Here is a 56,545-nt window from a genome sequence, read left to right as displayed (position 1 = left end):
GTGCACGTCGACGACGTGTTCGCCGCCGACGACCGCTGGGACACCCGGCTCAACTGCACGCCCGGCGACGTGGACTGCCCCATCGGGGAGGGCACCCCCGACCCCATCCGCATGACCCCGGCCGACGTCGACTACGCCACCGCGTGGGAGAAGGACCACGGTTTCACCCTCGACCTGGTCTACAACGGCGCCGGCAGCGTCGACGAGCGGTCGGACCACAACGGCGCCGACGCGCTCGCCGACAAGCTGATCGCCGACCGCGACCAGTTCCGCTGGGTCAACCACACCTACACGCACGCCTTCCTCGGCTGCCAGCAGGACGTCACGGTGGTGCCCTGGAAGTGCGCCACCAACGCCGACGGCAGCACCAAGTGGGTCAGCCGGCAGGACATCTCCGACGAGATCGCCCTCAACCGGGTCTGGGGCCAGAGCGCCGGACTGCCGCTGCAGAACGACGAGTTGGTCACCGGCGAGCACTCGGGTCTGCGGATCCTGCCGCAGCAGCCCGCCGACAACCCGAACCTCGGCCCGGCGCTCACCGACAACGGCGTCGCCTGGCTCGCCTCCGACAACTCCCGCGACCCCGCCCAGCGCCAGGTCGGCCCCGCCACGACCGTCTCCCGCTACCCGATGAACGTCTTCTACAACGCCGGGCACGCGAGCGAGCAGGTCGACGAGTACAACTGGATCTACACCAGCCGCGCCCAGGGCGGCAGCGGCATCTGCGAGGACAACCCGGCCACCACCACCTGCCTGCCGGCCCCGCTGGACACCACCACCGGCTACACCGACCACATCGTGCCGCTGGAGACCCGCATCGCCCTCGGGCACGTCCTCGCCGGCGACCCCAAGCCGCACTTCATCCACCAGTCCAACCTCGCCGAGGACCGTCTCGCCTACCCGGTCCTGAACGGTGTGCTGGACGGCTACCACGCCCTGTTCACCGACAGCACCCCCCTGGTGAACCTGCGGATGAAGGACATCGGCACCGAGCTGAAGCGGCGCGCCGCCTGGCAGTCGGCCGTACGGGCCGGCCAGGTCACCGCGTACCGGGTCGGCAGCACGGTCACCGTGTCGGCACCCGCCGGACTGGCCGTCACCGCCACCATGCCCACCGGCACCACCCAGGGCCTGGGCGCGTTCGGCACGGCCTACGCGGGCGCGAGGTCCGGCTGGACCAGCAGCACCCTCGGGCTGCCGCTGGTCTTCACCGTGCCCTCGTCGGCGCCGGCGCACGCCGTCGTCCCGGGCACCGCCTCCGTCAAGATCACCGTCCCCGCACCCCGCACCCGGATCCCCGCGGGTGTGAGCCGGCCGACCGCCGGTACCGCGACGGACTGAACGGCGCACCGAGCACCACCGGTCCCGGCCGCCACCGCGCGGCCGGGACCGGCACGACCACCTCACACCTCGGCCGTGGAGCACCTCGATGCACGTTCACCACGGCGCGCGCCGCACCGACCCGGCGCGCGTCACCCTGCTCACCGAAGGCACCTACCCGCACAGTCACGGCGGCGTCAGCGTCTGGTGCGACCAGCTCGTCCAGGGCATGCCGGACCTGGAGTTCGACGTGCTCGCCGTCACCGGCACCGGCCGCGAGCCGGTCGTGTGGGACCTGCCCGGGCACGTGTCCCGGGTGCTGTCCGTCCCCATGTGGGGCGACCCGCCCGAGGGCCGTGCGCCGCGCGGGCGCGCCCGCAACCGGCTCGCCGCCGCCTACGAGCGGTTCCTGACGGCGCTGCTCGATCCGTGCGCCGAGGACGGCTTCGCCCCGGCGCTGTACACGATGGCGCGGGCCGCCGCCGACGGCACGCTGAGCCCCTTCCTCCGCGGCGACCAGGCGGTCTCGGTGCTGAGCGCCGTGTGGAACCGGCCCGGACTGGTGGTGCGCGAGGCCGGGCCGACGCTGCACGACGCGCTCACCGCCACCGGCCTGCTGGAGCACGCGCTGCGGCCGCTGGCCGCGCCGACGCCGGGCGGCGGCGTGGCGCACGCCGTCAGCGGCGGGGTCGCCGTACTGCCCGGACTGGCCGCGCTCGAACAGCACGGCGTCCCGCTGCTGCTGACCGAGCACGGCGTCTACCTGCGCGAGCGCTACCTCGGCTACCGCACCGCGCCGTACCGCTGGCCGGTGAAGGCGGTCGTCCTCGGCTTCTTCCGGCTGCTGGCCGAGGAGAGCTACCGCAAGGCCGCGCTGATCACCCCCGGCAACCGCTACAACCGGCTGTGGGAGGAGGAGGGCGGCGCCGACCCGCAGGCCATCCGCACCGTCTACAACGGCGTGGACCCGGCCGCCTTTCCGCCGGCCGGGCCCGAGCCCGAGTCGCCCACGCTCAGCTGGGCGGGCCGGGTCGATCCGATCAAGGACCTGGAGACCCTGATCCGCGCCTTCGCCCTGGTACGGGCCGAACTCCCCGACGCGCGGCTCAGGTTGTTCGGCGGCACCCCGCGCGGCGGCGAGGCCTACCGGGAGCGCTGCGAGGCGCTGGCCGCCGAGCTCGGACAGGGGGACGCCGTCCGGTTCGAGGGCCGGGTGGAGGAGATCAAGGACGCCTACGCCGCCGGGAACGTGGTGATGCTGTCCAGCATCAGCGAGGGATTCCCGTTCACCCTGATCGAGGCCATGTCGTGCGGCCGGGCCACCGTCTCCACCGACGTGGGCGGAGTGCGGGAGGCCGTCGGCGACACCGGCCTGGTGGTGCCGCCGCGCGACCCGGCCGCCATGGCCGCCGCCGCGCTGCGGCTGCTGGGCGATCCCGGACGCCGCCGGGCGATGGGCGAGGCGGCCCGGCTGCGGGTCATCGAGCAGTTCACGCTGCGCCAGACCATCGACACCTTCCGCTCCATCTACCTGGAGCTGTCGGCGCGACGGCAGGCCCCGGCCGCCGCGACGGCGGCGGCTGTCCGCACGGACCTCCGCGCCGCCACGGCGGGAGCCGCGGGGCCGGGCGGACCGCACGGACCAGTGGGTGTGGCGGGTGCGGCGGGTGTGACCGCCGTCGCGACCGGACCGGCCGACGCGCCGGCATCCCAGGCCGGGCCGGTCGCGGGGAGCGTGGCCATATGAGCGGGCCCATGTCCCTGGAACCGGGCGGGACGGAGCAGGACACGCTGGCGATCCGGCTCGCCGGCCCCCGGCGTGTCCGGGCGCGCCGCGGTGACGACAGCACCCTCGCCCTGCGGCTGCCGCAGCTCGGCCCCGACGAGGCGGAGGTGAGCGGGCTCGCCGCCGAACTGGCCGACCGGATCGGCCCCGCCGTGCACCCCTACGAGGTCGCCGCGCTGCTGGAGGCGGAAGGACTGTCCGCCGACGTCATCCGGCACCGGTACGGGCACCCGAACCTGTTCTCGCTGGCCTCGGCGCTCTACGAGCGGGTCCCGCGCACCTTCCCCGAGCCCGCGCCCGCGAGCGACCCGTGGCGACCGGACCATGTGCGCTGCCTGCTGCGCGGAGTCCTGTTCGCGCTGCCCGGACTGGCCTATCTGCTCGCCGGACCGCTGTGGCGCCCCGGCGCGCACGTGTCCGCGCTCGTCGTGGCGGGCGTCGTCTCCTGGGCGTGGGGCCAGGCCCTGGGCCACCGCGCCCACCTGCGGATGACCACCGGCCGCCGAGAGGCCGGCCGGACGCTGCTGACCGGGGCCCCGCTGGGCGCCGTGCTGGCCACGGCCGCCGCCGCTCCGCTGGCCGGCGGCGCCACGGTGCTGTGGGTGGCGGCCGCGCAGTCGGCGTATCTGGCCGCCGCCGGAGTGCTGCTGGTGCTGGCACGGGAGCGGTGGCTGCTGGCCGCGCTCAGTCCGCTGGCCGCCGGTTCCGCGCTGCTGCCGTGGGGGGAGCCGGGGACGCTGCCGCGGGCCGGGCTGCCGCTGCTCGCGCTCGCGGCCACCCTCGCGGCCACGGCCCGGGCGCTGCGGGTCGTCCTCGCGGCCCCGGCCGCCGCCGACGGCCCGCGTCCGCGCCTCGCGGTGTCCCTGCCGTACGGTCTGTTCGGCCTGGCCGCCGCGGTCCTGGTGCTGCTGGAGGGCCGCCGGCACCCGTACGCGGTGATCGCGCTGACGGTGAGCATGGGACCGGCCGAGTGGCTGCTGTACCGCTACCGCGGCTGGTCGGTGACGGCGCTGCGCCGGGCCGCGACACCGGCCGGCTTCCTGCTGCGCTCGGCCGGGATCCTCGGCCTGTGCCTGCTCGCCTATCTGGCGCCGCTGCTGCCCGCGGCGCTGCTCACCGGTGCGCCACCGGCCGAACTGCTGTTCCTGGCCGCCACGTTGTGGACGGCGCTGCTGCTCCAGGCGTTCGGCGCGGGCTGGCCGCCGGCCGGTGTCTGCGCCCTGGCGGCCGGCTGCGCGGGCGCGGTCGCCCTGCTGCGGCTGCCACCCGGGGCGGCCGCGCTGCCACTGTGCTGCGGCGTCGCCGCGCTGTGTCTGGCGGCCTGTGTGCTGCGGCTGCTCGGCCGCCCGGCCCCGCACATGTGACCGGCCGGCCCACCGCGCGGACGGCGCCCGGGCCGGCGGTGCGGCCGCCTCCCCCTCCCGAGGTGCGCGCCGCACCCCGCGAACGCGGCGACCCGACCCCGCCCCGCCCCAGCACCCGCACCCGCACCCGCACCCGCACCCGCACCCGCACCAGACGTATGCCAAGCAACGTGACCGAAAGGACAACGAGTTGACTTCCGCACCGCTCGCCGCCGTCACCGGAGCCGAGGGCTTCATCGGCTCCCACCTCACCGAGGCCCTGGTCGCCTCCGGCTATCGGGTCAGGGCCATGGCCCAGTACAACTCCTTCTCCTCCTACGGCTGGCTGGAGACCCTGTCCGCCGACGTCCTGGACCAGGTGGAGATCGTCCTCGGCGACGTCCGCGACCCCGGCTCCGTGCGCGGGCTGCTCGACGGGGCCGACTGCGCCTACCACCTGGCGGCCCTCATCGCCATCCCCTACTCCTACCAGGCGCCGCACAGCTACGTGGACACCAACGTCACCGGCACCCTCAACGTGCTGGAGGCGGTCCGCGCCCTCGGCACACCGCGCCTGGTGCACACCTCCACCAGCGAGACCTACGGCACCGCGCAGACGGTGCCGATCACCGAGGACCACCCCATCCACACCCAGTCGCCGTACGCCGCCTCGAAGGCGGGCGGGGACCGGCTCGCCGACAGCTACCACGCGAGCTTCGACACCCCGGTGGTCACGCTGCGGCCCTTCAACACCTTCGGGCCGCGCCAGTCGATGCGCGCGGTGATCCCCACCGTCATCGGCCAGGTGGCCGCCGGGCAGCGCACCATCACCCTCGGCGACCTGCGTCCCACCCGCGACTTCACCTTCGTCAAGGACACCGCGCGGGCGTTCCTCGCGGTGGGCACGGCCGCGGCCGAGCGGGTGGTGGGGCGCACCTTCAACGCCGGCACCGGCGGGGAGATCTCGGTCGGCGACCTCGTCGCGCTGATCGGCAAGGTGATGGACACCCCGCTGGACGTGCGCGAGGACTCCGAGCGGCTGCGCCCGGCCAACTCGGAGGTGATGCGGCTGGTCGCGGACGCGACCCGGCTGGCCGAGGCCACCGGCTGGCAGCCCGCGCACACCCTGGAGCAGGGCCTCGCGCACACCGTGCAGTTCTTCCGCGACCCGGCCAACCTGGCCCGCTACAAGACCGGCATCTACAACATCTGACCCGTCCGGCACGTCCACGAAGGAGAGGCCCATGCACGCAGTGATACTGGCCGGAGGCAAGGGCGTCCGGCTGCGGCCCTACACCACGGCGCTGCCCAAGCCGCTCGTGCCCATCGGCGACCAGCACGCCATCCTGGAGATCGTGCTGCGCCAGCTCTCCGCGGCCGGCTTCGCCAGCTGCACCATCGCCATCGGCCACCTGGGCGAGATCATCCGCGCCTACGTCGGCGACGGCTCCCAGTGGGGCATGCGCGTCGACTACTCCACCGAGGAGAGTCCGCTCGGCACCATGGGCCCGCTGCTGACCATGCGCGAGCGGCTGCCCGAGACGTTCCTGGTGATGAACGGCGACGTCCTCACCGACCTCGACTACGCCGACGTCCTGCGCCGGCACCGTGTCTCGGACGCCCCGCTGACCATCGCCACGTACGCCCGTCAGGTGCACATCGACTTCGGCGTGCTGACCACGGACGCGAGCAAGGTGGTCGCCTTCACCGAGAAACCGAAGATGGACTACCGCGTCTCCATGGGCGTCTACGGGCTCTCGCGCACCACGCTCGACGGCTACACGCCCGGTCTGCCGCTGGGCTTCGACGAACTGGTGCTCGACCTGCTCGCCGACGGACGCCCGCCGCACGCCTACGAGTTCGACGGATACTGGCTGGACATCGGCCGCCCCGACGACTACGACCGGGCCAACGCCGAGTTCACCACCCGCAAGTCGCTTCTGCTCAAGGGAGCCTGAGCACCACATGCGCATTCTCGTCCTCGGCGGCACCGGATATCTGGGCCGCCACGTCGTCGGACACCTGCGGGGCCTGCCCGGCGCCCGGGTGTCCGGCGCCGGCCGCTCCCCGGGCGCCGGCGTCGGCGCCCGGATCGATCTCGGCCGCGACCCGCTCAAACGGGTGACCGAACTGATCGAGTCGGTGACCCCGGACGCCGTCGTCAACTGCGCGGGCGCGACCGGCGGCGACGCCGTCACGCTCGCGGAGGTCAACGCCCGCGGCCCCGCCCTGCTCGCCGCCGCGCTGCGCGAGGCGGCGCCCGCCGCCCGGCTGGTACACCTCGGCTCGGCCGCCGAGTACGGCCCCGGCACGCCCGGGACGAAGGCGACCGAGTCGGCCGTCACCTGTCCGCTCGGCCCGTACGGAGCCACCAAGCTCGCGGGCACGGTCGCGGTGACCGGCTCCGGCCTCGACGCGGTGGTGCTGCGGGTGGGCAACCCGGTGGGGCCCGGGGCGCCGGTCACCGGGCTGCCCGGCCGGATCACCGCGCTGCTGCGCACGGCAGGACCGGACCCCAGCGCGGTGCTGCGGCTGGGCGACCTGTCGGCGTACCGCGACTTCGTCGACGTACGCGACGTGGCGCGCGCGGTGGGGCTCGCGGTCACCGCCGCCGGACCGCTGCCGCCGGTGCTCAACATCGGCGGCGGCGAGGCCGTCCGGGTGCGCGAGCTGGTGCGCCGGCTGGCCGCGGCGGCGGGCTTCGCGGGGCGGATCGAGGAGGACGAGGGCGGCTCGGACCGCTCGGCGCGGGTGTCCTGGCAGTGCTCCGACATCACCGCCGCCCACACGGCCCTGGGCTGGCGGCCGGAACACACCCTCGACGAGTCGCTGGCCGCGCTGTGGGCGGCGGCTCAGGCCGGCCCGCACGATCCGGGAGGCGACGGCACGCCGTGAATTTGCTCATTCCGCTGTACGTCCACCCCGCCGAGGATCCCGGCGCCTGGCACCGGCTGATCAGGGCGGCGGCGCACACCTACGGGGTGGTGCTGAACCCGGCCAGCGGACCGGGCGACGCCCCCGATCCGGCGTTCGCCTCGGTGGCGGGCGCGCTGCGGGAGGCCGGGGCGCGGCTGCTCGGGTACGTGGACACCGACTACGGGACGCGCGACGCGGCCGAGGTCGCCGACGAGGTGCGCCGGCACCGGGAGTGGTACGCGGTCGACGGCTGCTTCCTCGACCGGGTGACCGCGGCGCCGGACGGGCTGGCCGCCTGCCGGGGGCTCGTGCGCTCGGTCCGCCGGCTCGGCGCCGGGACGGTGGTGCTGAACCCGGGTGTGCACCCGGCGCCCGGTTATGTCCGGCTCGCCGATCTGACGGTCACCTTCGAGGGGCACTGGTCGACCTACGTGTCGGCGTTCAGCCGCCCGTCGTGGGCCGCCCGGCAGCCGCCCGGACGGCTCTGCCACCTCGTCTACGGCGTGCCCGAGGCGCTGGTGCCGCTGGCCGTGCGCACGGCGCGCGAGCGCGGCGCGGCCGTCTGCGGGCCGGTGACCGGCGAACCCCCCAACCCCTGGGTCGAGTTGACCCCCGCACTGACCGGGACGGAGCGATGAGGAAGACGGCACTGACGGGTGCGGCCGTGCTGGTCGCCCTGGCGCTGTCGGCGCTGACCGGCTGCTCCGGCGCCGACCGCGGCGAGGGCGCGCACCGGCCGTCCGGCACAGGCGGCACACGTGATCCGGGCGGCACACATGGTCCGGGCGGCTCGCACGGCTCGGAGGGCACGGCGTCGGGCTCCGCGCGGCCCTCGGCGCCCGGCTCCTCGTCCCCGCCCGCGACCGGCCGGCCCGCCCCCTCCGCCGCCTCCGGCTCCGCCACCGCCTCCGGCGGCCCCCGCACGGCCCGGTGGCGGCCGCGTCCGGGGCTGGCCTGGCAGTGGCAGCTGGACGGCAGGGTGGACCCGTCCGCCGACGTGCCCGTCTACGACATCGACGGCTTCGAGAACTCCGCTGCGGACGTGGCCCGGCTGCACCGCGCGGGCCGCAAGGTGATCTGCTACGTCAACGTCGGCTCCTGGGAGGACTTCCGGCCCGACAAGGACGCCTTCCCGCGCTCGGTGCTCGGCGCGGCCAACGGCTGGAAGGGCGAGCGCTGGCTCGACATCCGCCGCGTCGACGTGCTGCGGCCGCTCATGGAGCGGCGGTTCGACATGTGCCGGGACAAGGGGTTCGACGCGGTGGAGCCCGACCTGGTGGAGGGCTACGGCAACCACACCGGCTTCCCGCTCACCGCCCGCGACCAGCTCCGCTACAACCGGATGATCGCCGCGATCGCGCACGAGCGGGGCCTGTCGGTGGGGCTGAAGAACGACCTGCCGCAGATCCCGCAGCTGGTGGGCGACTTCGACTTCGCCGTCAACGAGGAGTGCGCGCAGTACGGCGAGTGCGCGCGGCTCACCCCGTTCGTCGCGGCCGGCAAGGCGGTCTTCCACGTCGAGTACGCGGAGCCGACCAGCAGCTTCTGCGCCGAGTCCCGGCGGCTGCGGCTGTCGTCGATGCGCAAGAAGCCGGAACTCGGGGTGTGGCGCAAGGCGTGCTGAAGGGCCGTGGGGGCGTCAGCCGCGTCGCGGGCCGGCGGGCTGCCGCCCGAAGCGCACCGGCAGGCTCAGCGGCCCGCGGATCAGCAGTCCGGGCCGCCAGGTGATCGCCGCCGGATGGATGTCCAGGGCCAGGTCGGGGCAGCGCTCCAGCAGCGTCCGGACGGCGACGCGCGCCTCCAGGCGGGCCAGCGGCGCGCCCAGGCAGTAGTGGATGCCGTGGCCGAAGGCGATGTGGCCGCGGGCGTCCCGGCGGATGTCGAACCGGTCGGGTTCGGGGAAGCGCGCGGGGTCGCGGTCGGCGTCGGCGAGGGCGACGAGGACGAGTTCGCCGCCGCCCGGAACGGGGGTGCCGGCCAGGGTGAGCGGTTCGGTGGTGAAGCGGTAGGTGGGGGTCTCCACCGGGCCGTCGTAGCGCAGCATCTCCTCGACCGCGCCGTCGATGAGCGAGAGGTCGGCGCGCAGGGCGGCCAGCTGCTCCGGGTGGGTGAGCAGGGCGAGGACGCCGTTGGAGATGAGGTTGACGGTGGTCTCGTGGCCGGCGACGAGCAGCAGCCAGGCCATGCCGACGAGTTCCTCGCGTGTGAGGCCGTCGCCGTCGTCGTCGGTGCCGTGGATCAGCCCGCTCAGGAGATCGTCGCCGGGGTTCCGGCGCTTGGCCGCGACCAGGTCCTCGATGTACCGCGCCATGGCGGCCGCCGCGCCGCGGCGCAGCTCCGGGTCGAGGGCGCCGGTGGCGTCGTTGGACCAGGTGCGGAAGGAGTCGCGGTCGAGGTCGGGGACGCCGAGGAGTTCGCAGATGACGGAGATCGGCAGCGGGAAGGACAGCGCCTCCACGAGGTCGGCACGGCCGTCGGGCGCGGCGAGCATCGCGTCCAGGAGCGCGTCGGTGGTCTTCTGGACGCGCGGGGCGAGTTCCTCCACCCGGCGCGGGGTGAACTCGCGCGAGACCAGCCTGCGCAGCCGGGTGTGCTCGGGCGGGTCGGCGATGAGCATGTGGGGGCCGGAGGCGACCGAGCCCAGCGGCAGCGCGGGGGACGCCTTGCTCCAGTCCTTGGTGAGCCGGGGGTCGGCGAGTGCGGCGCGGCCGGCCTCGTGGCCGACGACGAGCCAGGCCTCGGCGCCGCCCTCGGGCATCCGGATACGGTGCACCGGGCCCTTGGCCCGCAGCCGCGCGTAGACCGGGTAGGGGTCGCGGGTGAAGGACTCGCCGAGCGCGGCGAGGTCGACGATGCGCACGGGCTGCCACCTCACTGATCGGGACCGGGTCCGGTCGGCGCGCCACGGAGCGCTTCGGCGCCCGACCGCCCGTCGACTCTAGCCCGAACCGCCGTGCGCCGGACCGGGTTTGCCGCGGTCGTCGCGCCGCACCCGGTCCACCGGGGACGGGGTGCGGGCGGGCTGCCGGGGGCCGGTCACGGGGTGCGCAGCCGGGCCTCCACCCGGTCGTCGACGACGCGGGTGTCGAAGGCGGGCTGGGGCGCGGTGGCCGGGCCCTGGACGTTCCAGCCGTCGGAGAGGCGGAAGACGCTGCCGTGCCAGGGGCAGCGCAGGCACCCTTCCTCGACGGCGCCCTCGGAGAGGGGGCCCGCCATGTGGCTGCACCGTTCGGCGAGGACGTACACCGTCCGGGGGCCCTGGCGGACCACGACGACGGCGATGCCGTCGATCTCGCGCCGCACGGGAGTGCCGTCGGGCAGGTCGGCGAGTTCGGCGACCGGGTGCCAGCCCGGGGAGACCAGGTGCGGCACGTGTTCGGCGTGGTTGGCGCCGGAGGCCTGCCGGTAGGCCAGGTGGCCGCCGAGCGCGCCGCCCGCGGCGACCGCGCCGAGTCCGGCGAGGCCGAGCAGCTTGCCGCGGGCCTCCCGGCCGCGCAGCCGCGCGGTGAGCGACCCGGTGTACAGGGCGAGGGCCGTCATGTTGGCGACGGCGTGGACGGCGCCGACGCGCATCTGCTGGGGGTGCAGCTCGGCCCAGTCGACCAGGCCGGAGACGGCGGCCGGTGTGGCGGTGAGCAGTCCGGTGGCGATCAGGGTGCGGACGGCGCGGCGCTGTCCCGGGATGAAGTCGAGGACGGCCGCCGACATCCAGCTGCCGATGGGCAGCTGCACCATGACGGGGTGGACGGGGTGGCCGAGCCACCGTCCGTGCAGGCCGTCGCGGAGCGGGCCCAGGGGCACGGCGTGGACGGCGTCGCGGATCCTGTCGAGCATCCGGTCGGCTCCGGAGAACCGTTCGAGCCGGTCGACGGCGCGCAGGATGCGGCCGGGACCGGCTTCGTCGGGCAGGAGACGGCCTGCTGCGGCCGCGGCGCGGCGGGTGCGCGTGGTGTGTGTCATGGGTGCCGAGTAGCCGCCCTGGGCGCGGGCAATCGGGGTACCGGCCGGGGCGCCGCGCCGGGTGGCCGGGAGTGCGGGGGTGCGGGCGCGGGGTCAGGTCCGCGCCACCGGCCGTTCGGCGGGCGCGTCCCGGTCGGGCGCGGTGCGCAGGGCGCTGAGGAATCCGGCGGTGGTGGCCCGCTGGGTGGGGCGTCCGTAGTCGGCGGCGACGGTGACGAGGTCGCTGATCCGCACGGACCAGCCGTGCCGGGCGAGCCACTCGTGGGTGCCGGGGCCGAGTCCGCCCTTCCACAGGTCGGTGAGGGGCGCGAGGGCGGCCTCGCTCGGGGTGGCGCGCACGTCCCTGCCCCGTTCGAGGAAGAGGCGGCTGCCGGCCGCGGAGAGGGCGCCCACGGTCGACAGCAGCTGTGCGGCCTCGTGCTCGGCGAGGTAGACCAGGAGTCCTTCGGCCAGCCACGCGGTCGGCCGGGCCGGGTCGAAGCCGGCCCGCAGCAGCAGGTCCGGCCAGTCGTCGCCGAGCAGGTCGGCGGCGACGGCGGTGCGCTCGCAGCGGGCCGCGGCCGTCTCCTGGGCGAGGACGCGTTCCTTGAACGCCAGCACGGGCGCGAAGTCCAGTTCGAACAGGCGGGTGCCGGGCCGCCAGTCCAGGCGGTAGGCGCGGGTGTCCAGCCCGGCGGCGAGCAGGACGACCTGGTCGCAGCCGGCCGCGAGGAGGCGGTCGTCGTAGAAGCGGGTGCGGATCACGCCCTGGAAGGCGAGGGCCCGGGCGAAGTCGCCGGTCCGGTCGGCCGGGGGCCGGGGCGTCCCGGAGGCGGTGACGAAGGCCGCGGCGTAGGGGTCCCGGAAGAGCGGCTCGGGCCGGGCGGTCTCGACGGCCCTGACCAGGGCCACGGACAGGGCGGTGCGCGAGACCGCGCTCAGGGGCTCGGATGTCGTCATGCCCCGGAAGCTACCTCCGCGCCGTACGGCCGCGTTCCGCGGCCCCCGGACGCGGCGGTCAGAAGGCGTAGCGCAGGGTGAGCCAGGGGGCGTGCGCCGCGATCAGCTCGCGCAGCCGCTGTACGGCCGGGCCCTTCACGCCGGTGCGGTAGCGGACGTTGGTGTCGCCGTTCTGCGACCGCTTGGCCTGCTGGAGATCGGGGCGCCACAGCAGGTCCTCGGCCCGCGGGTGCCAGCCGAGGTTGACCTCGTGCAGCTCGCGGTTGTGGGTGAGCAGGATGACCTCGGCGGCGGCCTGCGCCTTCACGGCCGGCGGCAGCACGTCGTCGAGGTGGCGCAGCAGCTCGCCCCAGTCCGCCTCCCAGCCGGGCCGGAGGACGACCGGCGACAGGTTGAAGTGCACCTCGTACCCGGCCTCCAGGAAGTCCCCCGCGGCGGCGATCCGCTCGGCGACCGGGCTGCACCGGATGTCCAGCATCCGGGAGTCCCGCGGCGGCATGACCGAGAAGCGGACGCGGGTGCGCCCCCGGGGATCGAGGCCGAGCAGGTCGCGGTTGACGAACTTGGTGGCGAAGCTGGCCTTGGCGGTCGGCCAGGAGCGGAAGGCGCGGATCAGATCGGCGGTGTTGTCGCAGATCAGCGCGTCGACGGAGCAGTCGCCGTTCTCGCCGACGTCGTAGACCCAGGCGCTGGGGTCGCACTGGTTGGGCTCGGGCTTCACGCCCTGGCCGGCGACGTGGCGTCCGAGGTGGGCGATGATCGCGTCGATGTTGGTGAAGACGGTGATCGGGTTGGCGTAGCCCTTGCGGCGCGGCACGTAGCAGTAGGCGCAGGCCATGGCGCAGCCGTTGGAGGCGCCGGGGGCGATCCAGTCGGCGGAGCGGCCGTTGGGCCGGGTGGTGAGCGTCTTGCGGACGCCCAGGACCAGGGTCTCGGTCTTCACCCGCACCCAGCGCTCGACGTTGCCCTCGTTGCCGTGCAGGTGCGGGACGCGCCAGTGGGAGTCGACCTCGATCAGGCGGGCGTGCGGGAAGCGCGCCAGGATCTGCCGGCCGCGCGGCGAGGCCGCCGCCGCGGGCTCGGCGTGGATCTCGCGCACGTCCAGCAGACGGGCGGCCTCGGGGGACGGGGCCGCGGGCGCCGGGGCGCGGTCGGGCCGGGTCCGTGCGGGCCCCGGGGTGGGCTCGCCCGCGGTCTCGGGGGACGGGTCGCCCGCGGTCTCGGGGTACAGGTCGCCGAGCGGGAAGAGGCTCTCCTGCCGCGAGAGCCGCGGGCCGGGTCCGGCCCGGTGCGAGGGGGGCATACGCGTTCCGGTGGGTGGGGAGGTGCGGCGGGCGCTTCCATTGTCCCGCGTGTCCCCCGCCGGAACCGCCGCTACTTCTTGCGCTTGAGGGCGGACGGCTTGTGCACGGCCGAGCGGCCGGACTTGTCGCTGCGCACCTCGTACTGGGGTTCGTCGGACGACGCGTCCACGGTGCGGCCCGCGGCCTGCGTCCGATCGGTGATCTCGCGCCGCACCGTCCCCGTGGTCTCACTGCCGTGCGTGCGCCAGGCGACCTTGTCGCCCTTGGCCGGCCGCTTCTTCCCTGAGGTGTCCTTCGCCATGGGAGTGCTCCTTCCGGACACGCCCGGAGCGTGTCCGCGTCCCACCCTGCTCGCTCCGGGCGCGCCCCGCACATCGAGGCGGCTCCGCCGGGCCGCACTGCCGGGACGGGGCGGCGCTCACGGCACGAGCATCCGGTCCTGTTCGGTGGCCGGCTCCCCGCCGTGCCACGGCAGGGGCTTGCCGAAGCGGACCAGTTCGCCGTACAGGGCCGGGTCGGCGCCCTCGGCGAACACCACGTCGAGCACCGCCTCGGCGGCCGCGGCGGGCGTCTGGGCCCCGCTGTAGTCGCCGAACCAGGGCCGGGAGGCGCGGGTGTCGACCATGCCCGGGCAGACGGCGGCGATCAGGGTGCCGGAGGCGAGGTCGTGCTCGCGGCGCTCGGCGGCGACCGCGCGCACCGCGGCGACCTGGGCCACCTTCGAGGGCACGTTCACCCACAGCGGCCAGCCCGCCTCCTGGGCGGTGCCGGAGTGGACGGCGCTGCGCCAGGACTCGACGGCGTACTCGACCTGGTCGAGGCTCGCTCCGTCGAACAGCGGGTGCAGCCGGGGGTCGAGGCGGCCGAGCGTGCCCAGGCTGCTGGCCACGACGAGCAGCCGGCCGCCGGGCTTGAGCACCGGGCCGAAGGAGCGCAGTACGGCGTGGGTGGCGCCGTTGGCGACGTCGATGAACGCGTCGGCCTGCGCGGCCTGCGACCGGTCGGGGTGCAGCGGGGCGACGGCGTTGGAGATCACCACGTCCACCCCGCCGTGCCGCTCGCCGAGTTCCGCGGCGAGGGCGGCGAGAGCGCCGGCGTCGGTGACGTCCAGGACCCGCCCCTCCACGCGGCCGCGGGTGGCGGGGGCTTCGGCGATCTCGCGGGCGGCGTCCGCGACGCGGCCGGCGTCGCGGCCGGTGAGCAGGACCAGGTCGTCCGGTCCCAGCCGGGCGGCCAGTCCCTCGACCAGGGCCCGGCCCAGTCCCTGGTTGGCTCCGGTGACCAGCGCGATGCGTGATGTGTTCATGAACTCCACGCTAGGCGGCGGCAGTTGATGCGTCCAACGAGAGTCACGCACGGCTAGTATGCGTCATCGTCATGGACTTCACCGATGTGTCGCTGACCGCGCTGCGGGTCTTCCGCGCCGTCGCCGAGCGGGGCACCTTCACCGCGGCGGCCGCGTCGCTGGGCTACACCCAGTCGGCGGTCTCGCGGCAGATCGCGGCGATCGAGCGGGCGGCCGGCGCGGAGCTGCTCCTGCGGCGGCGCGAAGGGGTGCGGCTGACCTCCGCCGGCCGCGTCGTGCTGCGCCGGGCCACCGCCGTGCTCGACGAGATCGACGCGGCCGCCCGGGAGCTGTCCGGGCTGCCCGCCGAGGGCGGCACCGTGCGGGTGGGCTGGTACCCCAGCGCGGGCGCCGTCCTGGTCCCCAGGGCGCTGGCCGCGCTGCACCGCACGGACCCGGCCGTGCGGGTCGTCACCCGGGAGGGCACCACGCCCCAGCTGGTGCGGGCCCTTCGGGCGGGCAGCCTGGACCTGGCGGTGCTGGCGTCGGGGCCGCCGTTCCGCCCCCCGGACGCCGAATCGCCCGCGCTGGCGGTGCGCACGCTCACCGAGCGCGCCCTGTGCCTCGCGGTGCCGGCCGCCGATCCGCTGGCCCGCGGTGACTTCGTGGACGTCGCCGATCTGCGCGGGCGGCGCTGGATCGCCGCTCCGCCCTCCGACGAGGACCGGCTGATGGGGGTGTGGCCGGGTCTCGACGAGCGGCCCGAGATCGCCCACACCGCCCGGGACTGGCTGGCCAAGCTGCACCTGGTGGCCGCCGGGTGCGGTCTGACCACGGTGCCCACCGCGCTGGCCGCGGCCGCTCCCCCGGGCGTGCGCGTCCTGCCGGTGCGCGGCGGCCCGCAGGAGCAGCGGCGCGTGGTGCTGGCCCGGCTGCCGCATCCGCCGGCCGAGCCGGTGCTCCGCGTCGCCGCCGCCCTGCGCGCGCCGGCCCTGGAGGGCGGCGCGCCGTCGTAGGACGCGCGGGTGCGCGGCGGGGCGCGGGGGCCGCACGTGCCCGGCCGCCGCCCGCCCGCCGCCGCGCGTACGGCTCAGCGCGGGACGGCGGCGGCCTTGCGCTCCGTCTCCGTCAGCGGGGCCTCCTGGAGCAGGGGCTTCTTCGGGCCCAGCAGCATCGGGACGAGCATGTCGGCGGAGAACAGCCGGGTGGCGGGCTTCTCCAGGCTCATCACGTCCAGCAGGGCGCCGAGCGCGCGCGGGCTGCGCGCGCCGGTGGCCACGGCCCGGTCGACGAACCGGGCGAGGAAGCGCTCGACGGCGGTGGGCGGCGTGTCGGCGGCGCCCGGGTAGAAGGCGTCCTGGCCGACGGCGAGGTCCCAGGCCCCGGCGACGGGGCGGGCGGCGGCGCGCTGGAGGCGGCGCGCGGTGCCGGGGGCGGTGACGCGGTGGGCGCGCAGGACCTCGCGGACGGCGAGGGCGCACTGGGCGGCCACAGTCAGGCCGTGCCCGTAGACGGGGTTGTACGCGGCGACGGCGTCGCCGACGACGAGGTAGCCGTCGGGCCAGTGCCTGGCCTTCTCGTAGTAGCGGCGGTGGTTGGCGGTGCTGTGGGACAGGGCGACGTCCTCCAGCGGTTCGGCGTCCTTGAGCAGGTCCCCGATGACGGGATCGCCCAGGCTCAGCGCGTAGTCCACGAAGGCGTCCGGGTCGGCGGTCGGTTCGGCGCCGCGGGAGCCGGTGAGGGTGACGATCCACCGGCCGTCCTCGACGGGCAGGATGATGCCGCCGCGGCTGGGCGCCTTGGCCGGGTTGGCCTGCACGTTGACCAGCGGGAAGGCGCCGTCCGCCGTGGTGCCGGGGGCGCGGTGCGTACGGGTGGCGTAGGTGACGCCCGCGTCGACCCGCCGTTCGGCGACGCGGGGCAGGCCCAGGTCTTCGAGCCACTGCGGGGAGCGGGAGCCGCGGCCGGAGGCGTCCACGACGAGGTCGGCGGCGAGGGTGTGCTCGTCGTCGCCGGTGCGCACCCGCAGTCCGGTGACGCGGCCGGCGTCGCCGGTCGGCGCGAGGGCGGTGGTGTCCTGGCGCAGCGTGACCCGCCGGTCGGCGAGGGCGTGCCGGCGCAGGACGTGGTCGAGCAGGTCCCGGGAGCTGACGAGGTTTTGGTGACGGGTGGCGAGGAAGCGCCGGAACCAGACCTCGTTCGGGGCCCTGGAGACCATGTCGCCCATGATGCCCACCAGTCGGCCGCCCTCGGCGACGACGTCGTCGACCACGCCGGGCAGCAGTTCCTCGAAGGCCCGTACGCCGCCGCTCCAGACGAGGTGGGCGTGCCGGGCCTGGGGCACGCCGCGGCGCGGCGCGGCGTGCTCGGGCAGGGTGTCGCGCTCGACGACCGTGACGTCGGCGAACTCGGCGAGCGCGGCGGCGGCGAACAGGCCGGCCGCGCTCGCGCCGATGACGATCGCGGTTGGTCGGCCGTTGGTGGCTCTGTCAGACATGGAGGTCAAGGCTTTCTGTGCTGGCCGCCCGCCGGCGGACGCCGTCGACGGTGCGGGGGTGGCGCAGGGCGAGGGAGACGGCGTCGAGGTGGTCGCTCAGGTCGGCGCCGGGGTGCGGTGGGCGCCGGGCGGGGGCGGCCGGCTCGCCGCGCCGGCAGGTCTCGACGGCGGCCAGGACGGTGACGGCTCCGGCCAGGCCGTCCGCCGCGGCCGCGCCGTGCGCGGCCGCGGCCACGCGGTGGGCCCGCGCGTAGAGGCCGTGGTCGAGGTGGCCGGCGAGCAGGCGCAGGGCGTCGTGGATGCGCTGGCGCCGTTGCAGCAGGCGCAGGTCGAGCGGCGCCCACGGGCCGATGCGGGCCTTGGCCGCGGCGGGCGCGAGGACCTTGACGGCGCGCCACAGCGGGCGCAGCCGCCGGTACTCGGCGCGGTCGCGGGCCCAGCCGGTGAGGGCGGGGCCGGCCTGCGGGACGATGAAGCCGATGGCCAGCAGGGCCGCCTGGGCGAGCGCGAAGGGCGGCGCGGCGCGGGTGCTCAGGACGTCCCAGTCCGTCCCCGACCACCGGGCCGTCACGGCGGTCAGCTTGGCCGCGTCGTACACCAGTCCGGAGGCGAAGCCGAGCTGGAGCAGGACGACCCCCGCCTTCAGCCAGGGGTTGGCGATCTGCGGGAACCACTTCCACAGCAGCCGGGTGGAGACGGCGCACGAGGTGAGGTGGGCGAGCAGGTAGAGCAGGATGTGCTCGCGCATCCAGGGGGTGTCGGCGTAGTAGGTGTCCAGGTCGTAGATGCGCGGCACCGGGGCGTCGGCCAGGGCGAACGTGGTCCACAGGGCGACGACGACGCCCGTGTAGGCGGCGTAGAGGCGGCGGATGGTGCGCCGGCGCCGGGGCGAGGGCGCCTCCCGCCAGCGGATGATCATGGCGAGGCCGGTGGCGCAGAACGCGGTCAGGAAGGAGTACGCCCAGGGAGAGGCGATGTTGGCGACGCCCGTGCGCCGGTTGAGGCGGTCGATGTTGGCGGGGGTGATGACGACGAGGACGGCCGTGGCCCACAGCAGCAGCAGGGTGGTCGCGCGCACCTCGGGGTCGCGCCAGGCGCGCAGGAAGGTCGGCACCCGGGAGACCAGCGCGACGACCAGCAGCGCGGTGGGGACCGCGTAGGGGATGTGGAAGTGGGGGCTCATCCCAGGATGCGTCCGGTGCGGTTGAGGAGCGAGAGGTTGATGCGTCCCTCCACGGTGGCCGCGCTGACCGGGCCTTCGGCGTAGCGGCCCGTCATCCAGGTGCGGACCTCGCGGCCGAAGAGCAGGCCGAAGGTCTCCGCCTGCGCCTCGTGGTCGTCGGCCGATTCGGTCCGGGCGGCCGCCGTCACCAGGGCCTCGCGGGGAACCTCCGCCGCGGCCAGGATCCGTTCCGCGGCCCGGCGCACCGCCTCGGGCGAGCGGCCGGCGGTCAGGGCGCGGGCGGCCGCCGGGACGTCGGCGCCGTGCGGGTCGCAGTGGCCGCACTCCTCGTGCCACAACTCGTGTCCGAGTATGACCAGTTGCGCTTCGGGTGCGGTGCGTTCCTCGACGACGATGATCGAGCGGTCTCCGCAGTCCAGGCGCAGGCCGGTGACGGGGACGTCCGGCGGGAAGCCGCGCAGGACCAGTTGGACGGGACGGCCGACGCGCACGCTCATGGCGCGGCAGAACCCGTTCATGACCGCCGTGGGTTCGGCCGGCCGCCGGATCGACTTCGACGCCTCCCGGGCCAGGGCGGTGAGCAGCGACTTCATCGCCTTGGTGGTCATCGGTCGGTGTCTCCTTCCGGGGCGGCACCGACCTCGGAACTCACGCCGTATCGGTTCATCGGAGTGCATCTGGCACCTTACGTGTCCGCCGCCCTTTCACACGATCGTTTCCTAGCCAAAAAAGACCACGGGCATGATGGCCCTGTTCGGTAAGTGGAGTGGAATGAGCGGCGGTTGATCCTACGCGGGCGACGGCTCCGCCCGTACCCGGCTCTGGCCCCGGGGAGATACCGAGCGGTATACATGCCCAGTCGAACGCGTGAGCGGCCGTGCTCGGATGCCGGTGCCGCGACGGGTTCAGCCGTGTCCGGGACGAGGGGGAGGGTGTTCATGGGGAACGACGCGGAGCGGGGCCGAGGGACGCGGGGACGTCGGTGGCGGGCCGCCGCGGGGGTGGCGCTCGGCTGCTGCGCCCTGTTCGCCGCGTCGACGGCGCCGGCCGCCGCGCACGGCGGGACGTCCGGGCGCGCCGAGCGGTACGTGTCGCTGGGCGACTCCTACACCTCGGGGCCGCTCATCCCCCGGCAGGTGGACGCGAACTGCGCCCGGTCCGACAGCAACTACCCCTCCCTGGTGGCGCGGCAGCGCGCGACGACCGGCTTCCAAGACGTGAGCTGCTCGGGCGCGACCACCGAGGACATGTGGCGGCCGCAGGGCACGAACGGCCCCCAGCTCGACGCGCTGGACCGGGACACGGACCTGGTGACGGTCCAGATCGGCGGCAACGACGTCGGCTTCGGCTCCATCATCGCCACCTGCGCCCGCCTCGGTGTGCAGGACCCGGCGGGCGACCCGTGCCGGCGCTCCTACACCTCCTCCTCGGGCATCGATCAGCTGACGCTGACCATCGCCCGCACCGCTCCCCGGGTGGACCGGGTGCTGCGGGCCGTGCACGCCAGGTCCCCGCACGCCCGGGTGGTCGTCGTCGGCTACCCGGACCTCCTGCCCGACGACGGCAGCGGCTGCTTCCCGTCGGTGCCGTTCGCCGCGCGGGACTTCCCGTACCTGCGCGACACCGAGAAGCGGCTGAACCTGATGCTGCGCCTGGTGGCCGCGGTCAACGGCGCCCAGTACGTCGACACCTACGGCCCCACGCGCGGCCACGACATGTGCAAGGCTCCGGCCGACCGCTGGATCGAGCCGTTGCGGCCCGCCGCGCCGGCCGCGCCCGCCCACCCCAACGCCCGGGGTGAGCAGGCCATGGCGGACGCCGTCCTGCGGACGCTCGGCACGCGACGCTGACGGCTCCGGCGGCCGCCGGAGACGCGGGTGTGCGGCGAGCCGGGAGACCGGCTCGCCGCACACCCTTGCCGTGCCGTGGGTCAGGCGCCCCGGATCAGGGGAACAGCGTCACCTTGGACGGCACGGTGTCCGTGCCGGAGGTGGGCGCTCCCGTGTCGTTGACGACGTGGGCGTACTGGCCCTTGCCGCCGAGGGAGATCACCTGGATGTCGTGCAGCTTGACGCCGGACTTCACCGGCACCTGGAAGCCGTGGCGCTGGACGATCGAGGGATCGGCCGTGAAGTTGCAGTAGCTGCCCAGGCCCCAGGCCTCGTGCTGGTTGACGGTGTCGGCGACCTTGTAGGCCGCGTAGCCGACGATGCCGTCGTGGGTGACGGCGGCGGCGTTCGGGACGTCGTAGGCCTTCTCGTTCTGGAAGAAGATGGTCCGGCCGCGCTCGCCGGCCCAGTAGACGTCGTACTTGTTGAAGTGCTCGACGAACAGGCCGGTGGCCAGGACGTCGTTGCCGTTGACGCGCAGGCCGTAGTCGGCGCGGTTGGTCTCCCAGCCGACGCCGCTGCCGTGGTCGGCGCGCCACAGCCAGGTGTGGTCGATGATCACGTTGTTGCTGTTGACGACGACCGAGTTGGTGGCCAGGCCGGGGCCCGCGCCGCCGATGCGGACGAACACGTCCTGCATGGTGGTGGGGTTGGCCGAGTGGTCGGCCGAGGAGCCCGCCGCACCGATCTGGAGAAGGGTGTCGGAGTTGGCGGAGCCCGCGTCGATCAGGAAGCCGGCCAGCTTGACGCCGTCCACGTCGGCGACGTGCATCGCGTCGACGCCGTGGTCGGGCACGATGGTGGCGAGACCGAGACCGAGCACCACGGTGTCGGCGCGGGTGACGTTGATGGTCTGGTCGAGGTGGTAGACGCCCGGCGTGAACAGCAGGTTGAGGCCCTGGGAGAGCGCCTGGTTGATGGTGGCGGCGGTCGCTCCCGGCTTGACGACGTAGAACTGGTCGAGCGGCAGGGAGGTGCCCGCGTTGGCCGGCCAGGACACGCCGCGCGCGTTGGTGCGCTTGGCGGGCACGAACACCTTGTAGGTGCTGCCGTCCAGGTAGAGGAACGGCTTCTCCCGCGAGACGGGGGTGTTGTCCAGCGTGGTGTACGGGCCGGAGTCGAAGTTGGTCGCCGGGGCGCCCTGGACGCCGGAGAACGTCATGTTCCACACGCCGTTGGTCCAGCCGCCCACCGAGCTGTCGCGGGTGTACCACTGCTGCTGGGAGTACGGGCCGACGGTGCCGTCGATCTTGGAGTCGGCGATGTAGCCGCCGGAGGCCCAGCCGTAGCCGTTCGGGGCGAGGTTGAGGCCGCCCTTGACGTGGATGCGGCGGAACGGCGCGGCCTGGGCGACGGCCCAGCGGTCGGTGCCGTTGGACGGGGTGATGGCGAGGTTCTCCGCCGAACGCCAGAAGTTCTGTGTGGCGTTGCCGTTGAACCAGCCCGCGTCGACGGTCACGTCACCGTTGATCTGGGTGTCGTCGGGGTTCAGGCCCAGGCCGGAGATCGAGGTGTAGAAGCCGATCTGGGCGTTGATGCCGTTGTAGGTGCCCGGCTTCAGCAGGAACTGGTAGCGGCCGGAGCCGAACTGGTTGGACTCCTGCTGGGAGAAGACCTGGTCGAACTTCTGCTGGAGGTTGGGGGTGGAGGGGTCGACCACGATCACGTTGGGGCCGAGGTCGCCGCCGCCCTGGACCGGACCGGTGGAGCCGGACGAGGTCGTGTGCACGGCGACCTCCCACAGCGAGTAGCCGTAACCGGTGGCGCGCGCGGTGCCGTTGATACGCAGGTACCGGCCCGAGCCGCTGACGTCGTAGGAGGCGGTGCCGCCGGTCGCGCCGGTGACGCTCTTCAGCGTGGTCCAGCTGCTGCCGTCCGAGGAGGTCTGGATCTGGAAGTTCTTGGCGTAGGCGGCCTCCCAGTTGAGGTCCACCTTGCACAGGTTCTGGACCGAGCCCAGGTCCACCTGCACCCACTGCGGGTCGGCGGCGGCGCTGGACCAGCGGGTGCCGGTGTCGCCGTCGAAGGCGGCGGAGGCGGGGGTGCCCGCGTTCTCCGTCGAGGAGGCGGAGGCCGGCTTGCCCTTGGCCGCGTCGGCGCTGTCGCAGGAGCCGGTGGAGCCGCCTCCGGTGTCGCCGCCGGCGGTGCCGAAGACCTGGAACTCCCAGAGGGAGTAGCCGTACTGGGTGGCCCGGTGGACGCCGTACATCCTGACGTAGCGGCCCTGGCCGGAGACGTCGAGGCTGTCGGTGCCGCCGTCGCCGCCGGTGACGCTCTTCAGATCGGTCCAGGCGCTGCCGTCCGAGGAGATCTGGACCTTGTAGTCCTTGCCGTAGGCGGCCTCCCAGTTGAGGACGACCTTGGTGACCGAGGCCGAGGCGCCGAGGTCCACCTGGAGCCACTGGTCGTCCGTGGCGGCCGAGGACCAGCGGGTGCCCGTGTCCCCGTCGACGGCGAAGGCGGCGGGGGTGCCGCCGTTCTCGGTCGAGGACGAGGTGGCGGTCCTGCCCTGGGACAGCGGTATCTCGGCGGCCGCCGCGGACGGGGCGTGTGCGGGGAGGGTGATGAGCGCTGCCAGTGCGGCCAGCGCGACACCCAGGGATCTTGGTCTCATGGGGGTCCCTGCGGGTGCGAATCGAGAGGGGTCGGCGACAGGCGCGCAGAAGGTAGGGAGAGTACGGCTCAACGACTCGCGCCAGTCGCTTAGTTCACGTCTTGATTTAACTGATGAGACCTGTGGTGCGGCAAGCCTTCGGACACGGGAATCTTTCAAGCCTTGATGAGAAGGGGCCCGAGCGGGCCGGTCACGGTGTTCACAAGGTGACGTGAGCGGCGCGAAACGGATGAGTAGGGGTACTCATGACACCCGCGGCGACAGCGGGAACGATCGCGGCATGACCAAGCCGAGAAGGACCAGGGCCGCGGCCGGGGCGCTGCCGGCGGCGGTGGCGGTGCTCGCCGTGCTGGCGGCGGGCTGCGGGACCCAGTCGTCCGACGACGACGCCGGCGGCGCGGCCGGGTCCGCGCGGACCTCCGCGGCCGCCCCGAGCGGGCCCGCCGACGTCCCGTGTCCGGGCGAGAGCCCCACCCCGACGCCGACCGCCACGGGCTCCGGCGAACTGCCCCCGGACCACTACGCCGAGAACCACGGCTTCCGGGTGCCCATCCCGCTGCACGGCCGGGCGCGCTGCGCCGGCCTCGCGGCCGCCGCCCGCATCGAGAAGGCCCTGCGGCCGCTGAGCGAGCGCCGCGACTTCGACCCGGAGCACACCCGCGAGGCGCTCACCGCTCTCGGGTACCCGGCCGGGAAGGTGGAGTCCTCGGCCAACGGCGACCAGGCCGTCAGTTTCCTGATCGACGCGTCCACCATGTGCCTGGAGGGCTCCCTGAACCGGGTGGCCGCCGAGACGGACGCCTTCGGCGGCTACCCGGACGGCACCGGCTGCGAACCGCCCCGCGGCGGCCACTGACCGCCCGGGCGCGCGCACGGCCCGCCGGAGGACGGACGCGTGGGGGCCGGCCGTCGCCGGCCGGCCCCCACGGTCCTCACTGCCGCACGGTCACACCAGGTCGAACCGGTCGAGGTTCATGACCTTGGTCCAGGCCGCGACGAAGTCGCTCACGAACTTCTCCTTGGCGTCGTCGCTCGCGTACACCTCGGCGACCGCGCGCAGCTCGGAGTTGGACCCGAAGACGAGGTCGGCGCGGCTGCCGGCCCACTTGACCTCGCCCGTGGCCGCGTCACGGCCCTCGAAGGCGGTCGCGTCCGAGGACGTCGCCTTCCACTCCGTGCCGAGGTCGAGCAGGTTGACGAAGAAGTCGTTGGTCAGCACGCCCGGCGTCGTGGTGAGGACGCCGAGCTGCGAGCGCTGGTGGGTCGCGCCCAGGACGCGCAGACCGCCGACGAGGACCGTCAGCTCGGGGGCGCTGAGGGTGAGCAGGTTGGCCCGGTCCAGCAGCAGGTACTCGGCCGGGAGCCGGTTGCCCTTGCCGAGGTGGTTGCGGAAGCCGTCCGCCGTCGGCTCCAGCGCGGCGAACGACTCGACGTCCGTCTGCTCCTGCGCGGCGTCGACGCGGCCCGGCGTGAAGGGCACCTCGACCTCGAAGCCGGCCTCCTTGGCCGCCCGCTCCACGCCCACACCGCCGGCCAGGACGATCAGGTCGGCGAGCGAGACCTGCTTGCCGCCGCTCTGCGCCGCGTTGAACGCCTCCTGGACGCCCTCCAGGGCGCGCAGCACCGTCGCCAGCCGGTCGGGGTCGTTGACCTCCCAGCCGCGCTGCGGCTCCAGCCGGATGCGCGCGCCGTTGGCGCCGCCGCGCTTGTCGCTGCCGCGGAAGGAGGAGGCCGACGCCCAGGCGACGGAGACCAGTTCGGACACCGGCAGGTCGGTGGCGAGGATCTTCGTCTTGAGCGCGGCGACGTCCTCGGCGTCGATCAGCTCGTAGGCGCGCTCCGGCAGCGGGTCCTGCCACAGCAGCGTCTCGGCGGGCACCTCGGGACCCAGGTAGCGGGCGACCGGGCCCATGTCGCGGTGGGTCAGCTTGTACCAGGCGCGGGCGAAGGCGTCCGCGAACTCCTGCGGGTTCTCCAGGAAGCGCCGCGAGATCGGCTCGTAGACCGGGTCGAAGCGGAGCGAGAGGTCGGTGGTCAGCATCGTCGGCGCGTGCCGCACGGCCGGGTCGTGGGCGTCGGGCACGGTGCCCGCGCCGGCGCCGTCCTTGGGCCGCCACTGGTTCGCTCCGGCGGGGCTCTTGAACAGCTCCCACTCGTAGGCGAAAAGGGTCTCGAAGAAGGTGTTGTCCCACTGGGTCGGGGTGGGCGTCCACGTCACCTCGAGGCCGCTGGTGATCGTGTCGCCGCCCTTGCCGGTGCCGTGGGTGTTGCGCCAGCCGAGGCCCTGCTCCTCCAGACCGGCCGCCTCGGGGTCGAGGCCGACGTGGTCGGCGTCGCCCGCGCCGTGGGCCTTGCCGAAGGTGTGGCCGCCCGCGATCAGGGCGACCGTCTCCTCGTCGTTCATCGCCATCCGGCGGAACGTCTCGCGGATGTCGCGGGCCGCGGCGATCGGGTCCGGGTTGCCGTTGGGACCCTCGGGGTTGACGTAGATCAGACCCATCTGGACCGCGCCGAGGGGGCTCTCCAGCTCCCGGTCGCCGGTGTAGCGCTCGTCGCCCAGCCAGGTCGTCTCGGGACCCCAGTAGACGTCCTCCTCGGGCTCCCACACGTCCTCGCGGCCGCCGGCGTAGCCGAAGGTCTCGAAGCCCATCGACTCCAGGGCGACGTTGCCGGCCAGGATCAGCAGGTCGGCCCACGACAGGTTGCGGCCGTACTTCTTCTTGACCGGCCACAGCAGGCGGCGGGCCTTGTCGAGGTTGGCGTTGTCGGGCCAGCTGTTGAGGGGGGCGAAGCGCTGCTGGCCGGCGCCGGCGCCGCCGCGCCCGTCGCTGATGCGGTAGGTGCCGGCGCTGTGCCAGGCCATCCGGATGATCAGCGGGCCGTAGTGGCCGAAGTCGGCGGGCCACCAGTCCTGGGAGGTGGTCAGCACCTCGGCGATGTCCCGTTTCACGGCCGGCAGGTCGAGGGACTGGAACGCCTCGGCGTAGTCGAAGCCGTCACCGTAGGGGTTGGCCACCGCCGGGTTCTTGGCGAGGATCTTCAGGTTGAGCCGCTCCGGCCACCACTGGCGGTTTCCGCCGCCCTGGGTCGGGTGCGGGGCGCGACCGTGCGCGACCGGGCAGCCGCCCGTTCCCTCCGTCTTGGGGTCGGTGACGATTGCGTCGTGGTTCTCGGACATGTGCATCCTTCCAAGCTGGGCGGAACACGGTGCTCAGGAACTGCGGGCGGTGGCGCATCCGGGACACAGGCCCCAGTAGATGACCTCGGCCTCGTCGATCGAGAAGCCGTGGTCGTCGGCGGCGGTGAGGCAGGGTGCTTCGCCGGTCGCGCAGTCCACGTCGGCGACGGCGCCGCACGACCGGCACACGAGATGGTGGTGGTTGTCCCCGACGCGCCCCTCGTACCGGGCCGGACTGCCGGCCGGTTCGATGCGGCGGACGAGTCCGGCCGCGGTGAGCGCGCGCAGGGCCTCGTACACGGCCTGCAGGGAGACGTGTCCGACCCGGTCGCGCACCCCGGCGGCGATGGCCTCGGCGTCGAGGTGGTCACCCTGGCGGACGGTCTCCAGGAGGGCGACGCGGGCGGCCGTCACCCTGAGGCCGGCACCGCGCAACTCCTGTGCGGTGGCGGGTCGCTGGGCTGCCGTCATGAGCCCAGAACCTACCGTCTTAAACATGAGGAGTTCAAGAAAACGAAGGATGAAAGTCTGGGGCGGCCCGGTCCGCCCGCTCCGCCGTCCTCCGCCGGGAGACGGGAAGGTGACGGCGGCGCCGTGGACGAAGCGGGGGCGCCGTGGATGAAGCTGACGAAGCGGGCGGAACGCCGCGACGCCGACCACGACACGTGCGGGCCGTGGGGCGGCACATGTCGCGGCCGGCGTCGTGGACCGACCGAAGGGGGACGGGGGGCGGGGACGGGGACGGGGACGGCAAGGAGCGTACGGGGCTCCGGAACGCGGCCGGCGCCGCCCGGAACCCTTCCGCGGCGGGCGGGGGCCGCGCCCTGCCGGTCAGCCGCCGAGCGCCGTCAGCACGACCTGCTTCGCCTCGTCCTGGACCTGGCCGAGGTGGTCGGGGCCGTGGAACGACTCGGCGTAGATCTTGTAGACGTCCTCCGTGCCCGAAGGGCGGGCCGCGAACCAGGCGTTCTCGGTGGCGACCTTGATGCCGCCGATCGCCGCGCCGTTGCCCGGCGCCTCGGTGAGCACGGCGGTGACCGGCTCGCCGGCGAGGGTGTCGGCGGTGACCTGCGCCGGGGACAGCTTGGCGAGGCGGGCCTTCTCCTCCCGGGTCGCCGGCGCGTCGATGCGGGCGTAGGCGGGTTCGCCGAAGCGCGCGGTGAGTTCGGCGTAGTGCTGGGAGGGCGTCCTCCCGGTGACGGCCGTGATCTCGGAGGCGAGCAGGGCCAGGATGATGCCGTCCTTGTCGGTGGTCCACACCGAGCCGTCGCGGCGCAGGAAGGACGCCCCCGCGGACTCCTCGCCGCCGAAGCCGAGCGAGCCGTCGACCAGTCCGTCCACGAACCACTTGAAGCCCACCGGGACTTCGACGAGCCGGCGGCCGAGGTCGGCGGCGACCCGGTCGATCATGCCGGAGGAGACCAGGGTCTTGCCGACGCCCGCTCCGGCGGGCCACCGCGTGCGGTGGGCGTAGAGGTAGCCGATGGCGGTGGCGAGGTAGTGGTTGGGGTTCATCAGCCCGCCGTCCGGGGTGACGATGCCGTGCCGGTCGGCGTCGGCGTCGTTGCCGGTGGCGATCTGGAAGCGGTCGCGCTGTTCGATGAGCGAGGCCATCGCGTACGGCGAGGAGCAGTCCATCCGGATCTTGCCGTCCCAGTCCAGCGTCATGAACCGCCAGGTGGGGTCGGTGAGCGGGTTGACCACGGTCAGGTCGAGGCGGTGCTGCTCGGCGATGCGGCCCCAGTAGGCGACGGAGGCCCCGCCCAGCGGGTCGGCGCCGATGCGCACGCCCGCGTCCCGGACCGCGTCCAGGTCGAGCACGTTCGGCAGGTCGCGGACGTAGGCGTCCAGGTAGTCGTGGCGGCCGGTGCCCGGGGCCGCCAGCGCCCTGCTGTACGGGATGCGGCGGACGTCCTTCAGACCGGCCGCGATGATCTCGTTGGCGCGGTCCTGGATCCAGGAGGTGGCGTCCGAGCCGGCCGGGCCGCCGCTCGGCGGGTTGTACTTGAAGCCGCCGTCGGCGGGCGGGTTGTGCGAGGGGGTGATCACCACGCCGTCGGCGAGGCCGGAGGTGCGGCCCCGGTTGTGGGCGAGGATGGCGTGCGAGACCGCCGGGGTGGGGGTGTAGCCGTCCGCGCTGTCGATGAGCACGGTCACGTCGTTGGCGGCGAACACCTCCAGCGCGGTGACCTTGGCGGGCTCGGACAGGGCGTGGGTGTCCGCGCCGAGGAAGAGGGGCCCGTCGGTGCCCTGTCCGGCGCGGTACTCGCAGATGGCCTGGCTGGTCGCGGCGATGTGGTCCTCGTTGAACGCGGCCGCCAGGGAGGACCCGCGGTGCCCGGAGGTGCCGAACGCCACGCGCTGGCCCGGGTCGGCCGGGTCGGGGTGGAGCGCGTAGTACGCGGTCACCAGCCGGGCCACGTCGATCAGGTCCTCGGGCCCGGCCGGCTTGCCCGCACGTTCCTGCTGCATGACACCCACTCCTCGATTCGATCGTGCTTGCGCTCGCGATCTCATCTTCCCCCGGTGACAGGCGGCAGGCGCACCGGTAGGACGGCTCGGGCCCCGGGCGCCCGCCTCTTCCGGACACCCCCGGCGCACCCCCGTCCCGGGGCGCCGCGCCGGTGTCCCGGAGCACGGCGCCCGGCGGCTCGGCCTCGGCGGCGGCCCCTGACTCGCCGCGTTCCGCGCCCCGCGCTTCTGTCCGGCTCCGCGCGAGGTTCCACCCGTACCTCCCCTTCTCACGCGCCGGCCACGGCCTGTGTTCCCGTGAGCGCTCGGGGTAGGGGCAAGCAGAACGCCGTCGTCCACCGGTCCCCCAAGGAGTCGCACCGTGAGCTCGCTGTCCGAACGCCGGCTGCCCGCGACGGCGGCCCGCCGCGAAACGGACGCGACGGACGCACCGGGGGCGGCGTCGCAGGCGGCACCCGCCGACGCGGCGCCGTCGCACTCACGCAACCGGCTGCTCGCGCACGCCACGGTGGCGGCGGCCCAGCGCGTGCTGGTCGAGCGCTACCGGCTGGCCTCGCCGGACGAGGGGTTCGCGCTGCTGCGGCGGGCGTCGCAGACCCACAACGTCAAGCTGCACACGCTCGCCGACGCGCTGGCCTCCAGTCCCCCGCCGCCCGACGGCGCCGCCGTGTGGTTTCCCGGCCGCGCCCGGCACGGCTCGCCGCCGCTGCCGGACCTGGAGCTGGACCGGCACGCGAGCACGCAGCACGGCGCGGTCCTCAAGGCCGCCCTGCACCGGGCGCTGGCCGTCACCGGGACGTCGATGGGCAACCTCCAGCTCGCCGAGGGCGGGGTCCTGCGGATGGAGAAGCACGCGGGCCTGCCGCGCCGGTTCACGGACTTCTTCACCTTCGTCGACCACGCGACCACGTCCTGCTCCCAGGCGGCCCGCCGACAGTGCCAGGTGACGGTGCGCGACGTGGCCACCGCGCCCGTCTTCGACGAGGCGTCCCGGCAGGTCATCCTCGACGCCGGCAGCCGCGCCTGCCACAGCGTGCCCCTGCTGACCGACGACGGGCGGCTCGCCGGCATCGTCTCCACCCACCACGCCCGGACGCTGTCCGACCTGCCCCGGGCCCAGTACGAGGCGCTGGAGAAGATGGGCCGGACGGTGGGCCGCTGGCTGTCCTGGCACCGGCGCACCCTGGTCCTCGACGCCCTGGAACACCTGCACGGCGCGGCGCGCGCCGCCGTCGGCGCCTGAGAGCCCGGCCGGGGCGGCCGCACCGGCGTCACAGCAGGCCAGCCCCGGCGTTTTCCACCGGAGGCGACGGGTACGCGGCGGGCATGATCCCCCCTCCGGCGTCGGCGAACGGCTCCGAGGCCGCCACGATCACCGTCCGGCCGTACGGCAACCCGCTGCCGCTGGGCTTCTTCTCCTTCGGCATCGGCATGGCGCTGACCGCGGGGGCGGCGCTCGGTGCGATCGGCGGCGACCAGATCCGCCCGCTGGGCGTCCTGCTGGCGGTCTTCGTCTTCCCGGTGCAGTTCCTCGCCGCGGTGATGGCCTTCCTGGCCCGGGACACGGCCGCCGCGGCGGCGCTCGGGCTGTTCGCCGCGTCGTGGGCGGCGCTCGGCGTGCTGCACATCGTCGCGCCCACGCAGTCGACCAGTGCCGCCGTCGGGATGTTCCTGAGCGCCTTCGCCCTGATGCTGCTGCCCCTGGCCGTCACCGGCTTCCTCGGCAAGACGCTGCTGGGCGTGGTGCTGAGCGTGTCGACGCTGCGCGCGGCCCTCGCCGCGGCGTACCAGCTCGGCGCGCCGCACGCGTTCGAACTGGCCAACGGCGCCGCCGCCTCGCTGCTGGTGGCGCTGGCCTGCTACGCGGGCACCGCGTTCCTCGTCGAGGACCTGCGGCAGCGTACGGTGCTGCCGATCCGGCGGCGCGGGGAGGCCAGGCGGGCCATCGAGAGCGACCTGGGCGACCAGCACGCCCGGCTGCCGCGGGAGCCCGGCGTCCGCAAGCAGCTGTGAGGCCGCCGGGCGCCTCCCACCCGGGCCTCGGTCAGGACTGGGTGACCGCCACCGCGAGGAGGGCGGCGGCCGCGACGACGGCCACGCCGGCGATGACGAAGGCCAGGCAGCGGGCGCGGAGCTGGCGGTAGCGCTCCTCGTACTCGCCGCGCAGCGCCCGGCAGCGGTCCGCGACGCGCTGGAGATCCGCCTTCGCCCGGTTCAGGCAGTCGCGGACGTAGTGCTCCTCGATCTGCTCGCGCTGGGCGGTGGTCAGCCACTCCAGGGGCTCGGTGAAGGCGCGGGCCCGCTCCTCGGCCTCGGTGATCCGGGCCTGCCACAGCAGATAGCCCTCCACCTGGTTGACCACGTCGCCGCCGGCCGGCCCCGCGTCCTCGCCGGTGCGGCCCGCCGCGTCCGTCATGCCGGCAGGCCCATGTTCTCCCGCTTGTCCGTGAGCGAGACCTCGGGATGGTTCAGGTCGAACGCCGGGGACTCGCTGCGGATCATGGGCAGGGTGACGAAGTTGTGCCGGGGCGGCGGGCAGGAGGTCGCCCACTCCAGCGAGCGTCCGAAGCCCCACGGGTCGTCCACGTCGACCTTCTTGCCGTACTTGGCCGTCTTCCACACGTTGTAGAAGAACGGCAGCAGGGACAGGCCCAGGATGAAGGAGCCGATGGTGGAGACCATGTTCAGCGCGGTGAAGCCGTCGGCCGCCAGGTAGTCGGCGTACCGGCGCGGCATGCCTTCGACGCCCAGCCAGTGCTGCACCAGGAAGGTGGTGTGGAAGCCGACGAACAGCGTCCAGAAGTTGATCTTGCCCAGGCGCTCGTCCAGCATCTTGCCGGTCCACTTGGGCCACCAGAAGTAGAAGCCGGCGAACATCGCGAAGACGACCGTGCCGAACACCACGTAGTGGAAGTGCGCCACCACGAAGTAGCTGTCGGAGACGTGGAAGTCCAGCGGCGGCGAGGCGAGCAGCACGCCGGTGAGACCGCCGAAGAGGAAGGTGATCAGGAAGCCGGTCGCCCAGAGCATCGGTGTCTCGAAGGACAGCGAGCCCTTCCACATGGTGCCGGTCCAGTTGAAGAACTTCACCCCGGTCGGCACCGCGATCAGGAAGCTGAGGAAGGAGAAGAACGGCAGCAGCACGCCGCCGGTGACGAACATGTGGTGCGCCCACACCGTCAGGGAAAGGCCCGCGATGGAGATCGTGGCGCCCACCAGGCCCATGTAGCCGAAGATCGGTTTGCGGGCGAAGACCGGGATGATCTCCGTGACGATGCCGAAGAACGGCAGCGCGATGATGTAGACCTCGGGATGGCCGAAGAACCAGAACAGGTGCTGCCACAGCAGGGCTCCGCCGTTGGCGGCGTCGAAGACGTGGGCGCCGAACTTGCGGTCGGCCTCCAGCGCGAACAGCGCGCCCGCCAGGATCGGGAAGACCATGATCGCCAGCAGGCTGGTGAGTAGCACGTTCCACACGAAGATCGGCATGCGGAACATGGTCATGCCCGGCGCGCGCATGCAGATGATGGTGGTGATGAAGTTGACCGAGCCGAGGATGGTGCCGAAGCCGGAGAAGGCCAGGCCCATGATCCACATGTCGCCGCCGACGTTGGGCGAGTGCTCGGCGCTGGTCAGCGGCGAGTAGGCGAACCAGCCGAAGTCGGCCGCTCCGTCGGGGGTGAGGAAGCCCGCCACGGCGATCACCGAGCCGAACAGGTACAGCCAGTAGGCGAGCATGTTCAGACGGGGGAAGGCGACGTCCGGGGCGCCGATCTGCAACGGCATGATCCAGTTCGTGAAGCCGGAGAACAGCGGCGTCGCGAACATCAGCAGCATGACCGTGCCGTGCATGGTGAACAGCTGGTTGAACTGCTCGGTCGACATGATCTGCAGACCCGGGCGGCCCAGTTCCGCGCGCATCAGCAGCGCCATGATGCCGCCGATCACGAAGAACGTGAAGGAGGTGATCAGGTAGAGGGAGCCGATCGTCTTGTGATCGGTGGTCGTCACCCATTTCACCACCACGGCTCCGGGCCGCAGGCGACGACGGGGAGGACCGGCGGTTTCCGCCGCGGAGTGCTGCTGAACGTCTGTCATGCGGCCCGTGACACGCTTTCTCTCAAGACTCGGATGCGTGAGTTCCGCGGGGCTGCCCGCAGGGCTCCGCACCATCCTCGCGCTGCGGGTCCGGAGAACGGCGCCGCGCTGTCGCCGAGATGGCCCAACCGTCGGGTGAAATGCACCCGGACGGCCTACTCCTGACGCTTCCGTGGCCGGGGGCGGGTCACACGGGGGGAGCTCCCGCCTCGATCCCGAGTGAGGTCCTTCGCGTCGGGGTTCCACCCTGACGTCTTTCGGGGTACGCCCAGGGATGTCACCGATAGTGACGAGAGGGCGACGCAGGGCACGCTGGAGTCATGAGGAACTCCAGCCACGGCGACCGAGCCGAGACAACCCGTCCCGTCACCCCGTCCGCGCCCCGCGAACTTATGATCAGCCGCCTGCGCGCCGACCCGACCGCAACCACTTGCGCCTTTACGCAGTTGCTTCCCTGTACCCCCTCTGCAACGGAGGCATCCCTTGCGTATCACCGACATCCAGCGCTGCGAGGTCCGGCCCGGACGGCTGGTCGAGTGGACCCTCGATCCGGCGGCCGTCGAGGCCGCGACCGGACTGCCGGACGACTCCCGGCCACCGGCCTACATCCAGGAGTCGCACATCCGTACGGCCAGGACCGTGCGGAAGGACGGTCTGTTCGTGCCGACCTGGCTGGGCTCGGCGTTCGACATCCCGGGCAGAATCGATCTCGACGTGCTCGGCGACGCCCTGCGTGGCTGGATGCTCCGCCATGAGACGCTGCGCAGCGGCTTCCGCTGGTCCGGCGACGACATGCGCCGCTTCACCCTCGACGCCCGGGACGTGGCGCTGCACCGCGAGACGGTCGGGGACTTCACCGACCCGGAGGTGCTGGTGCGGCATCTCCAGGACCGCTTCGACGTGACGGCGGACGCGCTGCGCTGGCCGAACTTCCTGTTCGCCGCGGTCGTCAGGGACGACGGCGCGAGCGTGTACATGGCGTTCGACCACAGCAACGTGGACGCCTACTCCGTGTACCGCATCCCGGCCGAGATCCACGAGCTGTACACCGCGGGTCTGGAGGGCGGCAGCGCCGAGCGCGGGCCGGTCGGCAGCTACGTCGACTTCTGCCGGACCGAGCGGGCCAGCGCGGACGAGATGGACGCCACCGACGAGATCGTCGGGCGCTGGCGGGAGTTCATCGGCCGCTGCGACGGCCGGCTGCCGAACTTCCCGCTCGATCTCGGGCTGGACCCGGACGGGGAGCTGCCCCGCCAGAAGCTCATGCACGAGATGCTCGTGAACGCCGACGACGCGACCGCGTTCGAGGCCCACTGCCGGCCCTTCGGCGGGAGCCTGGTCGGGATCCTGGCGGCCACCAGCCTGATCGTCCAGGAGATCGGCGACCAGCCGGTCTACCGGACGGTCGTCCCCTTCCACACCAGGAGGAAGTCCCAGTGGATGGATTCCGTGGGCTGGTACGTCGGCGGCGCCCCCGTGGAGATCGACACGGCCAGGGCGTCGGACTTCCAGGGCCTGCTGCGGGTGGTGAGCGACCAGTTGCGGGCCAACCGGTCGCTGTCCCGGATGCCGCTGGCCCGGGTGCTGCGCCTGCTGGGCGCGGACTTCCGCCCGACCTCGCCCGACCTGTACTCGATCGTCTCCTACGTCGACGCCCGGGCGGTGCCCGGCTCCGAGCGCTGGACCGAGCTGAAGGCGTACGGCCTGATCAGGGTGTCGTACGGGGACCAGGTGTGCGCGTGGGTCAACCGGCTGCACGAGGGCATGCAGTTCGCGAGCCGGTACCCGGACACCGACGTCGCGTACAAGAACATGCGGCTGTACGTCGAGCGGTTGCGGGAGGTGATCGTCTCGGTGGCCCGTTCCTAGATCCCGTCGTCCATCGCGTCGTCGAGTGCCAGCAGGGCGTCGAGACCGGGGAAGGCCGGGTCCGCCGCTCCGCTGGTCCCGGGCAGGGCGAGTTCGGCCCAGATCACCTTGCCCTCGGGGGTGTAGCGGGTGCCCCAGCGCTCGGTCATCCGCGCCACCAGGAACAGGCCCCGGCCGCCCTCCTCGGTGGTGGCCGCGTACCGCAGGTGCGGGGCGGTGCTGCTGCCGTCGGACACCTCGCAGATGAGGGTGCGGTCGTGGATCAGCCGGACGTGGATCGGTTCGGAGCCGTAGCGGATGGCGTTGGTGACGAGTTCGCTCAGGACGAGTTCGATGCTGAACGTCAGCTCCGACAGGCCCCACTCGTCGAGCTTCGCGCAGGCCGCGGCGCGGGTGCCGGCGACGGCGGCCGGGTCGGGCGACACGTCCCAGTCGGCGATCCGGTCGGCCGGCAGTGCCCGGGTGCGGGCGATGAGCAGGGCGACGTCGTCCTTGGGCCGGGCGGGCAGCAGCGCGTCCAGGACGGCCTGGCAGCTCTGCTCCGGGGACCGGCCGGGATGCCCGGCCAGGGCCTGGCGCAGCAGTTCCATGCCTTCGTCCAGGTCGCGGCTGCGGTCCTCGATGAGGCCGTCGGTGTACAGGGCGAGCTGGGTGCCCTCTTCCAGCTCCAGTTCGGCGGTGCGGAAGGGCATGCCGCCCAGGCCCAGCGGCGGTCCGAAGGGCAGGTCGGGGAAGGTGACCTCGCCGTCGGGGGCGATCAGCGCGGGCGCGAGGTGTCCGGCGCGGGCCATGGCGCAGCGGCGGGTGACGGGGTCGTAGACCGCGTACAGGCAGGTCGCGCCGACGACGGCCGCGGCGGCCTCGGTGCTGGCCTCGTCCTGGTCGATGCGGCCGGCGAGGTCGTCGAGGTGGCACAGCAGTTCGTCGGGGGGCAGGTCCAGGGTGGAGAAGTTGTGCACGGCGGTGCGCAGCCTGCCCATCGTGGCGGCCGCGTGCAGGCCGTGGCCGACCACGTCCCCGACGACCAGCGCCACCCGGCCGCCGGGCAGCGGGATCACGTCAAACCAGTCCCCGCTGACGCCGGACTGGGCGGGCAGATAGCGGTAGCCGGCCTCGATGGCGCTCTGTTCGGGCAGGGCGCGGGGCAGCAGGCTGCGCTGGAGGGTGACGGCGAGGGCGTGCTCGCGGGTGTAGCGGCGGGCGTTGTCGATGCTGACGGCGGCGCGGGCCACCAGTTCCTCGGCGAGCGAGAGCTCCTCCTCGTCGAAGGGGCCGTGTTCCTTGGAGCGCCAGAAGTTGGCCACGCCGAGGACGACGCCGCGGGCCTTGATCGGGGCGGAGATGAGGGAGTGGATGCCGTAGTCGACGATCTCCCGGGAGCGTTCGGGGTCCTGGACCTGCCAGCCGGGGGCCGAGGAGAGGTCGGGCACCAGTTCCAGGCGGCCGGTGCCGTAGCCGCGGGCCTGGGGCGTGGAGGGCAGGAAGTCGATCAGCCGGCCGCGCTCGTAGAGCGGGTGGTCGTCGCGGACGCCGTGCACGGCGATGCGGCGCATGCCGGTGGCGGTCCCGGCGGGTTCCTCGCCGTGCAGCACGCCGTCGGCGAGGTCCACGGTGACGAAGTCGGCGAAGCGCGGGACGGCGACCTGGGCGAGTTCGTCGGCGGTGCGGGCCACGTCGAGGGTGGTGCCGATGCCGAGGCCGGCGTCGTAGAGGAGCTTGAGGCGCTCACGGGCGACCTCGGCGCGGCCGGAGACGGCCTGGAGTTCGGTGGAGTCCCGCAGGGTGACGACGGTGCCCTCGGGGCCGCCGTCGCGGTCGGTGGGCCGCTGGTTGACGGCGAGCAGCAGACCGCCCGCCAGGTGCACCTCGTCGGTGGCCTCGCGGCCCGAGGCGAGCAGCGCGGCCATCTCCGGTTCCAGGTGCGGCAGCCGTGCCACGTGGCCGCCCTCGGCGTCGGCGGGCAGGTCCAGGAGCCGTTTGGCCTCGTCGTTCGCCAGCAGCAGCCGGCCGTCGCCGCCGATGATGAGCACCCCTTCGCGCACCGAGTGCAGCACGGCGTCGTGGTGGTCGTACATGCGGGTCATCTCGTCCGGGGCCAGACTGTGGGTCTGGCGGCGCAGCCGCCTGCTCACCAGCGCCGTGACGGCGGTGGCCACGCCGAGGGCGCCGGCTCCGGCGGTGAGGATGATCGGTATCTGCCGGTTCACCTGGCTGGTCACGTTCCTGACCTTGAGGCCGGCGGAGACCAGGGCGACCACGTGGCCGCCGGAGTCCTTGACCGGGACGACGGCCTGAACCTCCTGGCCGAGCGGCCCGTGCACGCTCTCGGTGTGGACCTTCCCGGCCAGGGACGGTCCGATCGTGCCGACGAAGCGTTGGCCGATGCGGTCCGGCATGGGATGGGTGTAGCGGATGCCGTGGGTGTCCATGACCACGATGAAGTCGACGCCCGCGGCCTTGCGGCCGGCCTCGGTCAGCGGCTGGAGCGCGGTCGACGGGGCGGGCGAACGGAGTGCGCCGAGGAGCCCCGGGGAGTGCGCGAAGGTCTCGGCGACGGCTATGGAGCGGCGCTTGGCCTCGTCACTGGTGTCCCGCTCGGACTGCAGAAGAAGGGCGAAGACGGCGCAGGCCACCAGCAGCACCACGAGGGCCACCTGGAGGATGAACACCTGTCCGGCGACACTTCGCGGACTCTTTCCCACCAGCGACCGCCCCGAGATCCGTCGAAGACGGTCAAAACGGTCTGCCATCCGGCCTTTCTAGCATCCCTTTGCCCCAATCGTCACGGCCTGGACATATGTTCCCTGGTAGGAGCGCTGCTCGGAGGGACCGGCCGGCCCGCCGCGGCCCCTCGTCGGCGCGGTCGGTCTCCGGCCGGGGCGGCCACCCGTTCGAGTCGGTCTCCCGCCGGAGCGGCCATCCGTCCGCCCGCCTCCCCGGCGACGCGATGTCACCCGTGGGCCGAAAGGTCGGGTGCCGCGAAGGGACCGCCCGCGGCGAAGGCCAGTTCGGCGAAGCGTTCGCCCATGCGGCGGTGGGTGGCGGCGTCCGGGTGCAGCTCGTCGGGCAGCGGGAGTTCGGCGGCGTCGGCCTCGCCGTACAGCGCGCGGCCGTCGAGGTGGTGCAGGTGCGGGTCCTCGGCGGCGCGCCGCTCCACGATCCGGGCCAGTTCGTCGCGGATGACGGCGAGGGTGAGCTTGCCCGCCGCGCGCTCGGCCGGGTCGCCCGCGGCCCGGAACCGCGGCCGTCCGGCGGCGAGGGCGGCCAGGTCGGGTGCGGTGGGGCCGGGGGTGTCCTCGTGGATGGGGCACAGGATCGGCGACACGACGAGCAGCGGTGTGCTGGGATGGCCGTCGCGGACGGTGTCGAGGAATCCGTGGACGGCGGGGCCGAAGGCGCGCAGCCGCATCAGGTCGGCGTTGACGAGGTTGATGCCGATCTTGAGGCTGATCACGTCGGCGGGGGTGTCGCGCAGGGCGCGCGCGGTGAACGGGTCGAGCAGGGCGCTGCCGCCCAGGCCCAGGTTGATCAGTTCGACGCCGGCGCGGGAGGCGGCGAGCGCGGGCCAGGTGGTGGTCGGGCTCGCCGCGTCGGAGCCGTGGCTGATGGAGCTGCCGTGGTGCAGCCACACCCTGCGGCCCCGGTCCGGTGCGGGTCCGACGGGGGCGTCGGTGCGCAGCGCGACGAGTTCGGTGGTCTCGTTGTGCGGCAGCCAGATCTCGATGTCCTTGTCCCGCTCGGGCAGACCGGTGAAGCGGACGGTGCCCACGGGGCCGGGCCGGTGTTCGAGACTGCCGGTGGCCAGGTCGATGTGGAGGGTGTTGCCGCTGGGCACGCTGCCCTGGCCGGCCGGGCGGCCGTCGACGAGCAGGTCGTACAGGCCGTCCGGGCGGGGCGGGAGGCCGGCGTAGCGGCGCTTGGTGGGGAGGGTGTCCAGTTCGACGGCGGTGGCGCGGGTGCGCAGCGCCAGTCGTACGCCGGAGGGCTGGCTCTCGGCCATGGCCAGCTGTGCGTCGGCGCACTGGGCGCGGGCCCGGGCGGGCAGCCGGTGCGGCAGGACGCCGTGCGTGGTGCGTTCCAGGTCGAGGGCGCCGCGCAGGAGGCCGGCGGTGATGGGGGTGGTGATCCAGTCGGGTCGGGGTCCGGTGGCCATGGTCTTTCGCCTGTCGATCGGGGGTGTGCGGGCGCGCGGCGGCACGGGAGGAGCGCCGCGGCACGGAGGGAGGCGAGCGGCGCGGAGGAGCGTCGGCGGGGAGCGGTCGCGGGTTCAGGGGGTGGGGGCGCCGCGCAGCAGGGTGTCGAGGCGGTCCAGGATCCAGGTCCAGGTCTCCGACGCGTCGGGGGCGCTGTGGCTGAAGCCGCCGGCCAGTTCCAGGCTGATGTAGCCGTGGAAGACGCTGCCCAGCAGGCGCACGGCGTGTGTCTGGTCGGGTTCGGCCAGGTCGTAGCCGCGCAGCAGGGCCCGGGTCATCTGCGCGTGGCGCACTCCGGCGCTCGCGGCGGCCGTCTCGGGGTCGAGGCGGAGCCGGGCCGCGGCGTAGCGGCCGGGGTGGTGGCGCGCGTAGTCGCGCAGGACGTCCGCGTAGGCGGCCAGGGCGTCCTTGCCGGCCCGTCCGGCCAGGGCGTCGGCGGCGCGGTCGGCCAGTTCCTCCAGGGCGAGCAGGGCGATCCGGGTCCGCAGGTCCTGCGAGTTCCTCAGGTGGGAGTAGAGGCTCGCGACCTTGACGTCGAAGCGTCGGGCGAGGGCCGAGACGGTCACCTGGTCGAAGCCGACCTCGTCGGCCAGTTCGGCCCCGGCCCTGACCAGGCGTTCGGTGGTGAGTCCAGCACGCGGCACGACGAGACACTCCCTTCCGGTCGCCCGATGGTTACCTGAAGGGATTATGCGTCTCCCTAAAGGTATTAGGCAAACCGGTCGGCGCGGGTCCCGGTGCCGCGATGCCCCCCGTGCCCGTGGCGGCGGGGTGCCGTCCGGACGCCCGCCGGGGCGTTCCGCCGCTCAGCGCGGGGCCGTTCGGCGGGCCAGGTGGTGGGCGATGCGGGTGGCCGCGAACTCCGCGCCGGCCACGAAGCGCATCATGGGGCCGAACATCGGGGCGGACAGGGACCCGGCGAAGTACAGACCCGGCACCGTCGACTCGAACGAGGCGGACAGGTGCGGCGCTTTCGAGCCGCGTACGAGCCGCAGGGCGCCGCGCACGTCCGGCGACAGGAAGGGGACGGCGCCGAGGTCGAGCCGGTAGCCGGTGGCGGCCAGTACATGGTCGGCGGTGACGCTCTCCCGTGCGCCGCCCGGTCCGGCGAGGTCCAGCCGGACGATGGAACCGGCCGTCTCGGCCCCGACGACGCGGCACGACGTGCGCACCGGCACGACCCCCTCGACCCGGTCGCGCAGCCACCACCCGCCCGAGGGCCGCAGCGCGCGCCGGAACAGCAGCAGCCGGGCGGCCGGAGGCAGCCGCCGCACGCCGCCCGGCGCGCCGCAGACCCCGGCCAGGATCCAGCCGGCGCCCAGCGGCGAGGTGGGCCGCACCAGGCGGTACGGCCACGCGCGGGCCGGCTCAGGCGTCGCCCCCCACAGCAGGTCGGCCTCGCGGACGAGCACCTGCGTCCGGGCGCCGGCCTCGTGGAGCAGGGACGCGCTCTCCAGCGCGGACTGGCCGCCGCCGACCACGGCGACGCATCGGCCCGCGTACCGGGAGAGGTCGACGTGCTGGCTGGTGTGCGAGACCGGGGCGTGGACGCCCGGGCCGTCGGGCACGAGCCGCCGCAGTTCCTCGGGGATGTGGGCCAGGCCGTTCAGGCCGGTGGCCACGACGACGGCGCGCGCGGCGAACTCCTGTCCGTCGTCCAGCCGCACGGTGCATCCGGCGCCGGACTCCGCCCGCTCGACGGCCGCCACCCGGGCCGGCTCCACCTCGCCGACGTACCGCTTCTGGAACCACTGGCCGTAGCGGACGAACACGTCGCACGGGATCGGGGTCAGCTCGGTCAGCCGCGGTTCGCCGTGCACCCGCAGGAAGTCCGCCAGCCGTCCGCCGGGCTCCGGGACCGAGAGGTCGACGGCGTTCGGGGTCGACTTCAGGAACATCCCGGTCGCCATGGCGTGCCGCCAGCTGCCCATGACCTCGCCGAAGACCCGGACGGCGAGGCCCGCGGCCCTGAGGTGCGCGGCGATCGACAGGCCGTACGGACCCGCGCCGATCACGACGTCCGGAAGCCGCCGATCCTCGGTGGACGGCCCTTCGCGAAGCGGGCGCCGCCCCGGAAGCGACTGCGTCATGCATCCCCCCGACTGCTCCCCCCGCCGCCTTCCCCAAGGCGGCGCGGCACTTCGGGACGGGCACGACGGAACAGCGCCGCCGCGCGCCTCCCCCCTCCGCCGCTCAGTGTTACCCACCGGGCGAGGCGGGGATGCGAAATGGGGCCACGTTGCCAAAAGATGGTCAAAGCGTTGACCGGCCCACGTCCCGGTGTGCTCCCGGGCCCCACCCGGCACGACCGGACGGACGGCGAAGGGCATCCCCGGAGCCTTACCTCTTTTGACATACCTATAGGCCCATATCTATGGTCGCCCGTATGCCAGGAACCCGTACGCCCGTCGACAGCGCCGCCGCGCACCTCGCGGTCGCCCTGCCGGCGCTGCACCGGGCCCTGGACCACCGCATCCGCGCGGACTTCCCGCACGCCGGACTCCCCGACGGTCCGCTCGCCCTGCTGCGACTGGCGGCCGAACGGGAGGGCGTCACCGTGCGGGAGGCGGCCGAGGCGCTGCTGATGAAGCCGAACAACGTCAGCGCGCTCGTCTCCCAGCTGACCGGCCGGGGGCTGCTGGAGCGCCGCGCCGACCCGGCCGACCGACGCGTCGCGCATCTCTACGTCACGGACCTCGCCCGGGAGCACCTCGCCGAGGCCCGTGCCCTCGCCGAGCGCCACCTCGCCACCGCCATGCGCCATCTGGGCGAGGGCGAGATGGCCGCACTGGGCTCCGCCCTCGGCGCGCTGTCCTCCCTCACCGCGCACCTGCGGCCCGCGCCCGGCCCGGCCTGACACCGGCCGCGCGTCCGCGGCCCACGACCAGTCTGGGTCCGAGACCGTCGAAGTCCGCAGGGCACCGGCGGCCGACGACCAGCCGGGCCTGACTCCCCCGCGCCGCGACGGCCCGCCACCGGCCCGGTCCGCCACCGGGTTCCTCAGGCGTGGTCCTCTCCTTCTGCTTTCCCTCTCCTTTCCCTTCCCGGGCCCCGCGTCCCGCCCCTCCCGCACGTCCTCCGGCCTCCGTCGGCCGGCGGTGCGGGCGGGCGTGCCGTGCCGCCCTCCCGAACGCAAGGCAGTCCTCATCATGTCCTCGCCCAGCGTCACGTCTCCGTCCAGCGCGACCGCGTCGGCCGCTTCGCCCACGCCGGCGGCGGGCCGCCGCGCCAATCCCTGGCTGACCCTCGCCGCCGTGGCCTTCGGCCTGTTCATGGTCGGTCTCGACGGCTCGGTCGTCTCCATCGCCAATCCCGAGATCGGCCGCGACCTCGACGCCACCACGGCCGACCTGCAGTGGGTGACCAACGCCTACCTGCTCGCGCTCGCCGCCGCGCTCATCCTCGGCGGCAAGCTCGGCGACCGTCTCGGCCGCCGCACCGTCTACCTCGTCGGCGTCGCCGGGTTCACCGCGGCCTCCGTCGCCATCGGCCTGTCCGGCGCCATCGTCCCGGTCATCGCCTTCCGCGCCGTGCAGGGCTTCTTCGGCGCCCTGCTCATGCCCAACACGCTCGGTCTGCTGCGCGCCGTCTTCCCGCCGCGCAAGTTCGGCATGGCGGTCGGCATCTGGGCCATGGTGTCCTCCGTCTCCACCGCGCTCGGCCCGATCGTCGGCGGTCTGCTCGTCGAACACGTCAGCTGGGAGTCGGTCTTCTACATCAACGCCCCGATCGGCGTCCTCGCCCTGGTCGTCAGCGCGCTGGTGCTGCCGCAGAGCCGCAACGAGGCCGCCCGCGGCGAGAAGTTCGACATCCCGGGCGTGGCGCTGCTCGCCGCCGGTGCGCTGCTGGTCGTCTTCGGCGTGGTCAAGGGCGAGAGCTGGGGCTGGACTTCGGCCGGCACCCTCGGCGCGATCGCGGCCGGGCTCGTCGTGATCCTCCTGTTCGGCCGGTACGAGACCCGGGTGGCCGCTCCGCTGCTGCCGATGCGGCTGTTCCGCAACCGGGCGCTGACCATCGGCGCCGTCCTCACCGGGCTGAACTTCTTCGTCCTGCTCGGCTCGATCTTCTTCGTGATGCTCTACCTGCAGAACGTCCGCGGATTCTCCCCGGTCGAGGCGGGGGTGCGGACCCTGCCGCTGAGCCTCGCCTCGGTCGTCGCCTCGCCGCTCGGCGCCGCGCTGACCGCACGCTTCTCGGCCCGGCTGACGATGCCGCTGGGCATGGTGCTCCAGGGCGCGGCGTCGTTCCTGATGCTCACCTGGGGCGCCGATTCCGGGTACGGCGCCCTGTGGCCGCCGTTCGTCGCGCTGGGTCTGGGCGTCGGCATGGTGATGTCGGCCTCGTCGGACACCATCGTCGGCAACGCCCCGGTCGCGGACGCCGGCGTGGCGGGCGGGTTGCAGGCCACCTCGCTCCAGGTCGGCGGGGCGCTCGGCACCTCGGTGCTGGTGTCGCTGATCAGCGGCCGGGTCGGTTCGAGTCTCGGTCCGTCCCTCGTCTCGGCCGGAGTGCCGGTGCGGACGGCCCATCAGCTCCAGGGCGCCGAGGACGCCGTCGCCATGGGGGTCGCGCCGGTCTCCGCCGCCATGCCGGAGCGGCTGCGGGAGGCCGTGGTGGAGGGCAGCGGCCACGCGTTCGTGAACGGTCTGCACACCGCCGCCCTGACCACGGGCGTGCTGTGCGCGGCGGGCGCGCTCACCGCCGTGCTCGGTCTGCGCGGGCGCCGGGAGGAGTGACCCGCCGGGCGGCGGCACCGGCCGCCTGACCCGCAAGCGCCGGACAGCACCCTGCCGGACAGTGAAGAAGACCTGCTCGTCGCGGACATCGCCCGGACGAGCAGGCCTTCACGCCACGGACGGCTAGCGGTCCGTGGCGGCGGGAGAACCGACGGCGGGTGATGCGGTCATCAGCTTCCCGAACTGGGCCATGCAGGTGGAACAATGGCCGGCCCGCTGTGCGCTCGCCCCGTCGACACGTTGTCCGAGCCGCTGGCCGCACAGCGTCGTGGCCGTGTTCTTGGCCATGACGTGCCATACCAACGCGTCTCCGGGCTTTTCCACTCCAGCACACATTTCATACATGATCGGCTCCCTTGATGGACGCCTCTCTGATTCCAGGAAACACCCGGTCAGCCGCATCCACGCCGCCACGGACGACCATTCGGGTGACGGCCCACGGCCGGGCCGCCGACCGAGCGCACAGGGCGCGGTGGAATCATGGGCCCATGCGAAAAAGGGGTGCGATGCGGACAGCGGCTCTGGTGGCCGTGTGCGGTGCGGTCACGATGTCCCTGGCGGGCTGCGGCGGTTCCGGCGGTTCGGGGAAGAAGGGGACGGGCGGCGCGGGGGGCGGCGGGAGCACCGACGACGCGGCGCCGCGCAGCACCGCCTGGAAGCAGGTGCCCGGGATCGGCGACCGGCTGTGGCAGCGCGTCCCGGCCGACTCCCGCCAGATCGTCGCCGTCTACGGGACCGGTCCGGACTCCCCCGCCGCCACCGTCGAACTCTTCGTCAAGCAGGGCGACACCTGGAAGCGCACGCAGTCCTGGGCGGCGCACAACGGGCGCAAGGGCTGGACGACCGACCACCACGAGGACGACCAGCGCAGCCCGGTCGGGGTGTTCACGCTGAGCGACGCGGGCGGCGTGCTGGCTGACCCGGGCGCGAAGCTGCCGTACAACCGGTCCGACGCGTTCCAGCCCCCGCGCTACTGGAACAAGGCGTACTGGCACGACTTCGACTACGTCATCGCCATCGACTACAACCGGGTCAAGGGCACTTCGCCCGACGACCCGACGCGGCCCCTGGGGCAGACCAAGGGCGGGAACATCTGGCTGCACATGGACCACGGCAGCGGCACCTCGGCCTGCGTGTCCATGTCCAAGTCGGCGATGCGGACGCTGCTGCGCACGCTCGACCCCAGCCGGCACCCGGTCGTGGTGATGGGCGACCGGCGCGACCTCGCGGCCTGACGGTCCGTCCGGGCGGGACGCCGTCCGGAACCGTGGCCGCCGCCGTCGGCGGCGGCCCGCGCCGCACGCGCCCCGCGGTACGGGACCGCACCGTAAGCGCCCCGCCGTACAGGACCGCACCGTACGCGCCCTGCCGGACGGGAACCGCGCGGCACCCGTCCGGCTACCGGCCGCCGCGTCTCGTCGGGCCGTCGGCCGGGTCGTCCAGCAGGGCGACACGGGCGATGACGCGTTTGCCCACCGGCTCGCGCCGCACCTCGAAGCCCTGGACGACGGCCATCACGATCTCCAGACCGTGCTGGCCGACCCGGCCCGGATCCGCGGCCCGCGCCACCGGCAGCACGGGATCGCTGTCCCAGACCGCGATCTCCACCGCGTCGCCGTCGACCGCCAGGTCCAGCAGGATCGGCCCGGAGGCGTACTTGCGTGCATTGGTGACCAGTTCGCTGACCACCAGCTGGGTCAGGTCCATGGCCCGGTCCGGGACCGGCAGTCCGTGTTCGGCCCGCACCCGGGTCAGAAATTGGGCCGCGAGACGACGGGCTTCGGCGATGCACGTACCGTCCCCGTCGAGGGCCGCCGCCGTCCGTATCACGTCAGCATCCGAGACCCTTCTCCCACCGCCGAGGAGGACGGATCGCATGTCCACCGCATTCACCACCCTGTTCACGGGGCTGCATATACCCCTGTTCGGAAAACCCACGCCCCCTTCTTTCCTGTCAGCTGCGTCACATCCGGCCCACCGGTCGCCCGACTGCGCGACGGACCGGTTTGCGCCGCGTCGAAGGCGGTCCGGGGGGTAGACGGCGTCCACCCGCAGACGACAGGAAGGCCACACAGTGGACGAGACATCGCTCCGGGCGGTGGGCTGGGCACGCTCACTGCCGTTGGACAGCGAGGTGAAGGCGGCCCGGGACTGGGCGCGCGCTCACCTGGAGGCCCTGGGCTGGACCACCACCGCCCCGGAGACGGTGGACGCGGTGCTCCTGACCGTCTCCGAACTGGTCACCAACGCGCACCGGCACGCCCACAGCAGCGCCCAGCTGATCCTCACCTGGGACAACCGCTGTCTGCACATCGCCGTCCACGACGCCTCCAGCGAGGTGCCGGCGCCGCGGGAGCCGAGCACCGACCGCCTGGGCGGCCGGGGGATGTTCCTCGTCGACGCCCTCGCCGACTCGTGGGAGACCCGCCCCTGCCCGCACGGCAAGACCGTCGTCGCCTGTTTCCGGCCGGCGGCCTGAACCCTTCGGCCGTCTTCAGTGCCCCGGCTCCCGGGCCGGGGCGCTGGAGGCGGAAGGTCCCGTCCCGTGCGCCCGGCTCCCCCGACCGCTTCGCCGTCCACCCACCGGACGCCCCGACGACAAGGTGCCGGATGCATCTAACGTCGGGCGGACCGGCCGGACGGAGGTCCGGCGCGCGTCGAAGGGAGCCCGGGAGATGGCCGAGAGGACGACCGAGCAGGGGCCTGCGGAACTCGGGAACGTCGTGGCGCTCAGGGACGTGAGCGTACGGCGGTTCACCACCGACCAGGTGATCCTCGACGGCGTCGACTGGACGGTGCGGCCCGGCGAGCACTGGGCGCTCCTCGGCGCCAACGGCGCGGGCAAGACCACGCTGCTGCGACTGCTCGGCGCGCTGATGCACCCCACCACCGGCACCGTGGAGGTGCTGGGCGGCCGGCTCGGCCGGATCGACGTGCGCGAACTGCGCGCCCGGCTCGGACACGTCACCTCGGCCCAGCGCGTGCCGCAGGACCTTTCCGCGCACACGGTGGTGCTGACCGGCCACAGCGGCACGGTGCAGCCGCTGTGGAAGACGTACGACGACGAGGTGCGGCAGCGGGCCCACGAGCTCCTGGCCGAGCTGGGGATCAAGGAGCTGGCGGAGCGGCCGTACGGCGTCTGCTCGGGCGGGCAGCGGGCCCGCGTCCTGATCGCCCGGGCGCTGATGGCCGAGCCGGCCCTGCTGCTGCTGGACGAGCCGTTCAACGCCCTGGACCTGCCCTCCCGCGAGGATCTCGTCGAGGCCATGCACCGGCTGGCCGAGGGGCGCCCGCGGCTGGCGACCGTGACGGTCACCCACCACCTGGAGGAGCTGTCCCCCGCCGTCAGCCACGCCCTGCTGCTGCGCGAGGGGCGGATCCTGGCCCGTGGACCGGTGGCGGAGGTGCTGACCGGGCCCTGGCTGACCGCCTGCTTCGGGCGGCCCATCGCGGTGAACCGGCACGAGGGCCGCTGGTGGGCGTACTCCGCGCCGCGGGGCTGAGCCGACAACGGCCGGTCCGTGGCGCAGCGTGGCCGAAAGCGGTTTTCCACTACCGGCAGTAATGTGATCAACTTTGCCATCAGGTGCTCCCTACAAGGAACTTGAGCGCCTCGTATGTCTTCGATCACCCCCGTGCGAGGAATTCCATGCCGTCCCAGGGCGACGCTCTGCAGCAAGCGCATTCCGACTACCAACACCACATGCGGACCTGCCGCCAGTGCCACGCCGACGGTGCGCCGTGCGCCGTGGCCAAGCACTTGATGCGGGTGTACAACAACGCCCGCAGGATCGCGCCCCGCACCGACTGACGGCCCGCCGACCGGGTGAGGGGGGCCGGCGGCGGAGGGGCGGCGGGGGAAATCGGGGGGCGCGAACATCGGACGCGCCGCCCTGGTTCTCCCACATGTCGGCACAAAACGTGTGTTATTCAGTCATGCACACACATACGCGGCGCACCTTGCTCAGTGCCTCGATCCTGGCTGCCGGTTCGGGACTCCTGGGCGCCTGCTCCGGGTCCGGCTCCTCCTCGGAGCCGGGTCCGCGTCCGGGCGCCTCGGAGGGTCCGGGTTCCCGCCCCGGCGACCGCCGCTTCGTGCCCAAGGGGCCCAAGGGGTACGTGAACCCCTCCGACCCGGAGGTCCTGGCCGCCGAGAGGCAGCGCGGCGCCGGACCGGTGCGCACGTACAAGTTCACCGCCACCGAGACGTCACTGGACCTCGGCGGACGCACGATCAGGACCTGGGCGTACGGCGACGTCGCGCCGGGCCGGGTGGTCCGGGTCACCAAGGGCGACGTGCTCGACCTCACGCTCGCCAACCACCTGCCCGTGCCGACGACCCTGCACTCGCACGGTGTGCGGCTGCGCTGCGACATGGACGGGGTACCGGGTCTCACCCAGGACGGGATCAAGCCGGGGGCCGAGTTCACCTACCGGTTCGCGGTCTCCCACCCGGGCACCTACCTGCTCCACTCGCACGAGGGCATGCAGCCCGACCGCGGCCTGTACGCGCCGCTGATCGTGGACGACCCCCGGGAGCCGCTGAAGTACGACAAGGAGTGGATCGTCGTCCTGGACGACTGGGTGGACGGGGTCGACGGCTCCGACCCGGACGCGGTGCTGTCCCAGTTGCACGGCGGCAAGCGGGTGCCGATGAGCATGGAGATGGACGGCGAGGAGCACGGCTCCACGGGCGCGCACGGCTCCGCCGGGCGGCAGGCGCCGCGCCGCGCCGCCTCCGGCGGCCCCTCGCGCGTGCTGCGCCACTCCTCCAGCGCGCTGCTGCACGGCATGGGCGGCAACGTCGACCACCCCTACTACCTGGTCAACGGCCGCCTGCCGCAGGCCGCTTCGGTCTTCAAGGCCAAGCCCGGCGACCGCGTCCGGCTGCGGATCATCAATGCCGGCGCGGACACCGCCTTCCGGGTGGCGCTCGGCGGCCACCGGATGACGGTGACGCACACCGACGGCTACCCGGTCGAGCACCACGAGACGGACGCCCTGCTGATCGCCATGGCCGAGCGCTACGACGTGATCGTCACCGTCAAGGACGGAACGTTCCCTCTGGTGGCGCTGGCCGAGGGCAAGGGGAACCGGGCCAGGGCGCTGGCGGTGCTGCGCACCGACAGCAGCAAGGGTCTGCCCTCGCCCTCCGTCCACCCCGCCGAGCTGGACGGGGCGCTCGTGCCGGCCAGGCGGCTGGCGCCCGCGGAGTCGGTGGCCTTCTCCGACCGCCGCCCGGACCGCGAGATCCGGATCAGGGCCACCGGCAACATGAAGGAGTACAACTGGCAGTTCGACCACCAGTCCTACTCCACCGACCACCGCCATCCCGTCCGGCAGGGCGAACGGGTGCGGCTGACGCTCATCAACGGCACCGACATGTGGCACCCCATCCACCTGCACGGCCACACCTTCGCGCTGACCGGCATCGACGACGTCGGCACCCGCAAGGACACGGCGATCGTGCTGCCGCACCGCAAGCTGGTGTTCGACTTCGACGCCGACAACCCCGGCCTGTGGATGCTGCACTGCCACAACCAGTACCACTCCGAGTCCGGCATGATGACCGTCCTCGGCTACCGCAAGTGACCCCCCTCACCCCTTCGGCGGGCTCCGGCGCGCGGGCCGCCCGCGGTGCCGCCGATGCTGGCGTGGGGGAGCTGACCGCCGTCCCAGGACGTCCGCCGCGCCGGCGGCCGCCCGGGCCTGGCCGCTGAAGGGCGGATCGCGCCGATGAGGCTTGTCGTCGATCTCAACCGGTGTCAGGGGTACGCGCAGTGCGCCTTCCTCGCGCCGGAGGTGTTCACCATGCACGGCGAGGAATCGCTCGTCTACAGCCCCTGGGCCGGCGACGAGCACCGGGAGAAGGCAGCGCGCGCCGTCGCCGCCTGCCCCGTGCAGGCGATCACCGCGGACGGACTCGCCGACCCGGCCGACGCGCCCGCCGGGGCGGGGCGGGTGGCCTCCGATGCCCGCTGAGCAGTTCCACGAGTGGCTGCGCCGCGAGGGCCGCATCGTCGTCGTGGGCGCGTCGCTGGCCGGGCTGCGGGCCGCCGAGACGCTGCGCGCCGAGGGCTTCACCGGCTCGCTGACCATGATCGGCGACGAGCCCTACGAGCCGTACGACCGGCCGCCGCTGTCCAAGGCGGTGCTGCTCGGCATGTCCGCGCCGGACCGCACCGACCTGCCCCGCCGCCGGGAGATCGACGCGACCTGGCGGCTGGGCGTCGCCGCGACCGGGCTCGACCTCGCGGGCCACCGGGTGCGGCTGGCCGACGGCGACGAGGTGCCCTACGACCGGCTGCTGATCGCCACCGGGGTGCGCGCCCGGCCCTGGCCGAAGGAGGAGGAGGCCCAGCTCGACGGCGTCTTCACGCTGCGCACCAGGGACGACGCGGTCCGGCTGCACCGGCGGCTGAAGGCCGGGCCGCGCCGGGTGTTCGTCATCGGCGCCGGGTTCACCGGCTCGGAGATCGCCTCCGCCTGCCGGCACCAGGGCATCGCGGTCACCGTGGCCGAACGCGCGGACGCTCCGCTGGTGGGCGCGCTGGGCGGGGTGATCGGCTCGGTGGCCGCCGAACTCCACCGCGACAACGGGGTGGACCTGCGCACCGGTGTGATGGTCACCGGGCTGGAGGGCGACTCGGTGGGTCGGGTGCGGGCCGCGCACCTGTCCGACGGGTCCGTCGTCGACACGGACGTCGTGGTGGTGTCGCTGGGCGCGACCCGCAACACCGAGTGGCTGGCCGATTCGGGGCTGGGCGCGGGACCGCGCGGCATCGCCTGCGACGCGGGCTGCCGGGCCTTCGACTTCCGCGGCATCGTCACCGACGACGTGTACGTGGCCGGTGACGTGGCCCGCTCCCCGCACGCGCTGTTCGGCTACCAGTTCCTGTCGCTGGAGCACTGGGGCAACGCGGTCGCGCAGGCCGAGGTGGCCGCGCACAACATGATCAGCGCCAGCGCCGACCGGCGTCCGCACCTGTGGGTGCCCGCCTTCTGGTCCGCCCAGTTCGGGGTCAACATCAAGTCGGTGGGCGTGCCGACCATGGGCGAGGAGATCATGATCACCCAGGGGTCGCTGGCCGAGCGCCGGTTCGTCGGGGTGTACGGGTACCGGGGCCGGGTGATCGCCGCGGTGAGCTTCGACAACACGCGGTGGCTGGAGTTCTACGAGGGACAGATCGAGCGGGGCGCGCCGTTCCCGGTGGAGTACCCGACCATGGACCGCAGGCCCGAGGGCCGCAAGCCGGTGCCGGCCGACTTCCCCGACCCGTCCCTGCCGACCCACGGCGCGACCGTGACGCTCAGCGGCTACTCCCCGGCCGACCGCCGCCTCGTCTTCACCCCGGCCCGCCACTGACGCCCCGGCGACGCCCTGTGCCCGGCAACGCCCTGTGCCCGGCTCCGGCCGCCGCCGGCCGGAGCCCGATCCCCCGCCGGCCGCCGGCCGGCCCCGACTCCCCCACGCCCCAGCACGCCCGAGGACCCGCCATGACGCAAGCCCCGCTCCTGCGCCGGATCACCGACTACTCCAGCCGCGCCGACCCGTACCCGCTGTACGAAGAGCTGCGCCGCACCCCGGTGCTGCACGAGGAGGAGGGCGGCCCGTACGTCATCAGCTCGTACTACGACATCAAGGGGCTGCTCCACGATCCACGGATCAGCTCCGACGCGGCCAACGCCACCGCCGCCGACGACGAGTTCTCGGCGCCGGAGGCCACCGGGCTGCCGCCGAGCTTCCTGCGGCTCGACCCGCCCGAGCACGACCGGCTGCGCCGGATCGCCAACAGCTCCTTCGGGCCTCCGCACCGCCCCGACCGGATCGACGGACTGCGCGGCGAGCTGGGCGCGATCGTCTGCGACCTCCTCGACGGTCTGGCCGGCGCCGAACGGATCGACGTCGTCGACCAGTTCGCGTACCCCTTCCCGGTGACCGTCATCTGCCGGCTGCTCGGCGTGCCGCGCGAGGAGGAGCCACGCTTCCGCGCCTGGGTCGACCCGATCGTGGCCGGCCTGGACCCGGGCAACCGCGACGACCCCGGCGCGCCGGGCCCCAAGGCCGCGCAGGAGGCCCGGGTCCAGCTGGGCATGTACCTGGCCGGGCTGGTCGAGGAGCGCACCCGGGACCCGCGCGACGACATGCTGTCCGACCTGGTGGCCGGGCACGGACCGGACGGCGCGATGTCGATGATGGAGGTGCTGAGCACGGCGGTGCTGCTGCTGATCGCCGGGCACGAGACGACGGTCAACCTGATCACCAACGGCATGCTCACCCTGCTGCGCCACCCGGAGTACCTGGAGCGGCTGCGCGCCGATCCCGGCCTGTCCGTCAGGATCGTGGAGGAGCTGCTGCGCTACGAGCCGCCGGTGCAGCTGGTGCCGCAGCGCACCTGCATCACGGACATCGAGCTGCGCGGGGTGACCATCCCCAAGGGCTCGCGGATCTGGCTCGTGCTGGCCGCGGGCAACCGGGACCCGGAGCGGTTCAAGGACCCCGACCGGTTCGACCCGGACCGCGAGGACATCGAGCACCTGGGCTTCGGCAGCGGCATCCACAGCTGTTTCGGCGCGCCGCTGGCCCGGCTGGAGGCGCAGGTCGCGCTGGCCGAGCTGGCCCGCCGGCTGGACAACCCGCGCCTGGCCGAGGACCCGCCGCCGTACCGCACCAACGCGGTGCTGCGCGGTCCGCGCCATCTGACCGTCGACGTCGACGGCGTGCTTCCGTAGGGGGCCACGGCCGGAAGGGCCGCGGCCCCGGGGGCGCAGCAGCGGTAGGGGGCTGCCGTCGCAGGGCGCCGCGGCGGTAGGGGCTGCCGCCGGTCGCGGTGGGTGAGGATGCGACTACCTCGCCGAAATTTCTGGACATCGCAGGAAAATCGGACAAAATGGTGTGCATCCCCACCGCGACTTCGAGGAGCCGCTCCCGTATGGCGTACGGAGCCCACCACAGCCCCACCCCGCCTCCCCGCCGCAGCCCCGTCCCGCTGCCGCGCCCCGATCCGGGCCTGGCCCGCGACTGCGACCACTGCCTGGGCTGGGGAACCGTCGTCACCCGCGACGGGAACCACGAGCTGTGCGACACCTGCCAGTCGGACACGGACGGCGGAGCATATCCGCCGGGGCCGTACTGACGCCGGCGTTCACCCGACCGGGTGCGGCGCTGCGCCGGTCGAGTGGTGCATCGTCCCGCTCGGCCGTAGCGTCGTTACAGAGTCAGACGTCGTCGGCCGGGAGTGAACATGCGCAAACACACAGTGAGCACAGCGGTCACACTCGGTGCCACCGTCCTGCTCGGCGCGGGCGGCCTGGGCACGGCATCCGCCGCACCCGGGGCACCGGCTTCACCGGCGGTAACGGACCCCGCGCACCGGCAACCAGGACAGTCCGTGCTCGTGGACTGTTCCATGAAGTCGCAGGTGCGCCCCGACACCTTCGTCCTCGCCTGCGGTGACGGCAACAGCCGGCTGGTCTCGCTGCACTGGACCAAGTGGACCGGCCGGGCCGCGACGGCCCGGGGCGTCAACGCCGTCAACGACTGCAAGCCCTACTGCGCGGCGGGCACGTTCCGCTCGTACCCGGTCGTCGTCCGGCTGGAGGGTCCGCAGCCCTGGAAGAAGGACCCCCAGCTGCGGCAGTTCACCCGCCTCAGCCTCGTCTTCCCGGGGGCCAGGCCCCAGGGGTACCAGCGGGTCGTGACGTACCAGCTGGGCGACTCGGCGATCGTGGCGCCCCAGCGGGCCGGCTGACGCACGCCGGAACGGGTGCCCGCGGGGGACGCGGGCGCCCGTCGGCGTGAAGCCGCCGCACCGCGAGCACCCGTCAGCGCCGCACCGCGAGCAAGGGAGCGTCCGGGATGCACTCGATCACCAAGGGCCTGCTGGCAGGCGCCGTGGGGACCCTCGCCCTCGACGTGGTCACCTACACGGACATGCTGGTGCGCGGCCGGCCCTCCAGCGGCATCCCGGCGCAGGTCGCGGACCGCCTCGCCCGGCGGGCCTCGGTGCCGCTCGGCGACGGCGCGGCACGGGACGCGCGCGCCCAGGGAGCCGGCGCGCTCATGGGCTACGGCACCGGGGTCGCCGCCGGAGCGGCGTACGGGCTGCTGCTGCGGGGGCGGCCGCCGCTGCCGAACCCGGTGGCCGGGCCGCTGCTCGGCGCGGCCGTGATGGCGGGCGCCAACGGCCCGGCCACCGCGCTGCGGCTGACCGATCCCACCACGTGGGACACGGCGTCGTGGCTGTCCGACATCGTCCCGCACCTGGTGTACGGCCTGACGGCGGCCGCCGTGTACCGGGCGCTCGGCTGAACGGGCGACGCCATGCAGCGCATCGGGGCCGAGGAGGAGTTCCACCTGCTGGACGCGGACAGCGGGCTGCTGGTGCCGCGCGCCCGCGCCGTGCTCGCCCTGCTGCCCGGCTCCGGGTTCACCTCCGAGCTCCAGCAGTCGGTGGTGGAGAGCAACAGCGGGGTGCACGACACCCTGGAGGGCCTGCACGCGGACCTGACCGCGTCCCGCCGCCGGCTGGACACGGCCGTCTCAGCGCTCGGACTCGCCGCGGCCGCCGCGGGCACCGTTCCGCTGGCCGCCGTCGGCAGCGCGGACGTCACCCCCGATCCCCGCTACCGGCACATGACGGAGGAGTACCGCAGGGTCGCCGACGAGCAGTTGATCTGCAGCGCGCAGGTGCACGTCGACGTCCCCGACCGGGACACGGCGGTGCGCGCCATGTGCCTGGTCGCGCCCTGGCTGCCGCCGCTGCTGGCGCTGTCGGCCAGTTCGCCGTTCTGGCTCGGCGCGGACACCGGGTACGCGAGCTGGCGGACGATGCTGTGGCAGCGCTGGCCCACCGCCGGTCCGGCCGGCTGCCACCGCGACGCCGCCGACTACGACGCGACGGTCGCCGAACTGGTCCGCTCCGGTGTCATCACCGACACCGGAATGGTCTACTACGACATCCGGCCCTCCGCGCACCAGCGCACGCTGGAACTGCGGATCTGCGACGCCTGCCCGCGCGCCGAGACGGTCGTGCTGGTCGCCGGTCTCTTCCGGGCCCTGGTGCACGACGCCTGCCTCCGGCTGGCCCGGCGCGAGGCGCCCGCGTGCGACGGGCACCACGAGTGGCTGCGCGCCGCCGCGTGGCGGGCCGCCCGCTCGGGACTCGAAGGGCCCCTGGTCGACCCGGTCACCCGGCGCGCCGTCCCCGCCCGCGTGGCCCTGCTCGGCATGCTGGCCAGGCTGCGCCCGGCGCTGGAGGCGTCCGGCGACTGGGAGAACGTGCACGAACTCCTGGACCGGGCGCTGGCCGAGGGCAGCGCCGCGCACCGGCTGCGCCGGGCCGCCGAGCGCGGCGGCCTGCCCGCCGCGGTGCGCCTGACGGTCGCCGAGACCCGTGGCGCCGGGCCCGACGGGCGCGTCGCGGGGCCACCGGACCGGGCGACGCCCGAGTCCTCCGCACAGGTACGTCCGGGGAGCGGTCATGTGGAAGCGCAGGAAGCGGAACCGGGGCCACCGACGGTCCGCTGAACCGCTGGGGCTGGAGCTGTGCGACCTGTGCGCCGCGACCTTCCCGGCGGACCGGGCGGTGCGCGGATACGTGCCCGACTCCTCCGCCGCCCACCCCACCGACGACTGGCTGGACGGGCTGCGCCCGGTCACCGCCTGCGGTGAGGCGCACTTCGCGGTGGTGCGGGAGAGTTACCGGCTGCGTCCCTTTGTGCAGGAGGAGCTGTGGGCCGCGAAGATCGAGCGGGTGCTGACCGCCGGCGCACCCGTCCTGACCATGCATCAGCTCGGCTGCCGTACCGGACTGCACGACCCGGAGATCCGGCGCGCCATCGCCTGGCACAACGCGCACCTCGGGCCCGACAGCCGGCTGTGACACCGCCGCGGCCGAGGGCGCCCGGCGCGGGGGCGGCTCACGCCGGCGCTCAGCGCAGGGCGCCCAGCAGCGTCCGGCAGGCGCCGGCCGCGCCGCCGGCATGCCTTGGCGCACACCGCGCAGTGCTCGTGGCGCGGCTCGTGCCGGGCGCAGTGACCGGCGCCTGCCGCGCAGGCCGCCGCGCAGGCGGCCAGGACGTCGCGGGCGACATCGGCGCCGTACCCCGTGCGGCGGGAGAGGACGCGGGCGGTGGCGTCGCAGATGTCCGCGCAGTCCAGACAGGCGCGGACGCGGGCGCGTCTACGAGATGCACCTCGCTGTGGTGACGGTCATCCACCACTCCTCGTCCGGTTCGGATCGCGCCTGGCGCGGAGGTCGCGTCGGCGTTGCGGGGTTTCCCCGCCGGGGGCCGCGCAACCGCGCCGGGCGGCGTTCACCCGGGTGGGGGGCGACCGTGCGCCGTTTCGGGCGTGCGCCCACCGGGCACTCGTGCCAGGCTCGTTGACGAGCCCTCGGCAGGCAGCCCGCACACGGGGCGCTGCCCGGCCGCCGGTCCGGTCCGCTCGTGCGCGGCCGGCCCGTACGGCCCGCCCGCGCCCGCGGGCGCCTCGGCGGTCCGGAAGAGCCGGGGCGGAGGGCGGCAGCCTGGCTGGGAGGTCGGAGCATGACCGAGGGCGACACGGCGGCGCGGCCGGCCGGCGGTGCTCCGCCGCCCCCGTCGCGGAACCTGCTGTACGGGCCGCAGCCGAACGTCGCCGCGGGGGCCGGACACGTCGATCCGCCGCCGCGGATGGGCTTCTTCACCGACACCTCGGTCTGCATCGGCTGCAAGGCGTGCGAGGTGGCGTGCAAGGAGTGGAACTCCGTGCCGGAGGACGGCCTGGAGCTGACCGGCATGTCCTACGACAACACCCAGGGGCTGGGCGCGGACACCTGGCGGCACGTGGCGTTCATCGAGCAGCGCAAGCCGTTCGGCGGCCAGGAACCCGGCGTCGACCACGGCGGCTTCGACGTGTTCGAGGCCGCCCGCAACCTGGGCCGCTCCCCCGCCACCACCGCCGCACCCGGCCCGTGCGCC

The 56,545-nt window shown here is 73.9% G+C and carries 48 protein-coding genes and 1 pseudogene (1 of these 49 cut by a window edge); 29 read left to right on the top strand and 20 right to left on the bottom strand.

The genetic code is table 11. The annotated features are described in order from the left end of the window. The 8 genes from ABEB07_RS17830 to ABEB07_RS17795 form a co-directional block, all read left to right on the top strand. Window positions 1–1,341, top strand: the 3' portion of a protein-coding gene (locus ABEB07_RS17830; protein WP_176147783.1) for a hypothetical protein. The gene continues 795 nt to the left of window position 1, outside the view; the window shows 1,341 of its 2,136 coding nt (coding positions 796–2,136); its start codon lies beyond the left edge, outside the window; it ends in the stop codon at window positions 1,339–1,341. Between the two features lie 88 nt (window positions 1,342–1,429). Further along, window positions 1,430–3,067 carry a GT4 family glycosyltransferase PelF gene (pelF, locus tag ABEB07_RS17825; protein ID WP_345669233.1) on the top strand — a complete coding sequence of 546 codons (1,638 nt, stop codon included), beginning with the start codon at window positions 1,430–1,432 and terminating at the stop codon, window positions 3,065–3,067. Further along, complete coding sequence (locus ABEB07_RS17820) at window positions 3,064–4,470, top strand: hypothetical protein (RefSeq protein WP_345669232.1); 1,407 nt, start codon at window positions 3,064–3,066, stop codon at window positions 4,468–4,470. Before pelF ends, ABEB07_RS17820 begins: the two co-directional genes overlap by 4 nt. A gap of 190 nt (window positions 4,471–4,660) precedes the next feature. Continuing rightward, window positions 4,661–5,662: a GDP-mannose 4,6-dehydratase gene (locus ABEB07_RS17815; RefSeq protein WP_345669231.1), complete on the top strand. Its 1,002-nt coding sequence runs from the start codon at window positions 4,661–4,663 to the stop codon at window positions 5,660–5,662. A gap of 31 nt (window positions 5,663–5,693) precedes the next feature. Continuing rightward, a complete protein-coding gene (locus ABEB07_RS17810) occupies window positions 5,694–6,407 on the top strand; it encodes a nucleotidyltransferase family protein (RefSeq protein ID WP_164588281.1) in 714 nt (237 codons plus the stop codon). A gap of 7 nt (window positions 6,408–6,414) precedes the next feature. Further along, complete coding sequence (locus tag ABEB07_RS17805) at window positions 6,415–7,344, top strand: NAD-dependent epimerase/dehydratase family protein (RefSeq protein WP_345669230.1); 930 nt, start codon at window positions 6,415–6,417, stop codon at window positions 7,342–7,344. Next, window positions 7,341–8,003, top strand: a complete 663-nt coding sequence (locus ABEB07_RS17800) for a spherulation-specific family 4 protein (RefSeq protein ID WP_345669229.1) — start codon at window positions 7,341–7,343, stop codon at window positions 8,001–8,003. The genes ABEB07_RS17805 and ABEB07_RS17800 overlap by 4 nt, the downstream gene beginning before the upstream one ends. Then, window positions 8,000–8,989, top strand: coding sequence for an endo alpha-1,4 polygalactosaminidase (locus ABEB07_RS17795; RefSeq protein WP_345669228.1), 990 nt, complete (start codon window positions 8,000–8,002; stop codon window positions 8,987–8,989). Before ABEB07_RS17800 ends, ABEB07_RS17795 begins: the two co-directional genes overlap by 4 nt. A 15-nt stretch (window positions 8,990–9,004) precedes the next feature. Here the strand turns inward: ABEB07_RS17795 and ABEB07_RS17790 are convergent, their stop codons facing one another. The 6 genes from ABEB07_RS17790 to ABEB07_RS17765 all read right to left on the bottom strand — a co-directional run bounded on the left by ABEB07_RS17790 (window position 9,005) and on the right by ABEB07_RS17765 (window position 14,874). Beyond that, complete coding sequence (locus tag ABEB07_RS17790; RefSeq protein ID WP_345669227.1) at window positions 9,005–10,225, bottom strand: cytochrome P450 family protein; 1,221 nt, start codon at window positions 10,223–10,225, stop codon at window positions 9,005–9,007. A gap of 176 nt (window positions 10,226–10,401) precedes the next feature. Further along, window positions 10,402–11,325, bottom strand: a complete 924-nt coding sequence (locus tag ABEB07_RS17785; protein ID WP_345669225.1) for a Rieske (2Fe-2S) protein — start codon at window positions 11,323–11,325, stop codon at window positions 10,402–10,404. A gap of 93 nt (window positions 11,326–11,418) precedes the next feature. Continuing rightward, complete coding sequence (locus ABEB07_RS17780) at window positions 11,419–12,264, bottom strand: SAM-dependent methyltransferase (protein ID WP_345669224.1); 846 nt, start codon at window positions 12,262–12,264, stop codon at window positions 11,419–11,421. A gap of 58 nt (window positions 12,265–12,322) precedes the next feature. Continuing rightward, window positions 12,323–13,567 carry a spore photoproduct lyase family protein gene (locus tag ABEB07_RS17775; protein WP_345669223.1) on the bottom strand — a complete coding sequence of 415 codons (1,245 nt, stop codon included), beginning with the start codon at window positions 13,565–13,567 and terminating at the stop codon, window positions 12,323–12,325. Between the two features lie 71 nt (window positions 13,568–13,638). Beyond that, a complete protein-coding gene (locus tag ABEB07_RS17770) occupies window positions 13,639–13,869 on the bottom strand; it encodes a hypervirulence associated TUDOR domain-containing protein (RefSeq protein ID WP_164582341.1) in 231 nt (76 codons plus the stop codon). A 117-nt stretch (window positions 13,870–13,986) separates the two neighbouring features. After that, on the bottom strand, window positions 13,987–14,874 hold the full coding sequence (locus ABEB07_RS17765) for an SDR family NAD(P)-dependent oxidoreductase (RefSeq protein ID WP_345669221.1): 888 nt from the start codon (window positions 14,872–14,874) through the stop codon (window positions 13,987–13,989). Window positions 14,875–14,945: 71 nt separating this feature from the next. Between ABEB07_RS17765 and ABEB07_RS17760 the strand changes: the two genes are divergently transcribed. Then, a complete protein-coding gene (locus tag ABEB07_RS17760) occupies window positions 14,946–15,869 on the top strand; it encodes a LysR family transcriptional regulator (protein WP_345669220.1) in 924 nt (307 codons plus the stop codon). Between the two features lie 74 nt (window positions 15,870–15,943). On the opposite strand, the gene ABEB07_RS17755 is transcribed toward ABEB07_RS17760, so the two are convergent. From ABEB07_RS17755 to ABEB07_RS17745, 3 genes are read right to left on the bottom strand one after another with little or no spacing between them, the layout of a single operon-like run. Continuing rightward, window positions 15,944–17,350, bottom strand: a complete 1,407-nt coding sequence (locus ABEB07_RS17755; RefSeq protein ID WP_345669219.1) for an NAD(P)/FAD-dependent oxidoreductase — start codon at window positions 17,348–17,350, stop codon at window positions 15,944–15,946. Beyond that, window positions 17,343–18,533, bottom strand: a complete 1,191-nt coding sequence (locus ABEB07_RS17750) for an MAB_1171c family putative transporter (protein ID WP_345669218.1) — start codon at window positions 18,531–18,533, stop codon at window positions 17,343–17,345. Before ABEB07_RS17750 ends, ABEB07_RS17755 begins: the two co-directional genes overlap by 8 nt. Beyond that, on the bottom strand, window positions 18,530–19,141 hold the full coding sequence (locus ABEB07_RS17745; protein ID WP_345669217.1) for a toxin: 612 nt from the start codon (window positions 19,139–19,141) through the stop codon (window positions 18,530–18,532). The genes ABEB07_RS17750 and ABEB07_RS17745 overlap by 4 nt, the downstream gene beginning before the upstream one ends. A 330-nt stretch (window positions 19,142–19,471) precedes the next feature. Between ABEB07_RS17745 and ABEB07_RS17740 the strand changes: the two genes are divergently transcribed. After that, window positions 19,472–20,383, top strand: coding sequence for an SGNH/GDSL hydrolase family protein (locus tag ABEB07_RS17740; RefSeq protein ID WP_345669216.1), 912 nt, complete (start codon window positions 19,472–19,474; stop codon window positions 20,381–20,383). 94 nt (window positions 20,384–20,477) lie between these two features. Here ABEB07_RS17740 and ABEB07_RS17735 read toward each other — a convergent pair whose 3' ends face one another. Beyond that, window positions 20,478–23,036 (bottom strand): discoidin domain-containing protein, encoded by a 2,559-nt coding sequence (locus ABEB07_RS17735; RefSeq protein ID WP_345669215.1) that lies wholly within the window; start codon window positions 23,034–23,036, stop codon window positions 20,478–20,480. 280 nt (window positions 23,037–23,316) lie between these two features. Between ABEB07_RS17735 and ABEB07_RS17730 the strand changes: the two genes are divergently transcribed. Further along, the gene (locus ABEB07_RS17730) at window positions 23,317–23,892 is read left to right on the top strand and encodes a hypothetical protein (protein WP_345669214.1); all 576 of its coding nucleotides are present in this window, start codon (window positions 23,317–23,319) and stop codon (window positions 23,890–23,892) included. Window positions 23,893–23,982: 90 nt separating this feature from the next. Here ABEB07_RS17730 and katG read toward each other — a convergent pair whose 3' ends face one another. From katG to pgm, 3 genes are all read right to left on the bottom strand, one after another. After that, entirely contained in the window at window positions 23,983–26,214 is a 2,232-nt protein-coding gene (gene katG, locus ABEB07_RS17725; protein WP_345669213.1) for a catalase/peroxidase HPI, read from the bottom strand. Window positions 26,215–26,247: 33 nt separating this feature from the next. Then, window positions 26,248–26,685 carry a Fur family transcriptional regulator gene (locus ABEB07_RS17720; RefSeq protein WP_164584868.1) on the bottom strand — a complete coding sequence of 146 codons (438 nt, stop codon included), beginning with the start codon at window positions 26,683–26,685 and terminating at the stop codon, window positions 26,248–26,250. A gap of 360 nt (window positions 26,686–27,045) precedes the next feature. Continuing rightward, entirely contained in the window at window positions 27,046–28,686 is a 1,641-nt protein-coding gene (gene pgm / locus ABEB07_RS17715; protein WP_345669212.1) for a phosphoglucomutase (alpha-D-glucose-1,6-bisphosphate-dependent), read from the bottom strand. 361 nt (window positions 28,687–29,047) lie between these two features. On the opposite strand from pgm, the gene ABEB07_RS17710 reads away from it, so the two are divergent. Further along, the gene (locus ABEB07_RS17710) at window positions 29,048–29,929 is read left to right on the top strand and encodes an ANTAR domain-containing protein (protein WP_345669211.1); all 882 of its coding nucleotides are present in this window, start codon (window positions 29,048–29,050) and stop codon (window positions 29,927–29,929) included. 83 nt (window positions 29,930–30,012) lie between these two features. Beyond that, window positions 30,013–30,699, top strand: coding sequence for an acetate uptake transporter family protein (locus ABEB07_RS17705; protein WP_176147803.1), 687 nt, complete (start codon window positions 30,013–30,015; stop codon window positions 30,697–30,699). 31 nt (window positions 30,700–30,730) lie between these two features. Here ABEB07_RS17705 and ABEB07_RS17700 read toward each other — a convergent pair whose 3' ends face one another. Together ABEB07_RS17700 and ctaD are read right to left on the bottom strand one after the other, a co-directional pair. Continuing rightward, window positions 30,731–31,102: a cytochrome C oxidase subunit I gene (locus ABEB07_RS17700; RefSeq protein WP_164584864.1), complete on the bottom strand. Its 372-nt coding sequence runs from the start codon at window positions 31,100–31,102 to the stop codon at window positions 30,731–30,733. Next, window positions 31,099–32,784 carry an aa3-type cytochrome oxidase subunit I gene (gene ctaD / locus ABEB07_RS17695; protein ID WP_164584863.1) on the bottom strand — a complete coding sequence of 562 codons (1,686 nt, stop codon included), beginning with the start codon at window positions 32,782–32,784 and terminating at the stop codon, window positions 31,099–31,101. Before ctaD ends, ABEB07_RS17700 begins: the two co-directional genes overlap by 4 nt. A 483-nt stretch (window positions 32,785–33,267) precedes the next feature. On the opposite strand from ctaD, the gene ABEB07_RS17690 reads away from it, so the two are divergent. Continuing rightward, window positions 33,268–34,653, top strand: coding sequence for a condensation domain-containing protein (locus tag ABEB07_RS17690; RefSeq protein WP_345669210.1), 1,386 nt, complete (start codon window positions 33,268–33,270; stop codon window positions 34,651–34,653). On the opposite strand, the gene ABEB07_RS17685 is transcribed toward ABEB07_RS17690, so the two are convergent. The 4 genes from ABEB07_RS17685 to ABEB07_RS17670 all read right to left on the bottom strand — a co-directional run bounded on the left by ABEB07_RS17685 (window position 34,650) and on the right by ABEB07_RS17670 (window position 40,936). Next, complete coding sequence (locus ABEB07_RS17685) at window positions 34,650–37,403, bottom strand: SpoIIE family protein phosphatase (RefSeq protein ID WP_345669209.1); 2,754 nt, start codon at window positions 37,401–37,403, stop codon at window positions 34,650–34,652. The genes ABEB07_RS17690 and ABEB07_RS17685 overlap by 4 nt on opposite strands. A gap of 200 nt (window positions 37,404–37,603) precedes the next feature. After that, complete coding sequence (locus tag ABEB07_RS17680; protein WP_345669208.1) at window positions 37,604–38,806, bottom strand: SGNH/GDSL hydrolase family protein; 1,203 nt, start codon at window positions 38,804–38,806, stop codon at window positions 37,604–37,606. 114 nt (window positions 38,807–38,920) lie between these two features. Further along, window positions 38,921–39,490, bottom strand: coding sequence for a TetR/AcrR family transcriptional regulator (locus tag ABEB07_RS17675; protein ID WP_345669207.1), 570 nt, complete (start codon window positions 39,488–39,490; stop codon window positions 38,921–38,923). 162 nt (window positions 39,491–39,652) lie between these two features. Further along, a complete protein-coding gene (locus tag ABEB07_RS17670; protein WP_345669206.1) occupies window positions 39,653–40,936 on the bottom strand; it encodes an NAD(P)-binding domain-containing protein in 1,284 nt (427 codons plus the stop codon). 296 nt (window positions 40,937–41,232) lie between these two features. Here ABEB07_RS17670 and ABEB07_RS17665 point away from each other — a divergent pair, with 296 nt between their 5' ends. The 3 genes from ABEB07_RS17665 to ABEB07_RS17655 all read left to right on the top strand — a co-directional run bounded on the left by ABEB07_RS17665 (window position 41,233) and on the right by ABEB07_RS17655 (window position 44,817). Next, complete coding sequence (locus ABEB07_RS17665; RefSeq protein WP_176147807.1) at window positions 41,233–41,703, top strand: MarR family winged helix-turn-helix transcriptional regulator; 471 nt, start codon at window positions 41,233–41,235, stop codon at window positions 41,701–41,703. Window positions 41,704–41,995: 292 nt separating this feature from the next. Continuing rightward, complete coding sequence (locus ABEB07_RS17660) at window positions 41,996–43,582, top strand: MFS transporter (protein ID WP_345669204.1); 1,587 nt, start codon at window positions 41,996–41,998, stop codon at window positions 43,580–43,582. Window positions 43,583–44,070: 488 nt separating this feature from the next. Then, window positions 44,071–44,817, top strand: coding sequence for a L,D-transpeptidase family protein (locus ABEB07_RS17655; RefSeq protein ID WP_425589026.1), 747 nt, complete (start codon window positions 44,071–44,073; stop codon window positions 44,815–44,817). A gap of 163 nt (window positions 44,818–44,980) precedes the next feature. Here the strand turns inward: ABEB07_RS17655 and ABEB07_RS17650 are convergent, their stop codons facing one another. Continuing rightward, on the bottom strand, window positions 44,981–45,460 hold the full coding sequence (locus ABEB07_RS17650) for an ATP-binding protein (RefSeq protein WP_176151838.1): 480 nt from the start codon (window positions 45,458–45,460) through the stop codon (window positions 44,981–44,983). 196 nt (window positions 45,461–45,656) lie between these two features. Between ABEB07_RS17650 and ABEB07_RS17645 the strand changes: the two genes are divergently transcribed. The 12 genes and pseudogenes from ABEB07_RS17645 to ABEB07_RS17590 form a co-directional block, all read left to right on the top strand. Further along, window positions 45,657–46,061 carry an ATP-binding protein gene (locus ABEB07_RS17645; RefSeq protein WP_176147811.1) on the top strand — a complete coding sequence of 135 codons (405 nt, stop codon included), beginning with the start codon at window positions 45,657–45,659 and terminating at the stop codon, window positions 46,059–46,061. A gap of 196 nt (window positions 46,062–46,257) precedes the next feature. Then, the gene (locus ABEB07_RS17640; RefSeq protein WP_345669201.1) at window positions 46,258–47,085 is read left to right on the top strand and encodes an ABC transporter ATP-binding protein; all 828 of its coding nucleotides are present in this window, start codon (window positions 46,258–46,260) and stop codon (window positions 47,083–47,085) included. A gap of 433 nt (window positions 47,086–47,518) precedes the next feature. Then, window positions 47,519–49,174: a multicopper oxidase family protein gene (locus tag ABEB07_RS17635; RefSeq protein WP_345669200.1), complete on the top strand. Its 1,656-nt coding sequence runs from the start codon at window positions 47,519–47,521 to the stop codon at window positions 49,172–49,174. A gap of 144 nt (window positions 49,175–49,318) precedes the next feature. Continuing rightward, window positions 49,319–49,564 carry a ferredoxin gene (locus tag ABEB07_RS17630; protein ID WP_176147814.1) on the top strand — a complete coding sequence of 82 codons (246 nt, stop codon included), beginning with the start codon at window positions 49,319–49,321 and terminating at the stop codon, window positions 49,562–49,564. Continuing rightward, the gene (locus ABEB07_RS17625) at window positions 49,554–50,948 is read left to right on the top strand and encodes an NAD(P)/FAD-dependent oxidoreductase (protein WP_164589294.1); all 1,395 of its coding nucleotides are present in this window, start codon (window positions 49,554–49,556) and stop codon (window positions 50,946–50,948) included. The genes ABEB07_RS17630 and ABEB07_RS17625 overlap by 11 nt, the downstream gene beginning before the upstream one ends. A gap of 131 nt (window positions 50,949–51,079) precedes the next feature. Continuing rightward, complete coding sequence (locus tag ABEB07_RS17620) at window positions 51,080–52,315, top strand: cytochrome P450 (protein WP_345669199.1); 1,236 nt, start codon at window positions 51,080–51,082, stop codon at window positions 52,313–52,315. Window positions 52,316–52,515: 200 nt separating this feature from the next. Further along, entirely contained in the window at window positions 52,516–52,719 is a 204-nt protein-coding gene (locus ABEB07_RS17615; RefSeq protein ID WP_164589296.1) for a hypothetical protein, read from the top strand. A gap of 108 nt (window positions 52,720–52,827) precedes the next feature. Beyond that, complete coding sequence (locus tag ABEB07_RS17610) at window positions 52,828–53,334, top strand: hypothetical protein (protein WP_176147817.1); 507 nt, start codon at window positions 52,828–52,830, stop codon at window positions 53,332–53,334. A gap of 107 nt (window positions 53,335–53,441) precedes the next feature. Further along, on the top strand, window positions 53,442–53,894 hold the full coding sequence (locus ABEB07_RS17605; RefSeq protein ID WP_176147818.1) for a hypothetical protein: 453 nt from the start codon (window positions 53,442–53,444) through the stop codon (window positions 53,892–53,894). Window positions 53,895–53,906: 12 nt separating this feature from the next. Further along, window positions 53,907–55,112 carry a carboxylate-amine ligase gene (locus tag ABEB07_RS17600; RefSeq protein ID WP_345669198.1) on the top strand — a complete coding sequence of 402 codons (1,206 nt, stop codon included), beginning with the start codon at window positions 53,907–53,909 and terminating at the stop codon, window positions 55,110–55,112. Continuing rightward, entirely contained in the window at window positions 55,066–55,467 is a 402-nt protein-coding gene (locus tag ABEB07_RS17595) for a hypothetical protein (RefSeq protein WP_176147820.1), read from the top strand. Before ABEB07_RS17600 ends, ABEB07_RS17595 begins: the two co-directional genes overlap by 47 nt. Before the next feature lie 790 nt (window positions 55,468–56,257). Continuing rightward, window positions 56,258–56,545: pseudogene (locus tag ABEB07_RS17590) on the top strand (4Fe-4S dicluster domain-containing protein); the annotation flags it as partial.

Source organism: Streptomyces similanensis, assembly GCF_039543625.1.
GTDB lineage: Bacteria > Actinomycetota > Actinomycetes > Streptomycetales > Streptomycetaceae > Streptomyces > Streptomyces similanensis.
Note: the sequence above shows the minus strand (reverse complement) of the source record. Positions and strands in the feature narration are given on the sequence as shown.

Bases quoted from the DNA above. Each gene is read 5' to 3' on its own strand.
- ABEB07_RS17765 (WP_345669221.1), bottom strand. From the start codon at position 14,874: ATGAACACATCACGCATCGCGCTGGTCACCGGAGCCAACCAGGGACTG.
- ABEB07_RS17665 (WP_176147807.1), top strand. From the start codon at position 41,233: ATGCCAGGAACCCGTACGCCCGTCGACAGCGCCGCCGCGCACCTCGCG.
- ABEB07_RS17615 (WP_164589296.1), top strand. From the start codon at position 52,516: ATGGCGTACGGAGCCCACCACAGCCCCACCCCGCCTCCCCGCCGCAGC.
- ABEB07_RS17700 (WP_164584864.1), bottom strand. From the start codon at position 31,102: ATGACGGACGCGGCGGGCCGCACCGGCGAGGACGCGGGGCCGGCCGGC.
- ABEB07_RS17740 (WP_345669216.1), top strand. From the start codon at position 19,472: ATGGGGAACGACGCGGAGCGGGGCCGAGGGACGCGGGGACGTCGGTGG.
- ABEB07_RS17680 (WP_345669208.1), bottom strand. From the start codon at position 38,806: ATGGCCACCGGACCCCGACCCGACTGGATCACCACCCCCATCACCGCC.
- ABEB07_RS17610 (WP_176147817.1), top strand. From the start codon at position 52,828: ATGCGCAAACACACAGTGAGCACAGCGGTCACACTCGGTGCCACCGTC.
- ABEB07_RS17670 (WP_345669206.1), bottom strand. From the start codon at position 40,936: ATGACGCAGTCGCTTCCGGGGCGGCGCCCGCTTCGCGAAGGGCCGTCC.
- ABEB07_RS17820 (WP_345669232.1), top strand. From the start codon at position 3,064: ATGAGCGGGCCCATGTCCCTGGAACCGGGCGGGACGGAGCAGGACACG.
- ABEB07_RS17600 (WP_345669198.1), top strand. From the start codon at position 53,907: ATGCAGCGCATCGGGGCCGAGGAGGAGTTCCACCTGCTGGACGCGGAC.
- ABEB07_RS17635 (WP_345669200.1), top strand. From the start codon at position 47,519: ATGCACACACATACGCGGCGCACCTTGCTCAGTGCCTCGATCCTGGCT.
- ABEB07_RS17640 (WP_345669201.1), top strand. From the start codon at position 46,258: ATGGCCGAGAGGACGACCGAGCAGGGGCCTGCGGAACTCGGGAACGTC.
- ABEB07_RS17655 (WP_425589026.1), top strand. From the start codon at position 44,071: ATGCGAAAAAGGGGTGCGATGCGGACAGCGGCTCTGGTGGCCGTGTGC.
- ABEB07_RS17705 (WP_176147803.1), top strand. From the start codon at position 30,013: ATGATCCCCCCTCCGGCGTCGGCGAACGGCTCCGAGGCCGCCACGATC.
- ABEB07_RS17605 (WP_176147818.1), top strand. From the start codon at position 53,442: ATGCACTCGATCACCAAGGGCCTGCTGGCAGGCGCCGTGGGGACCCTC.
- ABEB07_RS17745 (WP_345669217.1), bottom strand. From the start codon at position 19,141: ATGACCACCAAGGCGATGAAGTCGCTGCTCACCGCCCTGGCCCGGGAG.
- ABEB07_RS17730 (WP_345669214.1), top strand. From the start codon at position 23,317: ATGACCAAGCCGAGAAGGACCAGGGCCGCGGCCGGGGCGCTGCCGGCG.
- ABEB07_RS17685 (WP_345669209.1), bottom strand. From the start codon at position 37,403: ATGGCAGACCGTTTTGACCGTCTTCGACGGATCTCGGGGCGGTCGCTG.
- ctaD (WP_164584863.1), bottom strand. From the start codon at position 32,784: ATGACAGACGTTCAGCAGCACTCCGCGGCGGAAACCGCCGGTCCTCCC.
- ABEB07_RS17595 (WP_176147820.1), top strand. From the start codon at position 55,066: ATGTGGAAGCGCAGGAAGCGGAACCGGGGCCACCGACGGTCCGCTGAA.
- ABEB07_RS17630 (WP_176147814.1), top strand. From the start codon at position 49,319: ATGAGGCTTGTCGTCGATCTCAACCGGTGTCAGGGGTACGCGCAGTGC.
- ABEB07_RS17785 (WP_345669225.1), bottom strand. From the start codon at position 11,325: ATGACACACACCACGCGCACCCGCCGCGCCGCGGCCGCAGCAGGCCGT.
- ABEB07_RS17775 (WP_345669223.1), bottom strand. From the start codon at position 13,567: ATGCCCCCCTCGCACCGGGCCGGACCCGGCCCGCGGCTCTCGCGGCAG.
- ABEB07_RS17795 (WP_345669228.1), top strand. From the start codon at position 8,000: ATGAGGAAGACGGCACTGACGGGTGCGGCCGTGCTGGTCGCCCTGGCG.
- ABEB07_RS17735 (WP_345669215.1), bottom strand. From the start codon at position 23,036: ATGAGACCAAGATCCCTGGGTGTCGCGCTGGCCGCACTGGCAGCGCTC.
- ABEB07_RS17620 (WP_345669199.1), top strand. From the start codon at position 51,080: ATGACGCAAGCCCCGCTCCTGCGCCGGATCACCGACTACTCCAGCCGC.
- ABEB07_RS17720 (WP_164584868.1), bottom strand. From the start codon at position 26,685: ATGACGGCAGCCCAGCGACCCGCCACCGCACAGGAGTTGCGCGGTGCC.
- pgm (WP_345669212.1), bottom strand. From the start codon at position 28,686: ATGCAGCAGGAACGTGCGGGCAAGCCGGCCGGGCCCGAGGACCTGATC.
- ABEB07_RS17770 (WP_164582341.1), bottom strand. From the start codon at position 13,869: ATGGCGAAGGACACCTCAGGGAAGAAGCGGCCGGCCAAGGGCGACAAG.
- ABEB07_RS17760 (WP_345669220.1), top strand. From the start codon at position 14,946: ATGGACTTCACCGATGTGTCGCTGACCGCGCTGCGGGTCTTCCGCGCC.
- ABEB07_RS17660 (WP_345669204.1), top strand. From the start codon at position 41,996: ATGTCCTCGCCCAGCGTCACGTCTCCGTCCAGCGCGACCGCGTCGGCC.
- ABEB07_RS17750 (WP_345669218.1), bottom strand. From the start codon at position 18,533: ATGAGCCCCCACTTCCACATCCCCTACGCGGTCCCCACCGCGCTGCTG.
- ABEB07_RS17625 (WP_164589294.1), top strand. From the start codon at position 49,554: ATGCCCGCTGAGCAGTTCCACGAGTGGCTGCGCCGCGAGGGCCGCATC.
- ABEB07_RS17810 (WP_164588281.1), top strand. From the start codon at position 5,694: ATGCACGCAGTGATACTGGCCGGAGGCAAGGGCGTCCGGCTGCGGCCC.
- ABEB07_RS17755 (WP_345669219.1), bottom strand. From the start codon at position 17,350: ATGTCTGACAGAGCCACCAACGGCCGACCAACCGCGATCGTCATCGGC.
- pelF (WP_345669233.1), top strand. From the start codon at position 1,430: ATGCACGTTCACCACGGCGCGCGCCGCACCGACCCGGCGCGCGTCACC.
- ABEB07_RS17780 (WP_345669224.1), bottom strand. From the start codon at position 12,264: ATGACGACATCCGAGCCCCTGAGCGCGGTCTCGCGCACCGCCCTGTCC.
- katG (WP_345669213.1), bottom strand. From the start codon at position 26,214: ATGTCCGAGAACCACGACGCAATCGTCACCGACCCCAAGACGGAGGGA.
- ABEB07_RS17650 (WP_176151838.1), bottom strand. From the start codon at position 45,460: ATGCGATCCGTCCTCCTCGGCGGTGGGAGAAGGGTCTCGGATGCTGAC.
- ABEB07_RS17805 (WP_345669230.1), top strand. From the start codon at position 6,415: ATGCGCATTCTCGTCCTCGGCGGCACCGGATATCTGGGCCGCCACGTC.